General features: G+C 65.1%; 43 protein-coding genes, 1 other RNA gene and 5 pseudogenes (2 of these 49 only partly in view). 14 read left to right on the top strand and 35 right to left on the bottom strand.

The features are described from left to right. Positions 1 to 871, bottom strand: the 5' portion of a protein-coding gene (locus AB3L03_RS26415) for a putative zinc-binding metallopeptidase (RefSeq protein ID WP_204512061.1). Its footprint begins 119 nt before the window's first position; 871 of the gene's 990 nt are visible here — the first part of the coding sequence; the start codon lies at positions 869 to 871; the stop codon falls past the left edge of the window. A gap of 413 nt (positions 872 to 1,284) precedes the next feature. Beyond that, entirely contained in the window at positions 1,285 to 1,998 is a 714-nt protein-coding gene (locus AB3L03_RS26410) for a hypothetical protein (protein WP_018454268.1), read from the bottom strand. A 280-nt stretch (positions 1,999 to 2,278) separates the two neighbouring features. Between AB3L03_RS26410 and AB3L03_RS26405 the strand changes: the two genes are divergently transcribed. Together AB3L03_RS26405 and AB3L03_RS26400 are read left to right on the top strand one after the other, a co-directional pair. Then, complete coding sequence (locus AB3L03_RS26405; RefSeq protein ID WP_018454267.1) at positions 2,279 to 3,202, top strand: ABC transporter ATP-binding protein; 924 nt, start codon at positions 2,279 to 2,281, stop codon at positions 3,200 to 3,202. Beyond that, complete coding sequence (locus tag AB3L03_RS26400) at positions 3,199 to 3,960, top strand: ABC transporter permease (RefSeq protein ID WP_018454266.1); 762 nt, start codon at positions 3,199 to 3,201, stop codon at positions 3,958 to 3,960. Before AB3L03_RS26405 ends, AB3L03_RS26400 begins: the two co-directional genes overlap by 4 nt. Before the next feature lie 47 nt (positions 3,961 to 4,007). Here the strand turns inward: AB3L03_RS26400 and AB3L03_RS26395 are convergent, their stop codons facing one another. After that, positions 4,008 to 4,331, bottom strand: coding sequence for a hypothetical protein (locus AB3L03_RS26395; protein ID WP_085349135.1), 324 nt, complete (start codon positions 4,329 to 4,331; stop codon positions 4,008 to 4,010). 333 nt (positions 4,332 to 4,664) lie between these two features. Here AB3L03_RS26395 and AB3L03_RS26390 point away from each other — a divergent pair, with 333 nt between their 5' ends. The 3 genes from AB3L03_RS26390 (at position 4,665) to AB3L03_RS26380 (ending at position 7,648) form a co-directional block, all read left to right on the top strand. Further along, the gene (locus tag AB3L03_RS26390; protein WP_368507250.1) at positions 4,665 to 5,444 is read left to right on the top strand and encodes a L,D-transpeptidase; all 780 of its coding nucleotides are present in this window, start codon (positions 4,665 to 4,667) and stop codon (positions 5,442 to 5,444) included. A gap of 224 nt (positions 5,445 to 5,668) precedes the next feature. After that, positions 5,669 to 5,923, top strand: coding sequence for an acyl carrier protein (locus AB3L03_RS26385; RefSeq protein ID WP_018454262.1), 255 nt, complete (start codon positions 5,669 to 5,671; stop codon positions 5,921 to 5,923). Between the two features lie 24 nt (positions 5,924 to 5,947). After that, entirely contained in the window at positions 5,948 to 7,648 is a 1,701-nt protein-coding gene (locus tag AB3L03_RS26380; protein WP_368507249.1) for a fatty acyl-AMP ligase, read from the top strand. A gap of 6 nt (positions 7,649 to 7,654) precedes the next feature. On the opposite strand, the gene AB3L03_RS26375 is transcribed toward AB3L03_RS26380, so the two are convergent. Genes AB3L03_RS26375 through AB3L03_RS26365 form a run of 3 tightly spaced genes read right to left on the bottom strand, consistent with a single transcriptional unit; the run spans position 7,655 to position 11,029 of the window. Then, a complete protein-coding gene (locus tag AB3L03_RS26375) occupies positions 7,655 to 8,617 on the bottom strand; it encodes a hypothetical protein (RefSeq protein WP_018454260.1) in 963 nt (320 codons plus the stop codon). A gap of 25 nt (positions 8,618 to 8,642) precedes the next feature. Next, positions 8,643 to 10,025: an MBOAT family protein gene (locus AB3L03_RS26370; RefSeq protein ID WP_368507248.1), complete on the bottom strand. Its 1,383-nt coding sequence runs from the start codon at positions 10,023 to 10,025 to the stop codon at positions 8,643 to 8,645. A gap of 44 nt (positions 10,026 to 10,069) precedes the next feature. After that, positions 10,070 to 11,029 carry an acyl-CoA desaturase gene (locus tag AB3L03_RS26365; protein WP_368507247.1) on the bottom strand — a complete coding sequence of 320 codons (960 nt, stop codon included), beginning with the start codon at positions 11,027 to 11,029 and terminating at the stop codon, positions 10,070 to 10,072. 160 nt (positions 11,030 to 11,189) lie between these two features. Between AB3L03_RS26365 and AB3L03_RS26360 the strand changes: the two are divergent. Further along, positions 11,190 to 12,184: pseudogene (locus AB3L03_RS26360) on the top strand (glycerophosphodiester phosphodiesterase). Between the two features lie 9 nt (positions 12,185 to 12,193). Here AB3L03_RS26360 and AB3L03_RS26355 read toward each other — a convergent pair. Continuing rightward, a pseudogene (locus AB3L03_RS26355) lies at positions 12,194 to 14,474 on the bottom strand (spermidine synthase). A 172-nt stretch (positions 14,475 to 14,646) separates the two neighbouring features. Here AB3L03_RS26355 and AB3L03_RS26350 point away from each other — a divergent pair. Next, positions 14,647 to 16,257, top strand: coding sequence for a phytoene desaturase family protein (locus AB3L03_RS26350; RefSeq protein WP_368509078.1), 1,611 nt, complete (start codon positions 14,647 to 14,649; stop codon positions 16,255 to 16,257). A 275-nt stretch (positions 16,258 to 16,532) separates the two neighbouring features. On the opposite strand, the gene AB3L03_RS26345 is transcribed toward AB3L03_RS26350, so the two are convergent. After that, on the bottom strand, positions 16,533 to 16,697 hold the full coding sequence (locus AB3L03_RS26345) for a Flp family type IVb pilin (protein ID WP_027519607.1): 165 nt from the start codon (positions 16,695 to 16,697) through the stop codon (positions 16,533 to 16,535). A gap of 153 nt (positions 16,698 to 16,850) precedes the next feature. Here AB3L03_RS26345 and AB3L03_RS26340 point away from each other — a divergent pair, with 153 nt between their 5' ends. Next, positions 16,851 to 17,738 carry a 50S ribosomal protein L11 methyltransferase gene (locus tag AB3L03_RS26340; protein WP_085349077.1) on the top strand — a complete coding sequence of 296 codons (888 nt, stop codon included), beginning with the start codon at positions 16,851 to 16,853 and terminating at the stop codon, positions 17,736 to 17,738. Positions 17,739 to 17,762: 24 nt separating this feature from the next. Here the strand turns inward: AB3L03_RS26340 and AB3L03_RS26335 are convergent, their stop codons facing one another. Further along, positions 17,763 to 17,942 carry a hypothetical protein gene (locus AB3L03_RS26335; RefSeq protein ID WP_018454252.1) on the bottom strand — a complete coding sequence of 60 codons (180 nt, stop codon included), beginning with the start codon at positions 17,940 to 17,942 and terminating at the stop codon, positions 17,763 to 17,765. Between the two features lie 188 nt (positions 17,943 to 18,130). Here AB3L03_RS26335 and AB3L03_RS26330 point away from each other — a divergent pair. Together AB3L03_RS26330 and AB3L03_RS26325 are read left to right on the top strand one after the other, a co-directional pair. Next, positions 18,131 to 19,959, top strand: a pseudogene (locus tag AB3L03_RS26330) (aminopeptidase P family protein). 382 nt (positions 19,960 to 20,341) lie between these two features. Beyond that, positions 20,342 to 21,616, top strand: a complete 1,275-nt coding sequence (locus tag AB3L03_RS26325) for a multidrug effflux MFS transporter (protein WP_247475504.1) — start codon at positions 20,342 to 20,344, stop codon at positions 21,614 to 21,616. Between the two features lie 174 nt (positions 21,617 to 21,790). Here AB3L03_RS26325 and ligA read toward each other — a convergent pair whose 3' ends face one another. The 19 genes and pseudogenes from ligA to rsmH all read right to left on the bottom strand — a co-directional run bounded on the left by ligA (position 21,791) and on the right by rsmH (position 47,728). Beyond that, positions 21,791 to 23,944 (bottom strand): NAD-dependent DNA ligase LigA, encoded by a 2,154-nt coding sequence (ligA, locus tag AB3L03_RS26320; protein ID WP_368507246.1) that lies wholly within the window; start codon positions 23,942 to 23,944, stop codon positions 21,791 to 21,793. A 162-nt stretch (positions 23,945 to 24,106) separates the two neighbouring features. Continuing rightward, positions 24,107 to 25,780 (bottom strand): DNA repair protein RecN, encoded by a 1,674-nt coding sequence (gene recN, locus AB3L03_RS26315; protein WP_368507245.1) that lies wholly within the window; start codon positions 25,778 to 25,780, stop codon positions 24,107 to 24,109. A 13-nt stretch (positions 25,781 to 25,793) separates the two neighbouring features. After that, a complete protein-coding gene (locus AB3L03_RS26310) occupies positions 25,794 to 26,699 on the bottom strand; it encodes an outer membrane protein assembly factor BamD (RefSeq protein WP_026232697.1) in 906 nt (301 codons plus the stop codon). 295 nt (positions 26,700 to 26,994) lie between these two features. Further along, positions 26,995 to 27,957 carry a UDP-3-O-acyl-N-acetylglucosamine deacetylase gene (gene lpxC, locus AB3L03_RS26305; protein WP_247294861.1) on the bottom strand — a complete coding sequence of 321 codons (963 nt, stop codon included), beginning with the start codon at positions 27,955 to 27,957 and terminating at the stop codon, positions 26,995 to 26,997. Between the two features lie 358 nt (positions 27,958 to 28,315). Next, a pseudogene (gene ftsZ, locus AB3L03_RS26300) lies at positions 28,316 to 30,122 on the bottom strand (cell division protein FtsZ). Between the two features lie 87 nt (positions 30,123 to 30,209). Next, positions 30,210 to 31,532: a cell division protein FtsA gene (gene ftsA, locus AB3L03_RS26295; RefSeq protein WP_368509077.1), complete on the bottom strand. Its 1,323-nt coding sequence runs from the start codon at positions 31,530 to 31,532 to the stop codon at positions 30,210 to 30,212. Between the two features lie 15 nt (positions 31,533 to 31,547). Next, positions 31,548 to 32,557 (bottom strand): annotated as a pseudogene (locus tag AB3L03_RS26290) (cell division protein FtsQ/DivIB); the annotation flags it as partial. Between the two features lie 350 nt (positions 32,558 to 32,907). After that, the gene (locus AB3L03_RS26285; RefSeq protein WP_085349138.1) at positions 32,908 to 33,894 is read right to left on the bottom strand and encodes a D-alanine--D-alanine ligase; all 987 of its coding nucleotides are present in this window, start codon (positions 33,892 to 33,894) and stop codon (positions 32,908 to 32,910) included. A 22-nt stretch (positions 33,895 to 33,916) separates the two neighbouring features. Next, the gene (murB, locus tag AB3L03_RS26280) at positions 33,917 to 34,837 is read right to left on the bottom strand and encodes a UDP-N-acetylmuramate dehydrogenase (RefSeq protein WP_247294863.1); all 921 of its coding nucleotides are present in this window, start codon (positions 34,835 to 34,837) and stop codon (positions 33,917 to 33,919) included. A gap of 4 nt (positions 34,838 to 34,841) precedes the next feature. Further along, on the bottom strand, positions 34,842 to 36,245 hold the full coding sequence (gene murC, locus AB3L03_RS26275; RefSeq protein ID WP_204513990.1) for a UDP-N-acetylmuramate--L-alanine ligase: 1,404 nt from the start codon (positions 36,243 to 36,245) through the stop codon (positions 34,842 to 34,844). A gap of 138 nt (positions 36,246 to 36,383) precedes the next feature. Then, the gene (murG, locus tag AB3L03_RS26270; protein ID WP_368509076.1) at positions 36,384 to 37,469 is read right to left on the bottom strand and encodes an undecaprenyldiphospho-muramoylpentapeptide beta-N-acetylglucosaminyltransferase; all 1,086 of its coding nucleotides are present in this window, start codon (positions 37,467 to 37,469) and stop codon (positions 36,384 to 36,386) included. A 125-nt stretch (positions 37,470 to 37,594) separates the two neighbouring features. After that, positions 37,595 to 38,746, bottom strand: coding sequence for a putative lipid II flippase FtsW (ftsW, locus tag AB3L03_RS26265; RefSeq protein ID WP_018454238.1), 1,152 nt, complete (start codon positions 38,744 to 38,746; stop codon positions 37,595 to 37,597). Positions 38,747 to 38,984: 238 nt separating this feature from the next. Then, entirely contained in the window at positions 38,985 to 40,385 is a 1,401-nt protein-coding gene (gene murD, locus AB3L03_RS26260) for a UDP-N-acetylmuramoyl-L-alanine--D-glutamate ligase (protein WP_018454237.1), read from the bottom strand. Positions 40,386 to 40,392: 7 nt separating this feature from the next. After that, on the bottom strand, positions 40,393 to 41,496 hold the full coding sequence (gene mraY / locus AB3L03_RS26255; protein WP_007600847.1) for a phospho-N-acetylmuramoyl-pentapeptide-transferase: 1,104 nt from the start codon (positions 41,494 to 41,496) through the stop codon (positions 40,393 to 40,395). Positions 41,497 to 41,658: 162 nt separating this feature from the next. Further along, positions 41,659 to 43,038 (bottom strand): UDP-N-acetylmuramoyl-tripeptide--D-alanyl-D-alanine ligase, encoded by a 1,380-nt coding sequence (gene murF / locus AB3L03_RS26250; RefSeq protein ID WP_368507244.1) that lies wholly within the window; start codon positions 43,036 to 43,038, stop codon positions 41,659 to 41,661. Beyond that, positions 43,035 to 44,507, bottom strand: coding sequence for a UDP-N-acetylmuramoyl-L-alanyl-D-glutamate--2,6-diaminopimelate ligase (locus AB3L03_RS26245; RefSeq protein WP_368507243.1), 1,473 nt, complete (start codon positions 44,505 to 44,507; stop codon positions 43,035 to 43,037). Before AB3L03_RS26245 ends, murF begins: the two co-directional genes overlap by 4 nt. A gap of 84 nt (positions 44,508 to 44,591) precedes the next feature. Further along, positions 44,592 to 46,346, bottom strand: coding sequence for a peptidoglycan D,D-transpeptidase FtsI family protein (locus AB3L03_RS26240; RefSeq protein WP_368507242.1), 1,755 nt, complete (start codon positions 46,344 to 46,346; stop codon positions 44,592 to 44,594). Further along, positions 46,343 to 46,735: a hypothetical protein gene (locus tag AB3L03_RS26235; protein WP_007600843.1), complete on the bottom strand. Its 393-nt coding sequence runs from the start codon at positions 46,733 to 46,735 to the stop codon at positions 46,343 to 46,345. The genes AB3L03_RS26240 and AB3L03_RS26235 overlap by 4 nt, the downstream gene beginning before the upstream one ends. 3 nt (positions 46,736 to 46,738) lie before the next feature. After that, the gene (rsmH, locus tag AB3L03_RS26230; RefSeq protein WP_368507241.1) at positions 46,739 to 47,728 is read right to left on the bottom strand and encodes a 16S rRNA (cytosine(1402)-N(4))-methyltransferase RsmH; all 990 of its coding nucleotides are present in this window, start codon (positions 47,726 to 47,728) and stop codon (positions 46,739 to 46,741) included. A gap of 523 nt (positions 47,729 to 48,251) precedes the next feature. Here rsmH and AB3L03_RS26225 point away from each other — a divergent pair. Then, complete coding sequence (locus AB3L03_RS26225) at positions 48,252 to 49,034, top strand: N-acetylmuramoyl-L-alanine amidase (RefSeq protein ID WP_085361407.1); 783 nt, start codon at positions 48,252 to 48,254, stop codon at positions 49,032 to 49,034. A 120-nt stretch (positions 49,035 to 49,154) separates the two neighbouring features. Here AB3L03_RS26225 and AB3L03_RS26220 read toward each other — a convergent pair whose 3' ends face one another. Both AB3L03_RS26220 and AB3L03_RS26215 read right to left on the bottom strand, forming a co-directional pair. Then, positions 49,155 to 50,387: an RNA polymerase sigma factor gene (locus AB3L03_RS26220; protein ID WP_368507240.1), complete on the bottom strand. Its 1,233-nt coding sequence runs from the start codon at positions 50,385 to 50,387 to the stop codon at positions 49,155 to 49,157. 22 nt (positions 50,388 to 50,409) lie between these two features. Beyond that, positions 50,410 to 50,763: a YciI family protein gene (locus AB3L03_RS26215; RefSeq protein ID WP_018454229.1), complete on the bottom strand. Its 354-nt coding sequence runs from the start codon at positions 50,761 to 50,763 to the stop codon at positions 50,410 to 50,412. A gap of 149 nt (positions 50,764 to 50,912) precedes the next feature. Between AB3L03_RS26215 and rnpB the strand changes: the two genes are divergently transcribed. Next, positions 50,913 to 51,392, top strand: an RNA gene (rnpB, locus tag AB3L03_RS26210) — RNase P RNA component class A. A gap of 55 nt (positions 51,393 to 51,447) precedes the next feature. Here the strand turns inward: rnpB and AB3L03_RS26205 are convergent. Together AB3L03_RS26205 and AB3L03_RS26200 are read right to left on the bottom strand one after the other, a co-directional pair. Beyond that, positions 51,448 to 52,161, bottom strand: coding sequence for an alpha/beta fold hydrolase (locus tag AB3L03_RS26205; protein WP_162496555.1), 714 nt, complete (start codon positions 52,159 to 52,161; stop codon positions 51,448 to 51,450). Positions 52,162 to 52,233: 72 nt separating this feature from the next. Continuing rightward, the gene (locus AB3L03_RS26200) at positions 52,234 to 52,668 is read right to left on the bottom strand and encodes a DUF983 domain-containing protein (protein WP_231190417.1); all 435 of its coding nucleotides are present in this window, start codon (positions 52,666 to 52,668) and stop codon (positions 52,234 to 52,236) included. Positions 52,669 to 52,752: 84 nt separating this feature from the next. Between AB3L03_RS26200 and AB3L03_RS26195 the strand changes: the two genes are divergently transcribed. Beyond that, complete coding sequence (locus AB3L03_RS26195) at positions 52,753 to 54,117, top strand: PLP-dependent aminotransferase family protein (RefSeq protein ID WP_368509075.1); 1,365 nt, start codon at positions 52,753 to 52,755, stop codon at positions 54,115 to 54,117. 7 nt (positions 54,118 to 54,124) lie between these two features. On the opposite strand, the gene AB3L03_RS26190 is transcribed toward AB3L03_RS26195, so the two are convergent. Next, on the bottom strand, positions 54,125 to 54,382 hold the full coding sequence (locus AB3L03_RS26190) for a hypothetical protein (protein ID WP_368507239.1): 258 nt from the start codon (positions 54,380 to 54,382) through the stop codon (positions 54,125 to 54,127). A 230-nt stretch (positions 54,383 to 54,612) separates the two neighbouring features. On the opposite strand from AB3L03_RS26190, the gene AB3L03_RS26185 reads away from it, so the two are divergent. Continuing rightward, on the top strand, positions 54,613 to 55,356 hold the full coding sequence (locus AB3L03_RS26185; RefSeq protein ID WP_247475513.1) for a sulfite exporter TauE/SafE family protein: 744 nt from the start codon (positions 54,613 to 54,615) through the stop codon (positions 55,354 to 55,356). On the opposite strand, the gene AB3L03_RS26180 is transcribed toward AB3L03_RS26185, so the two are convergent. Then, positions 55,353 to 56,618 carry an O-antigen ligase family protein gene (locus AB3L03_RS26180; RefSeq protein ID WP_368507238.1) on the bottom strand — a complete coding sequence of 422 codons (1,266 nt, stop codon included), beginning with the start codon at positions 56,616 to 56,618 and terminating at the stop codon, positions 55,353 to 55,355. The two genes, AB3L03_RS26185 and AB3L03_RS26180, sit on opposite strands and share 4 nt — an antisense overlap. Positions 56,619 to 56,687: 69 nt before the next feature. Beyond that, positions 56,688 to 57,671: the 3' portion of an MATE family efflux transporter gene (locus AB3L03_RS26175; RefSeq protein WP_368507237.1), read on the bottom strand. It continues 423 nt past the right edge of the window; the window shows 984 of its 1,407 coding nt (coding positions 424–1,407); the start codon falls outside the window, past its right edge — the gene reads right to left on this strand; its stop codon occupies positions 56,688 to 56,690.

The raw sequence follows: 57,671 nt of genomic DNA, 5'->3' as shown, positions 1-57,671 counted from the left end.
GGTTGAGTTCGTTGATGCTGCGAGCAAGCGGCATCCACAGTGCCAGGAGTGCCTCGAAGTCGCTCTCGAGATAGGGATCCGTCAGGGTCTGCCGGGCGCGCTCGTCCAGCGCCAACGGCAAACCTGCCAGCGAGTCGAGCGTCGACACGATATGCAGGAAATGCGCGAACGTTTCCGCCCAATCCTCCCAGGGGTGGGACGTGGCGTACTCGCTGATGAAGCCGCTTCGGTCGTATGAACGATCGGCGCGGCTGTAATAGGAGTTGATCGCGGCCTGATAGTCCTGCGCCTGGTCACCGAAGATCAGCTTGAACGGGGCCTGGAATGTCGTGCCGTCGACGAGCAGGTCCCAATAGAAGTGACCGATCTCGTGCCGGAAATGCCCGAGCAGCGTGCGGTACGGCTCCCGGAACGCCACGCGGCGAGATTCTCGTTCGACATCGTCGGCCTCCGCAAGGTTGAGCGTGATCAGGCCCGAGAGATGCCCCGTCACGATCGGACCGACCTCGTCCGAAAGAATGTCGAAAGCCAATTCTGCGCCGTTGCGCGATGCGAGCGGAAGCTTGAGGCGACTGAGATCATAGAGAAGACGGCGCTTGGCTTCCTCCATAAGGCGCCAGAGCATGATGTTTCTGGTGCTGCCGAGGTTTGGAATTGTGCGCGTGAGGCGGCACGAGCCGCAATACCAGTCCGCGCCCTCGACACACCAGTTGCAGCCGATGATCTCGCGGTTACGGCAAGATTGATGGGATGCAAGCCTAGTCATCTCGATGCGCGAGGAGTCGAACGCCAGCTCAGTGCTGCAATTCGCGCACGCGATGTGCTCGAACGAGACAGGATGGCGGCATGACGGGCACTGAAAGATCTTCACGTGGACTGGCCCCAGACAGACGGCACACCGGAAGGCCGGCCTGTCAATTCGAGGAACTCTTGCACTTCGAGGAACTCTTGCGGCCGTCGCTGTTGCCGGCGAGCAACGCACGCTGCGTCCGCAGCGCGTGCTGTCTTAACAAGCCGGCTCGCGTCGCGCTCAACTGGCTCGATTGAGGCTGCGGCTTTTTCTCAAGGACATTTTCGGAAACAGGCCGACCGGCCCATATCCGCTCGGGCTGAACCGCCATGGGGCCGACGTTTCGTCCGCTTGTCATGCTGTAACAACACCAGATCGTACGCCGAGTTCCCTTCCTCGACCGGCGGGTGATCGAGCTTGGCTTGTGCAGATACGACAATGCCGCCGTCGGCGTGACGGCGGCATTGTCAATTCACCTGCTTGCGGCGAACGGCTTAATTCCGGGGAGCCGTTGCCGCCGCCGAGCGCGCCGACCTGGGCGCGCCGGGTTCGGCAACCGGAGCCGGTGCGCGCGAGCGCATGATTGCGGCGTCGATCTCGGCAATCACGCGGCGCTGGATCGCTTCGTTCTTGTCGATCGAGATGTGGCCGACGCCGGAGCCGCGGACGTCGACATTGTCGAGCTTGCCGCGAAAACCGTCCGCGCGCTTCACCGGCTCGCCGGGGCCGTCGCCGATATAGATGTTGATGTAGCGCTCCGCGCCGGTCGACAGCTTGGTCTTGAACACGGAGTCGAGCCCGATCGCGAGTTTCACGGGCACGCCGAGACGGTTGAGCTTGGCGATCATGTCTGGCAGCGCAGTCGCGCCGGAGGAGTGCCCGACCAGTACGATGGTCTTGAGCCGGCCGGCCTTGTAGGCGGTCGCGGCCTCATCCGCGAGCGAGGACCAGGACACGAAATTCGCCACGGTCACCGGGATGCCCTGCGCCTGGAGCCGGGCGCCGATCGTGTCGAGCCCGAGCGAGAAGATGTTGAGCACGCCGCGGAGCAGGTAGACATGCGTGGTCGCGACGGCAGCCTGGCTTGGCGCCGCCTTGGCGGTGGTCGGGCTGATGGCAACAGCTGACAGCAGGAGCAGGCCCATCGCCCAGGCACGGAGGGCGGACAACTGGCTGACGCCAGCGGTGTGACGGCCGTTCGGTCTCATCGATCTTTTCCCTGGGAATATGCTTCGGCCGGAATCGTAGCCATGGCCTGCTCGCAGACGCAACAAAGAGCCGCGTGAACGACGATCTTAGCATCAAGCCGTGACCATCGCGCAACACTTGCCCGAAACCTGCCAGGGAAGGAGCTGTTTCGAGGCCATTTTTCTCCCGCTAATTGCAGCCGCGCAAGGGCCTTCCTATGTCAGGGCTCCGCTGACCCGCCCCTCCCGGTAGGTTCCAGCCTCCCCTCCCCAGCCTTAGCCCCTCAGACTTGCGGCCATCATGTCCTCCATCATTTCCGTCGCCAATTTGTCGAAGACCTATGGGTCCGGCTTCAAGGCGCTCAAGAACGTCAATCTCGACATCACGCGCGGCGAAATCTTCGCCTTGCTCGGCCCCAACGGCGCCGGCAAGACCACGCTGATCTCGATCATCTGCGGCATTGCCAATCCGAGCGAAGGCAAGGTCCTCGTCGGCGGCGAGAACATCCAGACCTCCTATCGCAAGGCGCGCTCGCTGATCGGGCTGGTGCCGCAGGAATTGCACACCGATGCCTTCGAGAGCGTGTGGGCGACCGTGAGCTTCTCCCGCGGGCTGTTCGGCAAGCCGAAGAACCCCGATCATATCGAGAAGGTGCTGAAAGACCTCTCGCTGTGGGACAAGAAGGACAGCAAGATCATCACGCTCTCCGGCGGCATGAAGCGTCGCGTGATGATCGCCAAAGCGCTGTCGCACGAGCCGCAGATCCTGTTCCTGGACGAGCCGACCGCCGGGGTCGACGTCGAACTGCGCAAGGGCATGTGGGAGGTGGTGCGCACGCTCCAGCAATCCGGCGTCACCATCATCCTGACCACGCATTACATCGAGGAAGCCGAGGAGATGGCCGACCGCATCGGCGTCATCAACAAGGGCGAGATCGTGCTGATCGAGGACAAGGCCACCTTGATGCAGAAGCTCGGCAAGAAGCGGCTGACGCTGCATCTGCAAGGCAAGCTCGATGCGCTGCCGGAGAGCCTCAGGCATTACGAGCTCGACCTCTGCGACGGCGGCGCGACGCTGGTCTACGACTACGACACCAAGGGCGAGCGCACCGGCATCACCAGCCTGCTCGGCGATCTCCGTACAGCCGGCATCCGCTTCAACGATCTCGACACGACGCAATCGTCGCTCGAGGACATCTTCGTCGATCTCGTGAGGGCGTCATGAACTACCGCGCTGTCCGCGCCATCTACCTGTTCGAAATGGCGCGCACCTGGCGCACGCTGCTGCAAAGCATCGTCTCGCCGGTGGTCTCGACCTCGCTGTATTTCGTGGTGTTCGGCGCCGCGATCGGCTCGCGCATCAGCCAGGTCGAGGGCGTCAGCTACGGCACCTTCATCGTGCCGGGCCTGATCATGCTCTCGGTGCTGACGCAGAGCATCGCCAACGCCTCGTTCGGCATCTACTTCCCGAAATTCACCGGCACGATCTACGAGATCCTGTCGGCGCCGATCTCCTATTTCGAGATCGTGCTCGGCTATGTCGGCGCGGCCGCGACCAAATCGATCATCCTCGGCCTGATCATCCTCGCCACGGCTGGCCTGTTCGTGCCGCTGCACATCCATCATCCGGTCTGGATGCTGGCCTTCCTTGTGCTGACGGCGGTGACGTTCAGCCTGTTCGGCTTCATCATCGGCATCTGGGCCGACGGATTCGAAAAGCTGCAGATGATCCCGATGCTGGTGGTGACGCCGTTGACCTTCCTCGGCGGCAGCTTCTATTCCATCGACATGCTGCCGCCCGCCTGGCGCACGGTGGCGCTGCTCAATCCGGTCGTCTATCTGATCTCCGGCTTCCGCTGGAGCTTCTACGAGATCGCGGACGTCAGCATGGCCGTCAGCATCGGCATGACAACGGCGTTCCTGGTGATCTGCCTGGTCGTGATCTGGTGGATTTTCCGCACGGGATATCGGTTGAAGAACTGATCCGGCCGTCATTCCGGGGGCACGCGCGCGCCCCGGAATCGCAAGCTCTACCGATAGCAGTGGAAGCGGTTGTATCCGTCGTAATAGCCGCGACACCGACGGTGGCCGCGATGGGGAATGCCGAACACCCCCTCGACCGCGCCGACGGCACCGCCGACACCGGCGCCGACCGCGCCCCCAACCACGCCGCCGACGGGGCCGGCGATCCGGTTGCCTTCATAAGAACCTTCCTGGGCGCCCCGAACGATGCCTTGGGCATGGCCAGGCTGGGGGACGCAGGACAGCGCGGCCAGAACGGCGGCGCCAGCGAAGAGCACACGGAAAGGCAGACCAGCCGGCCGAGAAGCGGCGGCGACGCAGACTTTGTTCATCTTCATTCCCAAAGGTAAAACCGGCCGCGGAAGCGGCCGGTCGAGGCAGCGATCGTCAACGCCGATGCGGCCAAATGGTTGCGCCCCGGATGGTTGCACCATTGTGATGAATTGTCGGCGTTGTGAACGCATCTCCCGCTCGCGAAAATGTCAGCGCTGCCGCTCGCTTTGCGGCACAAAGCGGCCTTGCTTACGCCGGGCGTCCCGTTAACGATGGCAATAAGGTTTGCTTTGCAGGCCGCTGGAACGAAAGCGCGATTGCAGGCATAATGCACGCCGGGGGGACGGAGAGCCGCGGCGCCTAGTATGAACAGGCCGGAGGCCACGAGTCAGATGCGTTCGTTTTTTATTGCTTTCACCTCCCTGATGCTTTTGAGCGCGGGCGCCGCGCAGGCCAAGGTCGACATCACCGTCGACAAGGACAATCAGCAGATGACCGTCGCCGTCGACGGCGTCGCGCGCTACCACTGGCCGGTGTCGACAGGCATCCCCTCGCGGGAGACGCCGAACGGCGCGTTCCGCGCCTTCCGCATGGAAGAGGATCACTATTCCAAGGAATTCGACGACGCGCCGATGCCGCACGCGATCTTCTTCACCAAGGTCGGGCACGCCATCCACGGCACCGACTCGGTCGGCCGGCTCGGCACGCCCGCCTCGCATGGCTGCGTGCGGCTGTCGCGCCAGAATGCCACCACGCTCTACGCGCTGGTGCAGCAGCAGGGCGTGCTCAACACCACGGTAACGCTGACCGGCTCGGCGCAGGTGGCGCTCGCCCGCAATCCGCGTGGCCGCAATCCCACGGCAGTGGCCCGCGCGCTGCAGCCCGCCGAAGAGCAGTACGCCACATCAGGCGATCCCGTGAACCTGACGCCTCAGGCCGCACCTGCCCGCCGCTACATGCCGCAAGACGACAACTACATCTATCCGGCCGACGGCAGCGACACCGGCGCGCGCTACCCCGCGCCGCGCGGCAGCCGCCCGCTCTATGACGCGCAGGTCTATCAGCCGCAGCCGCAGCAATACTACAATCAGGGCTACGGCCAGCAGGGCACCTACTATCAGCCGCAGCCCCGGCAGGTTTACCAACCGCGTGGCTATTACTACCAGAACTGACCTACTTGAACGCGGCGTTGCCGCGCCAGCGAATCAGGAAGCCGCTGCCGCGACGGGCGCTTGCCGCAATCGACCGCAGGAAATGGCGCCAGCCCGTGCACGGATTGGGCACCGGCCGACGCAAGGAAGCAACAGTCCACAACCTTCAACGCGGCGGCGTTCCGACCAAATTGACAACCAGGGGGTCGCCCCTATTGTCGTTCCCATTGTTTCTGGGACATGACATGACACGCGAGCAGATTTCGGATTTCTGCGTTACCGCCCTGGCAAATATCCTGCGAATTTCGAGCGACCGCGTCGATATCGGCACGAAATTCAGCCGCCTCGGCCTCGATTCGGCGATGCTGGTCTACCTGATGATGGAACTCGAGGAGAAGCTCGACCTCGAGCTGTCGACGGACGACTTCTACGACCATCCGACCGTTGAGGCGTTGTCGCGGTTTCTCGCCGACAAGCGCGCAATCCGCCCCGCCGCCTGAGGGCGGTTGAAGTCGGCGCAACCCATGGAAACCTTCCGCTCGCTCGTGGCATTGCTGGCCCGGCGTGCGGCGGAGCAGGCCGACGACCGCGCCTATGTCTTCGTCTCCGATCGCGGGACGGAGGACGCTGTCCTCAGCTTTCGACAGCTGCACGATGCCGCGGGCGCGCTCGCGTCGCGACTGACCGTGGCCGCGCGTCCCGGCGATCGCGCCATCCTGGTGTTTCCGCCCGGCATCGAATTCATGGTGGCGTTCTTCGGCTGTCTGATGGCCGGCATCATCGCCGTGCCGATGATGATGCCGCGGCGAAACGGCGCGCGCGATGCCAGCGCCGCGATCCTCGCCAATTGCACGCCGGCGGTGGCGCTGACCAATTCGGCCGTCGCGCTCCGCGGTGATTTGCGGGCACGCTTCGCGCATGAGCACATTCGCTGGATCGAGGTCGATCTCGCCGCGGCCGAAGGTGAGACAATCGAACTACCCGAGCCGGCGCCGGACGACATCGCCTTCCTGCAATACACCTCCGGCTCGACGTCCGCGCCCAAAGGCGTAATGGTGAGCCACGCCAATCTGCTCGCCAATCTCGAGATGATCCGGCTCGCGCTCGGCAACAGCCGGCAATCGACTTACGTCAATTGGGTGCCGCTCTATCACGACATGGGGCTGATCCTGAACGCGCTGCAAGCGCTCTATGTCGGCGCGACCTGCGTACTGATGGCGCCGAACGCGTTCATGCAGCGGCCGCTCGGCTGGCTGCGCGCGATCGCGCGTTATCGCGCGGAAGTGGCATGCAGCCCGAACTTCGGCTTCGATTTCTGCGTCAGCCGCTATCGCGCCGACCAGATGGAAGGCATCGAGCTGTCCTCGCTCAGGATCGCACTGAACGGCGCAGAACCGGTGCATGCGGAAACCATCGAGCGGTTCATCCAGACATTTGCGCCCCACGGCTTCGATCCGCGCGCAATGTATCCCGCCTACGGAATGGCGGAAGCGACGCTCCTGATTTCCGGCGGACGCCGTGGCGGCGGTCATGTCACACGCAGCGTGAGCCGCACGGCGCTGCAGGCGCATGCGGCGCAGGCGCCTTCCGACGCCGAAGATACACAGGTCGCCGTCGGCTGCGGGCGCCCGCTCACCGGCGAACGGATCGCCATCGTGGACGCGGACAAACGCACGCGGCTGCCCGCGGACCGCGTCGGTGAGATATGGGTGAGTGGGGCCAATATTGCCCGCGCCTATTGGCGCAACGACGAGGCGACGCGCGAGGGGCTCAATGCGCAGATTGCCGGCGAAGACGGAGCGTGGCTGCGCACCGGCGACCTCGGCTTCATCGACGTCACAGGCGAATTGTTCGTCACGGGACGGATCAAGGACCTCATCATCATCCGTGGCATCAACCATTATCCGCAGGACGTGGAGCGCACGGTGCAATCGCTCGATGGAGCTTTGCGCGAAAACTGCGGCGCGGCGTTCTCGGTGCCGGACGAGACCGGCGAAGAAATGCTCGTCATCGTCCAGGAAATCGAGCGCACCGCGCGCCACTCGATCGACACCGAAGCGATCAAGGGCCGAATTCGCGAGGCCGTCGCCGACAACCACGAACTCTCCGCGCGTCACATCGCGCTGATCCGGCCCGGCACGCTGCCGAAGACCACCAGCGGCAAGATCCAGCGCAAGCTGGCACGCAAGCTCTGGCTCGATGGCGGGTTCGAACAGCTCGGCTGAGACGATTCAGAAATCGATCTTCGCGCTCTCCCCATCGCGCAGGCTCGCATCGATCCCCTGCTCGATCTTGCGCGCGAGAATTGGGCGATAATGGATGAAGTCGGCAAAATTGGCGCGGTCGCGCGTGAGATCGTTGTCGACGCGATAGCTGATGAAATTGCTGCGCGGTCGGCCCGCGACCACTTTCTTCAGCGCGGCATCGCAGGCGCTGCGCTCCAAGGCGGCTTCCGTACCGGGCTTCGGCACGGTGGTCGCCAAGGTCGGCGGCACGATGATGACGACGGGCACATCGGCCGGCAATGCCCTGACGATATCTGCCAGCGCAGCGATCTCGGGAAATGTCGCCCGCATCTCGGCAGACGAGGCCGGCGCCGGATCCCTGGGCCAGCCGACTTCTTTGAATTGGCCCGGCGGCCAGATGTCCTCGTAGCTGACAAAGCCGTCGGGGTTCATCCTTGGTCGCCGGCCAAGGCCGATGCTGATGCGTTGAAAGGCGTGCTCGATGGCCTGCCAGGAGATCAGGCGTGCAGCGTAAGTGACGACGGTTCTGTCATAGAGCCAGTCGGGGAATGGGACGCCGCCCTCCTCCTTCGCCCGTGCATGCGTGCACCAGCCAGGGTCAGTCACGATCACCAGTGCGCCGACCTCCCGGTGATTCCGCAGGAAGAAGTCCAGCACCGCGAGTTCCTGGCGGGGGAACGCACCGGTCATGTAGAGCTGCACGAATCGCAGGCCGGTTGCGCGCGACAATTCCGCCGGCTCGATCATCTGCGCCGTCGAATTACCCAGGATCGCGGCATTGAAATCCGGATCCCGCGCGCGGCTCGCGGCCGTGATTTTGGTCAGACGATTATCGACGCCGTCGATGCCAAGCAGGCCGAGCTTGCCGCTGTCATAGGGATCGACCGCCACCATCAGTGCGAGCACCAGCAGCGCAGCCCCGATCAGCGTGCCCAGACACGCCAGCAAGCTCCGGCCCCAGCCGGGATCGGTCTCAGAACTTGAAGTAGACGAACTCATGGAGATCCCGACCACCCATGTGAAGCAGCAATGCGAATAGCCCAAGACCGAGCAGACCCGCGAGCCACGGATTGGGACGGCGCGTGAGCACCGCCACGATGTCCTGGCTCGCCGGCAGCAGGAAGGCGAACAGCGGCGCTGCGATTAGCGGCCACAAATGCTTTCCGCGCTCGAGCGGGAGCGGCGAAGCCAGTCCGGCGAAGACATGCCAGGCCGCCTCCACCGATCCCGCACGAAAGATCACGCCGCTCGCGAGCACGAACAGCACGGTAAGCGCCCAGCCGAGCCATGACGGGAACTCCGGGCCATAGCGACGCCACAGCGTGCAGGCGACCAGCGCAAGCCCGTGCAGCACGCCCCACAGCACGAAGGTCCAGCTCGCGCCGTGCCAGAGGCCACACAGCGCCATCGTGATCATCATCGCGCCGAAAAACTGCACCGGCAGCCAGCGCCGCGGCAGCAGGCGCAGATTGACCAGCGGATAAAACACGTAATCGCGCAGGAACAGCATCAGGGTGATGTGCCAGCGCTGCCAGAAATCCTGGATGTTGGTCGAGCGCAGCGGCGCATCGAAATTGTACGGCAGCTGCACGCCGAACAGCAGGCCGAGGCCGATCGCGATGTCGGAATAGCCGGAGAAATCGAACAGGATCTGGAAGGAGAAGCAGAAGGCGAGCCAGGCGTCACCGCCCGCGAGCGGCCCGTTCGCGGCCTGCGCGTAGATGGGATCGAGCAGATGCGCGAGGCCGTCGGCGATCAAGATTTTCTCGAACAGGCCGATCGCGATGAAGCAGGTGGCGATGCAGAACTGACGCTGCCAGCCCGGAACGTAGACCTGCCTGCCGAACTGATGCATCACCTCCGACCAGCGCGCCAGGGGGCCGGCGATCGCCTGCGGGAAGAAGGCGATGTAGAGCGCATAGCGGTCGAACGCATAGAGCGGCGCCCTGCCGCGCTTCAGGTCGACCAGATACATGATGTGATGGAAGGTGAAGAAGGAGATGCCGAGCGGCAGCCCGACGTCGAGCACCGGCAGCGTCGCACCGAGCACGAGACCCAGATTAGCGAGAACGAAGTTGGCGTATTTGAACAGCGCCAGCACCGCGAGATCGAGCCCGATCACCAGCGTCAGCAGCACCGGCCATTTCACGCGCCCATAGGCAACCGAGGCGAGCCAGTTGATCGCGATCGAGCCGATCAGGAGCAGGATGAAGGACGGACTACCCCAGGCATAGAAGGCGAGCGACAGCGCGACCTGCACGCCGATGCGCAAGCCCGGATAGGGGTCGGCCAAGCGATAGATCAGCAGCGCCGCGGGCAGGAAGACCAGGAGAAAGGGATAGTCGTTGAACAGCATCGGTTCACAGCCGCGCCATCGCCGGCGTGAGCCGGCGATGATGCTCAGCCCGTTTCGAGGTCGGGCGCAGCGTCACCCGGCTGCCGCAGCATGCGTCGCGCAATCTTCTCCTCGCTCGGCACCTTGACGTCCCAGGCCAGTCCCAGCGCTTCCAGCGCCCTGATGAAGACAAAGCCCGGATCGAACTCGAACCAGCGCAAGCCGAAGGCCGCGGAATAGGGAAAGGCGTGGTGGTTGTTGTGCCAGCCCTCGCCCCAGGCAAGCCAGGCCACCACGCCGAGATTGCGGCTGTTGTCGTCGCGGGTGACGAACGGCTGCGCGCCAAAGCTGTGCATCACGGAGTTGATGGCCGACATGGTCTGCTCGACCACGAACATGCGCACCACGCCGCCCCAGAGCAAGCCGGTCAGTGCGCCCCACGGGCTCATCGTGGCGAGGCCGCCGATCGCGGCCGGCAGCACCAGGCCGAGACCGACCCAACTGTAATAGTAGCTGTTGACTGCAACCAGCCTGCGATCCGCCATCAGGTCCGGGACATAGTGCGCAACATTGGGATAATCGTGCGCGATCATCCAGGTCAAATGCGCGTGCAGGAAGCCGCGCAGGCGGCCGAATGGGCCCTCGCCGTGCAGCCGCGGCGAATGCAGATCGCCGTCGTGATCGGACAATTCGTGGTGCCGGCGGTGCATTGCCGCCCAGGACAGCATGGGGCCGCGGCCGGCCATCGATCCCATCACGACCAGGATCGCACTCATCGCCGTGGAGGTCGCGAAGGCGCGGTGGGTGAAGAGCCGGTGATAGCCGACGGTAAGGCCGAGGCCGGTGACCAGCCAAAAGCCGACGAACAGGCCGAGCTCCATCGCGCCGATCGGGCGGTAGAACAGAAGGACCAGCGCCAGCAGCGTGCCGGCGAAGGGCAAAACGTCGAAGATGATGAAATGCCGGCGCTGCATCCGGCGAAAATGCCGGCTGCGGATAATTCGATGATCGCGTTGCTGCTGCACGGGCGGGATTCCAGGGCGCCGACCATGAGTACATACCCCCGCGGCGGCCGCAACCCAAGCCGCCGCCCAAGGTTTCAACAGCCACGAAAACCTATACAATCGGCCGGACGCGCCAAACGCGTTGAAATATCGCCCCTTTCCCCTTGCCCCATGAGCCACCATGCCGTCACGTGCTGCGACGATCTTGACCGTACTGTCACTTCTCATTGCGGGACCGGCCATGGCATTTGATTCGGCTTTCGACCTCGAGGCCCATCGCGGCGGGCGGGCACTGCTGCCGGAAAACACGCTTCCGGCCTTCGCCAACGCGCTGTCGATCGGCGTGGACACGCTGGAGCTCGATGTCGGCATCACCGCCGACGGCGAAGTCGTCGTCTCGCATGAGCGCGGGCTCAATCCTGATATCACGCGGGATGCGAGCGGCGCCTACGTCACGCCTCCCGGCACGCCCTTCGTGAAACTGCGGCTCGCCGACGTCAGGACCTATGACGTCGGCCAGATCCGGTCAGACAGCCCTTACGAAAAGCAATTCCCCGACCAGCGCGCCATGCCCGGGACCCGTATTCCGACCTTGAGCGAGCTGTTCGCGCTGGTGCGCAAATCCGGCAATACGCGCGTGCGCTTCAACGTCGAGACCAAGATCGATCCGAACCATCCGGACGAGACGCTCGATCCGCAATCTTTCGTCACCAGGCTGCTCGGCGTGATCGAAGCCGAGAAATTCTCCGACCGCGTCATGATCCAGTCGTTCGACTGGCGGACCCTGCTGCTCGTCCAGCAGCGGGCACCAAAGATGCCGACGGTGTACCTGACGCTCCAGCGCGGCTCGGGCCAGACGGTGGCGCTGGACAAGGCGACCAATTGGACGGCGGGCTTCAGCCCGGCCGATCACGGCGGTCGCTGCCGCGGACCATCAAGGCTGCGGGCGGCGCGGTCTGGTCACCCTATTTCGGCGATGTGACCGCGGCACTGATCGCCGAGGCCCATGCGCTCGGGCTGCGTGTCGTGGTCTGGACGGTCAACAAACCCGAAGACATGGCGCGCATGATCGAGATCGGCGTCGACGGGATCATCTCCGACAGGCCCGATTTGTTGCGGCAGGTCGCGGGCGAGAAGGCAATCGCGTTGCCCGCGGGGACGCCGGTGGAGCCGTAGAAGCGGGCCCTACTCCCCGTCCCGCAAGCGCCGGTACAGCGCGCCCAAAATGTTGGAGTAATCGTCGGTCCAGACCCGCACCCGGTCGTCGGCTTCGGTCTGCTCCCATGTTTTCGACGATGCGAGCCTGCCGACATCGGCATCCTCGCGGGCGGAGATGACGACGTCGGTCGAGAAGATGTAGTCACCATCGCGCCCGGAATCCTCGTTGTAGACCCAGCTCTTGAGATCGTTGGCATCGGCGATACCGACCACGACCGTCTCGAGATCGAGGTGGCGGTTGGAGACGTGCATCACCACGGCGCCGTGCGGAGCGAGCTTGTCCTTGTAGATCTTCATCGCCTCTTCGGTCGCAAGATGGATCGGGATCGCATCCGACGAATAGGCATCGACGATGATGAGATCATAGGCGCCGTCCGGCTCCTTCGCGAAGGTGAGGCGGGCATCGCCGATCACCGGCTTCAGGCCCGGCATGCAGCTCGAGATGTAGCGGAAATTCTTCCGGATCGCTTGCCGCGTCGACCATGGACTGATCGATCTCGAAGAAGGTCCAGCTCTCGCCGGGCTCGGCGGCGCAGGCGAGCGTGCCCGATCCGACGCCGATCGCCGCGACCTTCAGCGGCGCGCCCTTGCGCTCGCGCATCGCGGTCACGGCCTGACCGATGCCACCGTCCTTGTGATAGTAGGTGATCGGCTCGGGCCGGCCGGTGACCGGCGTGCGGTCATTGTTGAGGAAGCGCTCGGCGCCGTGGATCGTGGTGCCGTGCATCAGCACGTGGAAATAGCCGCCGGGCGTCACCACGATCTTGTGCACGCCGAAGAAGCTGCGCACCGTGGTGACGCGGCCTTCGTCCGCCGGATAAACCCGGATCAACGCCAGCGCGAGCGCGACGGTGGCGAATATCTTCCAGCGGCCGGCGTTGACCGCCAGCGCCAGCAGCGCGGCGAGCACGCCGACGCCGCCGGCCATCCAGACCCGGTGATCCTCGAACCAGGTCGATAGCCCGCCCGTCGTGGTGGACGGCACAACGAGCACGACGGCGAGCGCGGCAAGCGCCAGCCAGTACCATTTGACGATGCCCGCCAGCCGCTCGTTCGCGGGCGGCCGGCACAGCGCGGCAAGCGCAACCAGGATCGGATATTCGGCGATCCAGGAGAATGTGAACGGCGCAAGGAGCCCTGCGAACAGGCCGCCGACCATGCCGCCGAACGATAGCGCGACATAGAATCCGGTGAGATATTTGGCGGCCGGCCGGGTTCGCGCCAATTCGCCGTGGCAGGCCATCGCGATGACGAAGAAGCACAATTGATGGCCGCCGAGCGTCAGCAGCAGGTTCTGTTCGCCGCCGAACGCCAGCAGGAAGATGACGCCCGCGATCGCGACCGGCTGGAGCATCAGCATCCATTTGTGCGGCAGTAGCGGCCGCGACTGGAACACCACCACCCAGGTCAGGAGATACAGCGACAGCGGCAGCACCCACAGCAGCGGCGCTGCCGCAACGTCGGTCGAGATGTGCGCGGTGACGGCGATCAGCAGGCCGGACGGCACTCCGGCGAGGAATATCCAGCGCAGCCGAGTCATCAAACCGGGAGCCGGCGCATTCAAATCCTCGGTTCGTGCATCGACCATGGCCAGTTTCGGCGAGCGCAACAGCAGTACGCCGCAGGCGGCGATCAGGACGATCAGAATGCCGTAACCGCCGGTCCAGAGCCGGTTCTGCGTGTGCAGCGTGAACATCGGCTCCAGCAGGAACGGATAGGACAGCAGGGCGAGGAAGCTGCCGATGTTGGAGGACGCATAGAGGAAATAGGGATCGTGTCCAGCAGGATGCCCGGTACGGACGAACCAGGCCTGCAGCAACGGATTGTTGGCGGCAAGCGCGAAGAACGGCAGCCCGATCGAGATCACGAACAGGCCGAGCAGCCAGATCGCATAGCCCGAAGCGGGCGGATCGCCATACGCGGAGGCGATGCCGAGCGGCAACGTGACGAACGCCGTGATCAGCAGCAGGAGATGCACCACCACCGGAACGATGCGGTTCCTCACCTGCATCAACAAATGCGCATAGGCGTAGCCCGCCAGCAGCAGCGACTGGAAGAACACCATCGCCACCGACCACACCGCCGGCGAGCCGCCGAGCCGCGGCAGGACCATCTTCGTGAACAGCGGCTGCACCGAGAACAGCAACAGCGCGCTGACGAAGATCGCGGCGGTGTAGACCGTCAGCAGCAGCCGGTTGCGTGACGAGGACGGCTGCTCCGTGGCGGCGGGTTGCACGATCGAATCCATGGAAGCTCCAGCATATCCGGCGGGCGCCGGGCGCGCGCAATGGAGCACAAGGCGCCTGAACGGGCAATAAAGCGTCTCGTGATGTTGCAGCGGGAAATGCTTGATATACAGATGTTCCGAGCCCGGTCGTTCAGACCATCCCGGAATGAGCGTGGAACAGCTTGACCCCTTCATGATCGAAACCGACGTCATCATCATCGGCGCTGGCCATAACGGCCTCACCTGCGCGGCCTATCTCGCGATGGCCGGCTTGCGCGTGCGCGTGGTCGAGCGCCGCAAGGTGGTCGGCGGGGCCGCGGTCACGGAGGAATTTCATCCCGGCTTCCGCAATTCGGTCGCGGCCTACACCGTAAGCCTGCTCAATCCGCAGGTGATCCGTGACTTGAAGCTGGCCGAACAGGGCCTGCGCATCGTCGAACGGCGCGCGCAGAATTTTCTGCCCGCCCCCGACGGCAGCTATCTCCTCACCGGCGAGGGGCGGACGCGGGCGTCCGTCGCGCGGCTGAGCGCGCATGACGCAAACGCGCTCGACGGGTTTTCGCGCGAGCTGGAAGATATCGCCGACGTGCTCCGGCAATTCGTGCTGCGCGCGCCGCCAAACCTGCTCGATGGTTTCGGCACGGCTTCGATCCGCGAAGCCGTGAACGCATTCCAGAGCGCCAACATCCTGCGTGGGCTGTCGCTGGAGCAGAGCCGCAGCTTGCTCGATCTCTTCACCCGCTCGGCCGGCGAGATGCTGGACGAACGTTTCGAGCATGATCTGGTCAAGGCGCTGTTCGGCTTCGATGCCATCGTCGGCAATTATGCCAGCCCTTACGCCGCGGGCTCGGCCTATGTGATGCTGCATCACGCCTTCGGCCAGGTAAACGGCAAGAAGGGCGTCTGGGGTCACGCCATCGGCGGCATGGGCGCGATCACGCAAGCCATGGCGCGCGCCGCACGCGACCGCGGCGTTGTGATCGACACCGATGCAGGCGTGCGCGAGGTCATCGTCAAGCGCGACCGCGCGGTCGGCGTGGCGCTGGAGAACGGCACGACCATCCGCGCGAAATATGTCGCAGCCAACGTCAATCCGAAACTGCTCTATACGCGGCTGATCGCCGCCGATGCGCTTCCCCAAAACTTCCTTAGCCGCATCCGGCACTGGAAGAACGGCTCCGGCACCTTCCGCATGAACGTGGCGCTGGACCGCCTGCCCTCCTTCACGGCGCTGCCAGGCGACGGCGATCATCTCACCTCCGGCATCATCCTGGCCCCTGATCTCGGCTACATGGACCGCGCCTTCCTCGATGCCCGGGCCCACGGCTGGAGCCGGGAGCCCGTCGTGGAAATGCTGATCCCCTCGACGCTCGACGACACGCTCGCGCCCGCTGGACACCATGTCGCGAGCTTGTTCTGCCAGCATGTCGCGCCGGAGCTTCCCGATGGAAAGTCGTGGGACGACCATCGCGAAGAAGTTGCCGACCTCATGATCGCGACGGTGGACAAATACGCAGCGGGTTTTGCGACAAGCGTGCTCGGCCGCCAGATCCTGTCACCGCTCGACCTCGAACGGCAGTTCGGCCTGTTGGGGGGCGACATCTTCCACGGCGCGCTGACGCTGAACCAGCTGTTCTCGGCCCGGCCGATGCTGGGTCACGCCGATTATCGCGGACCCGTGAGGGGCCTCTATCACTGCGGCTCCGGCGCCCACCCCGGCGGCGGCGTCACCGGCGCCCCCGGCCACAACGCCGCGCAGGCGATCCTGAGGGATCACCGCAGCCTGTTCGGAAGTCGTGGATAAGCCGGTGGATAAGCTGTGGACAGGCTGTTGGCAGGGCTGTGAAAGAGCGGTGGGTTACGTCCCTCCAAGCCTGGTACAAATTAGTGGAAATCCGGGGATGAACGGCCGGATAATCCGTGGGCAAAGTCCGGACAAACCAGCCGATCGCCTGTGGGCATTCTGTGAAAACCTCTGCCCCAAAACGACTTCGCCCGCCAGGGGGCAATTCCCCCGACGGGCGCGGCTCGAAGCAGTGCTATGGAGAATTGGCCCCGCCCGGAAATGGGAGGCGGAAATTACTTCAAAGAGCTGCTAATCGAAGTGAACTTCTCGTTCATGGTGGTGCCCAGGCCGTTCACCACGGTGATGATCGCCAGCGCGATGCCGGCTGCGATCAGGCCGTACTCGATTGCGGTTGCACCTGAATCGTCGGTCCAGAATTTCAAAATCATGCGCTTCAAGTCTCGCCTCCTTTTCCATTTCAAGCTGTGCAGGTCGTCCAACACCCGCAAATCTACGTGGCACAACCTGCGGTCGGGTTAACTTCATAAATGCAAGTTATTAGAAAAATCGGGAACAAAAGTTCCAAAAATTGAACCGGACGGAACCTGAGAATGCAACCTTCCCCCACCCATCGGGCCAGTTTTTCGATCGGCAGCGAGATCGCCGCAAGGCGCATTGTCGACGTCCTCACCGAAATGTTCTTCGAGGATGATGCGGCGGTCGCCGCCTTCGAGCAGCCGAACGGACAGTGGGACGTCGCGCTGCATTTCGCCCACGCGCCGGACCGGGCGTGGCTGCGCGAACTCGTTGCAACATCAGCAGGAAATGAGATCGCGGACACGCTGGCCTTCGACACCGTCGAAGCCAGGGACTGGGTCAAGTCGAGCCTTGAAGATCTCGTCCCGGTGCTGGCCGGGCGCTTCGTCGTCCACGGCAGCCATGACCGCGACCGCGTGGCCCCGAACAAGCTCGCCATCGAGATCGAGGCGGCTCTCGCCTTCGGCACTGGCCATCACGGCACCACACGCGGCTGTTTACTCCTGCTTGACCATGTCCTGAAACGCACCCGGCCGGACCGCGTGCTCGACCTCGGTACCGGGACCGGCGTGCTCGGGATAGCGGCGGCGAAAGCGCTGCATCGCGCGGTGCTGGCCTCCGACATCGACCCGGCCTCGGTCAAGGTGGCAGCCGAGAACGCCGTGTTGAACGAGGTCGGTCACCATGTGCGAGTGATCCGCGCCATCGGCTTCGCGGCGGCTGATTTCGGCAGACGCGGCCCGTTCGACCTGGTGCTGGCCAACATCCTTGCCAATCCGTTACGGCAATTGGCGGGCCCGATGACGCGCCACCTCGCCCCTGGCGGGCGCGTCATCCTCTCCGGCCTGTTGACGCCCCAGGTCCCCGCCGTGATCGCCGCCTACCGCGCGCGCGGCCTCGTGCCTCTGAAGCACATGCGAATCCAGGGATGGAGCAGCCTGTTGCTGCGGAAGATGGGGTGAGTACGGCTGCTGCCGTAGATGCCGCTACTTTGCCGTCTCTTCGTCCCGGCGCATCGCGCGCTCGGCCTGCGAGGCGCGCCTCGCGCGGCGTTCGGCGAAACGGTCGATCATCTGGCTGATCAGGCCGCGCGGTTTCTTCGGTGTCGCCGCAGCCGGGGCGCGGCGCACCGGCGGCGTAATCTTTTCAAACGTGAACGCTGGCATCGAGTGTCCCCTCGTCGTTGAGATGAACAACTTGCTCGAATTTCCCTGTCATCTGGACGAAGCGCAACTGCCGCATCCTGTACTCCACTCAATTCGAATGGAACTTGTTCAAGCACAGTCCATGCCAGATGCGACCTCAAATGCGTCTACATTGCGGACTGATCCGCATGATCCTAAAGTGATCCACCATGTTCGAAGCGCATTTCCAGACATTCGAGGAGCCCGAGGCCGGCGTCGCATTGACAGCCCGGCTGGCCGCGCTCCGTGAAGAACTCGCCCGCCGCAAGCTGACCGGTTTCGTGATTCCACGCGCCGATCAGCAGCAGAATGAGTACGTGCCGCCGTCCGAAGAACGTCTCGCCTGGCTGACCGGTTTTACGGGCTCGGCGGGACTGGCGGTGGTGCTGACGCACGAGGCCGCGGTCTTCGTCGACGGCCGCTACACGATCCAGGCGGCCAAGCAGGTCGATTCAAGGGCCTGGGCCGTGGAATCTCTGATCGATCCCCCGCCGGAAAGCTGGATGTCGGCACACCTGAAGGCCGGCGACCGCCTAGGATTTGATCCGTGGCTGCACACTTTTGCAGCAGCCGAGCGTTTGGCCGCCGCCTGCACCAAGGCCGGTGCCGAACTGGTCGCCGTCGACAGCAATCCGGTCGATGCGATCTGGCAAGACCGGCCACAGCCGCCGATTGCGCCGGTCACGGTGCACGGAATGCAACATGCCGGCGTGACTGAAGCCGAGAAGCTGACGCAGATCAGGAGCGAGATCGGCAAGCTCGGCGTCGATGCGTTGGTGCTGTCCGACAGCCATGCCGTGGCCTGGACCTTCAACATCCGCGGCGCCGACGTCGCGCATACGCCGCTGCCGCTGTCCTATGCGCTGGTGCCGAAGGACGGCCGTCCCACCATCTTCATCGATCACCGCAAGCTCTCAAATCTGACCCGCGACCATCTCGAGCAGTCCGCCGACGTGCGCGAGCCCGATGCGATGGCGCCGACGCTGATGGCGCTCGCCAAGAGCGGTGGATCGATCGCGCTCGACAATGCGACCGCGGCCGACGCCCTCAGCCGGCTGATCACGGGCGCCGGCGGCAAGCCGGTGCGCGGCAGCGATCCGATCGCGCTGCTCAAGGCGGTCAAGAACACGACCGAGATCAAGGGCACGCAATCGGCGCACCGGCGCGACGCCGTGGCGCTGGCACGCTTCCTCGCCTTCATCGACCGCGAGGCGGCAAGCGGCAAGCTCACCGAGATCGACGCGGTCGAGGCGCTGGAGACATTCCGCCGCGACACCGGCGCGCTCAAAGATGTGTCGTTCCCGACCATATCGGGCACCGGCCCGAATGGCGCGATCGTGCACTACCGCGTCACCCGCAAGAGCAACCGGCGGATCGTCCCCGGCGATCTGCTGCTGATCGATTCAGGTGCACAATACGAAGACGGCACCACCGACGTCACCCGCACCATGGCCGTGGGCGAGCCGACAGACGAGATGCGCGACCGCTTCACGCGTGTGCTGCGCGGCCACATCGCGATTGCGCGGGCGATCTTTCCCGACGGCGCCACCGGCGCGCAGCTCGACACACTCGCACGGCAATATCTCTGGGCCGCCGGCGTCGATTTCGAGCATGGCACCGGCCACGGCGTCGGCAGCTATCTGAGCGTGCATGAGGGGCCGGCGCGATCTCGAAGCTCGGCACTACGCCGCTGAAGCGCGGCATGATCCTGTCCAACGAGCCCGGCTACTACAAGACAGACGGTTTCGGCATCCGCATCGAGAACCTCGAACTGGTGGTCGAAGCCGATATCAAGGGCGCGGAAAAATCGATGAACGCGTTCGAGACGCTGACCCTGGCGCCGATCGACCGCCGGCTGATCGATGTCGGCATGCTCAGCAAGGACGAGCTCGACTGGCTCAACGCCTACCACGCGCGCGTCAGGGCCGAGGTGCGGCCGGCGCTGGACGAGACGACCAAGGCCTGGCTGGACCAGGCCACGGCGGAGTTGAAGGCGTAAGCGCGTCGTCGCAAAGCCGCATGGCTCCACGCGCTTTGCGCAAGGCTGCTTCTCCACCACAGCTGTCATGCCCCGCGACCCGGCTACGCCAAGGCTTCGCCGGGGTGAGGTCTAGGGGCGCCGAAGCTTTAGCGAAGGCGGCAGGCGGGGAATCCAGCATTCCAGAGACAGGAAACGCATGCGAAGAAGCCGCGGCGTACTGGATCGCCCGGTCAAGCCGGCGATGACACCGACTTTTTGACGCGAGCAACGCGCCCAATCGGCGCTATGGCGCCCTCATCATAACCGTCCCGGAATCCGTATAGCCGCATTCCGAAACGCCGATATGCGTCTTGCGCGAGCGCGCTACAGTCCGATCTGAATTTCTACGAGACGGACACGCATGCACGGCATGATCAGCAAGCCGCCGGACACGGCGAAGAACCTCGCGACCTCGCGCGTGGTGTTGCTGCTGCTCGTCGTCATGACCGGCATCGCGCCGATCTCGCTTTACATGCTGGTTCCGGCGCTGCCGGTGCTGGCGACGACCTTTGGCAGCGACATCTCGGTCGCGCAGATGACGGTGTCACTGTACATGGTCGGCATCGCGCTGTCGCAACTCATCATGGGCCCGCTGTCGGACCGTTTCGGGCGGCGACCGGTGCTGCTCGGAGGACTGGCGCTGATGGTGGTCGCCAGCGCCGCCTGCATCTTCGCGGAAACCCTGCCGCAGCTGATCGCCGCGCGCTTTTTCCAGGCGTTGGGCGGCGCCGCGGGCATGGTGGTGAGCCGCGCCATCATCCGCGACATCTACGAGCGCGACCGCGTCGCCTCGATGATCAGCCTCGTGGTCGCGGCGCTGATGATCGGGCAGATGGTCTCTCCGCTCACCGGCGGCCTGATCGAAACCGCGTTCGGCTGGCGCGCGATCTTCTACGCCATCACCGTCGCCGCGATCATTGTCGCCGTCGGAATCGCATTCGCGCTGCCCGAGACCCGCCGAGACCGCGTCGCCGGCAGCGGCTTTCGCGGCGATGTCGGCATCCTGATCCGCAACCGCGCCTTCGTCGGCTACGTGATGTGCCAGGTGCTGGCCTCGCAGATCATCTTCACCTTCGCGGGCGGCGGCCCCTATATCGTGGTAACGCAGATGGGCAGGACCAGCGCCGAATACGGCGCGTGGTTCGCGACGACGGGCTTTGCGTATCTCGTCGGCAATCTGCTCTGCGTGCGCTTCGCGCCCAGGCACTCGCTGGAGAAGTTGATCTGGTTCGGCCTCGCGCTTCAGCTTTGCGGCAGCCTGTTGAACCTGCTCTGGAGCTTCACCGGCTGGAACGAGGCGCCCGCCTGGCTGTTCGGCACGCAGATGATCGTGATGGTCGGCAATGCCTTCGTGATGGCGAACTCGGCCGCCGGCGCGATCAGCATCCGTCCCGAGGCCGCCGGCACCGCATCAGGTGCGATGGGCTTTCTCCAGCAAGGCATCGGCGCGCTGATGTCGCAATTCGGCGCCTATCTCGGCGGCCATTCCGCGACCACGCTGCCGCTCACCGCCGCGGTACTGGCGATCTCCCTGCTCTGCGCCTGCACGATGATCTTCGTCGTCCCCCGCCGCGAGGTCATGGTGAGCGAGACGCTGATCGAGCAGGCGGAAGAGGAAGAGAGCGGGATGATGTGATCGGGCGCGGTGAGGCCTTCTTCCTTCTCCCCTTGTGGGAGAAGGTGGCGCGCGTAGCGCGCCGGATGAGGGGTCTCTCTCCGCACGGGTCCCCTCTCAAACTTTGAATTCGAGGATAGAACCCCTCATCCGGCGCTGCGCGCCACCTTCTCCCACAAGGGGAGAAGGGAAGAGTCACTCCCCGATCAGCGCCAACCACTCGTCCTCGGTCAGCACCTTGACGCCATGCTTGTTGGCTTCCGCGAGCTTCGAACCCGCGCCGGGGCCTGCGACGACGAGATCGGTTTTCTTGGACACCGATCCGGACACTTTTGCGCCTAGCCGCTCAGCGGTGGCCTTGGCCTCGTCGCGCGTCATCTTCTCCAGCGAGCCCGTGAACACCACGGTCTTGCCGGCGACGGCGGAGTTGCTCTTCGGCTTCTCCGCGTCGATGATCTCGACCTCCCTGGTGAGCCGCTCGACGATGCCGCGATTGTGGCTCTCGCCGAAATAATCGGCGATGCTCTTGATCACGGTCTCGCCGATCTGGTCGAGCGCGTCCATCTCGGCCATCGCCTCCTCGTCGCCCTTGGCGACCTTGAGGCTGGCATCGTGGAATGCGTCCCAGGAGCCATAGCCGCGGGCCAGCGCCAGCGCCGTGGTCTCGCCGATATGGCGCATGCCGAGCGCGAAGATAAAGCGCTCCAGCGCGATCTTCCGACGGCTCTCGATCGCGCTGAACAGATTGCGCACCGAGGTTGCCCCGTAACCCTCGATGTCCTCCAGCTTGAGCTTTGCGTTGCGCTTTTCCAGCGTGAAGATGTCCGCTGGCTCCTTCACAAAGCCCTCGTCGAAGAAATACTGGAGCTGCTTCTCGCCAAGGCCGTCGATGTCGAAGGCGCGCCGCGACACGAACAGCTTCAAATGCTCGATCTTCTGATAGGGGCAGGCGAACTCGCCGGTGCAGCGAGCGCGTGAGCCCTCTTCGCCCGCCGCCGTCTCCTCGCGCGTGACGTCGGTGTGCAACGGGCACGGGCACTTCTTCGGAAACTGGAATTCCCTGGCAGCCTTCGGCCGCTTGTCGAGGACGACGTCGACCACCTGCGGGATGACGTCGCCGGCACGCTGGATCACGACGGTGTCGCCGATCCTGATGTCGCGGCCCTCGCGCAGCACCTCGCCCTTGTTGCCGATGCCCTTGATGTAGTCCTCGTTGTGCAGCGTGACGTTCTGCACGATCACGCCGCCGACGCCGACCGGTTCGAGCTTGCCGACCGGCGTGAACGAGCCGGTGCGGCCGACCTGGATCTCGATGTCGCGCAACACCGTCGTGGCGCGTTCGGCCGGGAATTTGTGGGCAATGCCCCAGCGCGGCGTGCGCGAGACGAAGCCGAGCCGTTCCTGCCAGTCGATGCGATCGACCTTGTAGACGACGCCGTCGATGTCGTAGTCGAGCTTTGCGCGCTGCTCCTCGATCGCATGATGAAACGCCAGCAGCTCCTCGACGGAGTGACACAGCCTGGTTAGCGGGTTGGTCTTGAATCCGCAGCGCTCGAACCAGCCGATCATGCCGCTCTGCGTTCCCTCCGGCATCGCGCTCATCTCGCCCCAGGCATAGGCGAAGAAGCCGAGGGGGCGCGAGGCGGTGATGGTCGGATCCTTCTGCCGGAGCGAGCCCGCGGCCGAATTGCGCGGATTGGCGAAGATGGTGCTGCCTTCCGCCTTCTGCCGCTCGTTGAGCGCCAGAAACGCCTTCTTGGTCATGTAGACCTCGCCGCGCACCTCGCAGATATCGGGGACGTCGCGGCCCTTCAGCCTCTTCGGCACGTCCTCGAGCGTGCGGATGTTGGCGGTGACGTCCTCGCCGACCGCGCCGTCGCCGCGAGTCGCCGCGGTGACGAGTTCACCGCCCTCGTAGCGCAGCGACATCGAGAGGCCGTCGATCTTCGGCTCGGCCGAGAAATCGATCTTGTCGTCGTCGAGCTTCAGGAAGCGCACGATGCGGCCGACGAAGTCGCGCAGATCCTCTTCCGCAAAGGCGTTGTCGAGCGACAACATGGGGACGGCATGCCGCACCTTCTTGAAGCGGCCTGATGGTGCAGCACCGACTTTCTGCGACGGAGAGTCCGCGCTGACGAATTCCGGAAAGCGCTTCTCGATCGCGTTGAAGCGCTGGCGTAGCGCGTCATACTCGGCGTCGGTGACGGTGGGCGCGTCGTCCTGGTAGTAGCGTTCGTTATGCCCCTCGATCTCGAGCGCGAGCCGCATGTGCTCGACCTTGGCCTGCGCCTTGGTGAGGTCGGCGACGTCGCGAAGCGGTGTTGGTTTCGATTTTGCTGCTCTGGCCATGGTGCTTGGATACGATGGAGCGGGCGGGAGGGTAAAGGCGTGTTGAGGTCTTGCGCCCCGGACGCAGCGCAGCGCTTCTTTGGCGGTGCGCTGCAGAGCCGGGGCCCATCGGGGCGACATTCTGTATCCCGGCTCGCGCTTGCGCGCGTCCGGGACACGAAATCAAGCCGTCGCCGCCTTGAGCAGCCGGTCCGCGGCAGCCCTCGCCTCGGCGGTGATCTCGGCGCCGGCGAGCATCCGTGCGATCTCCTCGCGGCGGTGGTCGGCGGCAAGCGCATTGACGCGGGTCGCAACGCGCTTGCCCTTGTCCAGTGCGTCCTTTGAGATCAGCAAATGCTGGTCGGCACGGGCGGCGACCTGCGGGGCGTGGGTGACGGCCATCACCTGGACCTTGCCGGCGAGCCGCGCCAGCCGTCCGCCGATGGCGTCCGCGACCGCGCCGCCGACGCCGGTGTCGATCTCGTCGAAGACCAAGGTCGGCGCCGAACCGCGGTCGGACAGCACGACCTTCAGCGCCAGCAGGAAACGCGACAGCTCGCCGCCGGAGGCGACCTTCATCAGCGGCCCCGGCTTGGTGCCCGGGTTGGTCTGCACCCAGAACTCGACGCGGTCGAACCCTTGCGGGCCCGGAGCTGCCTCGTCGGTCTCGACCTGGGTCATGAACTTTGCGCGCTCGAGCTTGAGCGGCGCGAGCTCGGCATTGACGGCCTTGTTGAGCTTCTCCGCCGATTTCTGCCGCGCCATCGACAGCTTCTTCGCAGCCGCCGCATAGCGCGCATCGGCCTCGATCGCGGCCTGCTCCAGCTTCTTCAGCCGTGAGGCGCCGGCATCGATCAGAACGACATCGGCGGCGTATTTTGCGGCGAGCGCGGCGAGCCCGTCGACCGGCGTCGAATATTTGCGCGAGGCGGCGCGCAACGCGAACAGGCGCTCCTCTATCCGTTCGAGCTCCGAGGGATCGAAATCGGTCGCCGCAAGCGCCGCCTGAAGATGCTGGTCGGCTTCCTCCAGCGCGTTGATGGCGATGTCGATCGCCCTCACCGCGGGTTCGACCAGCGCCGGCGAGTTGACGCCGCGACGCTCCAGCCGCCGCACGGCCGCCGACAGCGAGGCGACCGGCGAATGGTGGCCGCCGACCGCCTCCTGCGCCTCGCGCAGGTCGGAGGCGATCTTCTCGCCCTGCATCATCGTGGTCCGACGGGAGGCCAGCGAGGTCTCCTCGCCGTCCTTGGGCGCGAGCTGCTTCAATTCGTCGGAGGCGTGGCGGAGGTAATCGGCTTCGCGCGCGGCGCGCTCCATGCCGGCGCGATGCTCCTCCAGCGCGGTGTTGGCGGTGCGGCGGGCGTCCCAGAGCGCCTCGACCGCCGAGACGTCCTTTTCGAGACCGGCGAAGGCGTCGAGCAGGCGGCGGTGGGTGGCGGCATCGACCAGCGCGCGCTCGTCGTGCTGGCCGTGGATCTCGACCAAGGCAGCCCCGACCGCCTTCAGCGTCTGCACGCTGATCGCCTGGTCGTTGATGAAGGCGCGGGTGCGGCCGTCGGCGAGCTGGACCCGGCGGAGAATCATCTCGCCGGTATCGTCCAGCCCGTTCTCCGCGAGGATTTTGGCCGCGGGATGGTTTTTTGGGATATCGAATACGGCAGTGACCTGCCCCTGCTCCGCCCCATGCCGCACGAGGCCGGCATCGCCGCGGCCGCCGAGCGCCAACGCAAAGGCATCGAGCAGGATGGATTTGCCCGCACCGGTCTCGCCGGTCAAAACCGCGAGGCCCGGTGCGAATTCGATATCGAGCCGTTCGATCAGGACGATGTCACGGATCGACAGACGCGCCAGCATGGAATTCTATTTCCTAGCCGAGACCCATTTTCTTGAAGGTCTTGCTAATCCAGGACCCCTGATTCTCGCTCGGTTCGAGACCGCCTGATTTTACAAGATTATAGGCGTCCTTGTACCAGCGACTATCAGGAAAATTGTGCCCGAGCACGGCGGCGGCCGTCTGGGCCTCGCCAACGATGCCGATCGCCATATAGGCCTCGGTCAGGCGGTACAGCGCCTCCTCGACATGGCGGGTGGTCTGGTACTGCGTCACCACGGCCTTGTACCGGTTGATCGCCGCCGTGTAGTCGCGCTTCTGCGCGTAATAGCGGCCGACGTTCATTTCCTTGCCGGCGAGCTGGTCGCGCGCACCTTCGATCTTGGCCTTGGCCGAGGTCGCATATTCGGAGGTCGGATATTTGCGCACCACCTCTTCCAGCGAGGCGATCGCCTTCTCGGTGCGGGTCTGGTCGCGGCTGATGTCCGGAATCTGGTCGTAATGCGAGGCGGCGATCAGATATTGCGCGTAGGCCGCATCCGGGCTGCCGGGATGCAGCGTGACGTAGCGGGTGGCCGCGCCGATACAATTGTCATAATCCCCGCCCTGGTAGGACGCGTAGGCCGACATCAGCAATGATTTGCGGGCCCAGTCGGAATAAGGATGCTGGCGGTCGACCTCTTCGAACTTCTTGTTCGCCGCCTTCATGTCCTTCTTCTCGTTCATGAGGTACAGGCCCTCATTGTAGATCTTGTCGGCGGGCTCCTCGACGAAGGTGTCGTCCTTGGCGGTGAACTTGTCCCAAAGCGCGCCGGTGCCGCAGCCGGCCAGCGGCAGCGCGAGCACGAAGAGGGCGACAACCTGAAGCAGCCCACGGGCTCGAGACGAGACTTCTCGAGACGGGACTTGAAGATATCCGCGCGTCATACGCTGTGCCGACATGAGTATTGCCCTGACGCCCTGTGGTGCGGTGTCCGCCAGCCCATGAACCCCGTCCTGGGCGCGAAATATAGCCGTGGTGCCTGCCGTGCGACCACGCCGGTGTAACCGAAAAACGATCTTCAACCAACCGGATAGGCAGGCATTCCGCCCGGATTAAGGCGAGGCGCCGCAATCCTAGCCGATCATCGTTACCAGGAGTTTCCCGGGGAAAGCCGCCGCCAAACGCCCGCGGCCACGGGTCTCTTCAGGACGCGTCTCTCGTCTAGGAAACGTCCGCTGCAGGAAACGTCTCTCTTCAGGAAACGTCCGGCCCGTAGACCGCGGCGATCCGGCCACCGACGATGCCGCGACCGGTTTCGGCCACCGGACGCGTGGTGCGGCGGGCTGCCTCGCCCTCGACCACCCGCCAAGCGGTGCGGTCGGCGAGCAGCGCGGTCAGAACGGCGTGGTTGAGCTTGTGGCCGCCACGTACCGAGCGGTAGGCGCCGAGCAGCGGCAGACCCGCCAGCGCGAGGTCGCCGATCACGTCCAGCACCTTGTGGCGGGCGCATTCGTCGGCGTAGCGCAGGCCCTCGGTGTTGAGCAGCCGCTCCTCGTCGAACACGACGGTGTTGTCGAATGAGGCACCGAGCGCGTAGCCGGCGCTCCAGAGCCGCGCGACGTCGCACATCAGACCGAAAGTCCGGGCCCGGCCGACTTCGCGGCGGAAACGCTCCGGGTTGAGGTCGAAGGCATAGCTCTGCTGGCCGATGACAGGATTGGTGAAGTCGATCTCGACCTCGGCGCGGAACCCGTCGGCATAGGGCCTGATCTCACCGAAGGAGTCGCCGATCTTGACCGAGATCGGCTTCAAAACCTGGATGAAGCGGCGCTGCGCCGGCTGGGTCACGATGCCGGCCTGGTCGATCGCCGCAACGAAGGCTGCCGCGCTGCCGTCCATGATCGGCACTTCCGGCCCATCGATCTCGATGATGGCGTTGTCGACGCCCATTCCCCGCAGCGCAGCAAGGACATGCTCGGCGGTGGAAACCAGCGGACCGTTGCGATCACCGAGGACGGTGGCGAAATCCGTCGCGATCACCTGCTCGGCGGTGGCCTGAACTTCGCGGTCGCTTCCCTCGAGCCCGGTGCGGATAAAAACAAATCCCGCGTCGACAGGCGCGGGTCCAAGCGCGAGCGTGACAGGAAGACCGGAATGAACGCCGACGCCTGCCACACTGGCTTGCGCACGAAGCGTTGTTTGCCGGCTAAATTTCATCAGGAACCGCCCCACTACGACCATCGCGACTTATACTGAACCCGACTGCGGCCTAGACCGCTGTTCCGAATCCGTATCCCCAAGTCACGGCAAACCATAGTCACTGCCCCAAACAGCGCCAACTCACGCTTTTTTTACCGATTGTTACCCCAAACCCGCCGTATTCGCGCCAAGGCTTAACCAAATTGGACCGGAGTTCGGGACCGTTTTCGGTAGTTTTACTGAACCATCGAATACGTAATTAATGATTTAAAATCAGTTGCTTGGCCACGCAATCCGGATATGCACGGGGCAAAAGAAAAGGTCCCGGCAAGCTTCCCCCCGGGACCTTTTTTCGTCTGCCTTATTGTAACAATCCTCAGGTCGCCTGCCGCCGCAGGAAGGCCGGGATATCAAGATGGTCATCTCCCTGTGGCGCCGGGGCAACAGGCGCGGGACGGCCGTGCATGTCCAGGCCCTGCGGCGCGGGACGACGGGCATACTCAGACACCGGCTCGGTAGAAGCGATTTGCTGCGCCACGGTCTTCTGGGGGCGGCGATCGGGCAGTGGCGGCATCGCGGGACCGGCGGTGCGGGCCGCGATCGGCGCCTCGGTCTCCTCGTCACGACGGCCGAGGCCGACATTGGCGAGGCGCTGCAGCAGCGACAGCCGGGTCTTTTGCGGGGTCTCCTCCTCGACCTCGCCGCGGGCCTGGCGAAGCTCGGCCTGGGCGGGCATCGGAAGTTCCTCGATCCGCGGCATCCGCGGTGTGCGGACCGGTGCACGCTCGGCCTGCGGAGGGATGAAGGTTTCCGGCGTCATCGGCTCTTGCATGGCCATCGGCGCCTGCTCGGGCTCGGGGAACAGCGTGGGCTTCTGCGCGATCGGGCGCACGGTAACGTCGCCATAGGTCTGCATCGGCGCGGGAGCCTGCGGAACGTCCGCAACGGCGGCGGCGATGGCGGCAAGCGCAGCGCGCTCGACGTTCGGACGCGGAGCCGTGGGAGCGGCGGCAAATTGGCCCGTTCCTGTGGCCGGGGTCTGTCCTTCGAACTTCTGGGCGCGCTCGGCCATGCGCTGATTGTCAGCGCGCAGCCGCGCGGTCAGATCGGCAAGACGGCTCTCGGCAGCCGCGGCGGGAGCGGCGGGAGCCTGCTGCGCCTGCGGAGCAGGATTCTGCCACGGGAGCGCTGGTGGCCTGGCTGTTGCGCGCGATCGCGGCCTGTTCGATGCCGGTGGCGACGACCGAGACGCGGATCAGGCCATCGAGGGCCTCGTCGAAGGTGGCGCCGACGATGATGTTGGCGTCCTGGTCGACTTCCTCGCGGATGCGGGTCGCAGCTTCGTCGACCTCGAACAGGGTGAGATCCTTGCCGCCGGTGATGGAGATCAGGAGGCCCTTGGCGCCCTTCATCGAGCTATCGTCGATCAGCGGGTTGGCGATCGCGGCTTCGGCGGCGGTCAGCGCGCGCTTGTCGCCGGAGGCTTCGCCCGTGCCCATCATCGCCTTGCCCATCTCGCGCATGACGGCGCGGACGTCGGCGAAGTCGAGATTGATCAGGCCTTCCTTGACCATCAGGTCGGTGATGCAGGCAACGCCCGAATAGAGCACCTGGTCGGCCATCGCGAAGGCGTCGGCGAAGGTGGTCTTCTCGTTCGCGACCCGGAACAGGTTCTGGTTCGGGATGATCAGCAGCGTATCAACGACCTTGTGCAGCTCATTGATGCCCGCTTCCGCGGTGCGCATGCGGCGGCCGCCCTCGAAGTGGAAGGGCTTGGTCACGACGCCGACGGTGAGGATGCCCATCTCGCGCGCGATCTTGGCGATCACGGGAGCTGCGCCGGTGCCGGTGCCGCCGCCCATGCCGGCGGTGACGAACACCATGTTGGCGCCCGAGAGATGGTCACGGAGTTCGTCCATGACTTCTTCGGCCGCGGCCGCGCCGACCACCGGCTGCGAACCTGCGCCCAACCCTTGCGTGGCCGCCGTGCCCATCTGCACGATGCGCTGCGCCTTCGACATCGTCAGCGCCTGCGCGTCGGTGTTGGCGACCACGAAGTCGACGCCCTGGAGGCCCGCCGTGATCATGTTGTTGACGGCGTTACCACCGGCGCCGCCGACGCCGAACACGGTGATGCGGGGCTTCAGTTCGTGAATATCAGGAACATTGATGCTGATGGTCATGTTTGCCTCTCGATCACGCGCGCGTGGGTTCGCCCCGGCCGGCGGCCGCGGGAGTTGGTGAAAATCGAATATTGCGGGAAGGAGTCATCAGAAGCCCTCGCGTAGCCATCGTCCGACCTTTCCGAAATACCCGCCGGTCCCCGTCCTGACCTGCTGCCGCGTATGCCGCGGTTCGACATGTTCGTGGTGAACATATTGCGGGTAGACGAGCAGTCCGGCCGGCACCGCGAAGGCGGCGTTCTTCGCCTCGTTGGGCAGCCGGCCGAAACCGAGCGGACGTCCGACCCGCACGGGCCGGCCGAGAATCTGCGTTCCGAGCTCAACGAGACCCGTGAGCTGCGAGGCCCCGCCCGAGAGCACGACGCGGCCGTTCGGCTCCGAGGCGAAGGGCGAGTCCTTCAGCTTGTCCCGAACCATTTCGAAGACTTCCTCGGCACGATGCTTGACGATGTTGGCGATGGTAGCGCGGGAGACGATCTGCGGCAGATCCTGCTCGTCACCGGCTGTCGGTACAGACATCAGCTCACGCGAGTCCGATCCGCCGGTGATGACGGTCCCGTATAACGTCTTGATCTGCTCGGCATCGGCAATGGTCGCGGAGAGTCCGCGCGCCAGATCCATCGTGATGTGTTGCCCGCCGACCGCAAAACCCGCGGCATGCACGAAGTGGCCGCCGGAAAAGACCGCGATCGTGGTGGTGCCCGCGCCCATTTCGACCACGGCGGCGCCGAGATCGGCCTCGTCGTCGGTCAGCACCGACAGGCCTGCCACATAGGGGCTTGCCGCCATTGCTTCGACGTTGATGTGGCAGCGTTCGACCGCCAGCATCAGGTTCCGCGCCACCGTGGCGTCGCAGGTGACGACATTCATGTCGATGCCGAACTGATGCGCAACCATGCCGCGGGGGTCGCGGATACCTTTGACGCCGTCAAGCGTGTAGCCGACCGGCAGCGCGTGCAGCACGGTGCGGCCTTCGCCGGTGGCGTGGCGCATGCCGGTGGAGGTGACGCGGCTGACATCGGCCGGTGTCACGGCGCCGCCGCGGATGTCGGCCGCAGCTTCGACCAGCTGACCGGAGAGCCGGCCGCCGGAGACCGACAGCAGCACGGACTCGACCCGCACCTTGGCCATTTTCTCTGCAAGCCCGACGGCCTGTCGCACCGCCTGCTCGCATTCGCCGAGATCGATCACGGCGCCGGCCTTCATGCCGCGCGACTGAATCTGGCTGTAGCCGATCAGCTCCACCGCATGGGTCCGGTCGCGCAGGGCTTCGCTCGGCGCCGACGGCTTCAGCCGCGCGATCATGCAGGCGATCTTGCTGGTGCCGATGTCGAGGCAGGCGACGAGGCCGCCGCGCTTGTGCGGCATCGGGCGTGTCTTCGGTGTCTGGGTGCGATCAAGACCGGTCATGCAGCGTCCCCGGCCTTTTTTCTTCTTCTTGTCCTTGAACAAATCGTCGCGCGCCTTGGCGGCGTCCTCGGACAGCTGCACGACGAGCCGATCGGGCAGGCGCAGGTCGACGGCGACGATGTCGCGGGAGAACAGCCTGTCCTCCTTGTCGAGCCTGGACAGCATCGCAAGCGCGTTGCCGACGTCCTGTTCGGGCAGGCGGATGTCGAGGCCGTCCTTGAGCCTCAGGTTCCAGCGCCGCTCACCGACGAAGATCGCGGCCTTGGTAATGGAATTGACCTGCGGATAGCGCGCCAGCAAAGCGAGGAAATCGCGGGCCTGCGTCTCGGCGCCCTTGCCGACCACGAGCGGCAGCGACAGGAAGCGGCGCGAGACGTAGGGTTCGAGCACGGCGCCGTCATCGGCGATGACGGAGAGCCGGCCGGCCTCCTGCCACAGCGCGAACGCCTTGCGCTCGGTGAGCTCGATCATGAGCTGGCCCGGATAGAGCTTCAGCACGGTCGCATCCGCGATCCAGGGATTGGCCTTGAGCTTGTCGCGCACGGCGTCGGCGTCGAGAAACAGCAGCGAGGATCGGCCGCTGACGCCGCCGATCGCGAGGATCTCGTCCTGGCTGAGCTGCTTGCGACCGTTGATCACGACGGAGGTGATGCGGAAGCCGGCGGAATTGGCCAGCGCGTTGCGGGTGTCGTTGACCGCCGTGATGAAATCCTGGAGATGGCCGCCCTTGACGATACCGAAGCCGCAGCTTCCGATCAGGAGCAGCACCGTCATGCTGATCCCGACCCGGCGCGGCAGATAGCGCTCGACCAGCGCGACCAACCGCGGCGGCGGCTCGCGCTCGACGATGGCTTTGGCCCTGGTCTTTTCCTTGGCGGCAGCACGGGCGCCGAGAACTCTTCCTGACGCTTGTCCTGCACCCACTCGCGCAGAAGCACGACCGCTCCGATAGCGGCCGCCTTCAGGTCAGCTTGGGGCCTCAGCGATCTGAAAAGCGACCGAGTGAGGCTTCCTGCTCCATCCATTGCACGAGCTCGTCAACAGTTTGCCCGCGACATCGCGCGGGTCCTGGCGAACATGACGTCTCGGACTTGCCGGGCCGGGTGCTGGTCTTCAGCAGAAGAAAACCTCTCCCCTTCAGAGCGTTCGCTGGGGGTGACAACACCCGCAACGGTCCACGCGCCGGCAGCCAAAGCGTCATATGCGCCGCCAGCGTTAACCTTCGGACGTCCTGGTAAACAAAAGGTAAAGTTCGTTAACGACGTGAGCTTTTTGCCCAGGCCTGTGAGGCATTTATGCCGCAATATCCGGCATTTTACCGGTTTTGGGTTCCAAAACCGGCCGTTTCGCCAGTTCGGCCGTTAACCAGTCCTAATTATTTTCGCACACCGGCCACAGCGAGCTCGATCAGGCCGCGCAGGAAGTCGACGAACTCGATGCTCTCGGCCTTCAGCGCCTTGGGGTAGAGCGAGGACTTGGTCAGGCCGGGCAGCGTGTTGGTTTCGAGATAGACCAGCCCCTTGTCCGAGACGATGAAGTCCGAACGGGAATAGCCGGTACACGACATCGCCCGGTGCGCCAGCATCGCCTGGTGCTTCAGCGCGGCGGTGATTTCGGGTGCGAAACGGCCGGGACAGATCTCTTGGGTCGACTTCAAAAGATATTTCGCCGCGTAGTCGAAACTGCCCTCGCCCGGAATGATCTCGATCGGCGGCAGCGAGATGATCGAGCCGTCCGGCCGCTCCAGCACGCCGCAGGTCGCCTCGACGCCGGAGATGTAGGGCTCGATCACGTACTCTTCGTGCTTGGCCGCATTGCGAACGGCGACGAGATCCTGCTTGGCGTTGACGAAGATCAGGCCGTAGCTCGAGCCATCCCTGGCGGGCTTTGCGATCAGCCGGCCGTATTCGGCGAAGGCCTCGTCGATCTGGTCCAGCGCAATGTTGGCCGGCGGCGTCACGCCGCCGAGCGCGGCGAAATGCTTGGCCGCGATCTTGTCGAACGCGAGATGCGAGGAGGCCGAGCCCGATCCGGTGAACGGCACGCCGCGCGCTTCGCACATCACCTGCAATTCGCCGTTCTCGGCACGCCCGCCATGCAGGCCGAGCACCAGCACGCGGTCCTCCGCCCTGGCCTGGTCGAGCGCCTGCTCCAACGGAATGCCCGACGTGCCCGGCTTGAACTCGTCCTCGAACGGGCGGGCATGTTCGAGCAGCTGTTTGGACTGCACGACATGCACCTTGTCCTCGACGTCCCACCACCAGAGATCGGCCTCGGGCAGCGCCTGATGCAGCGCCTGGGCTGAGGCGACGGAAACCAGACGTTCGCGGTTGGAGCCGCCGAAGAGGATGGTGATGCGCATGTTCTCTCGTCGCTTGTCCAAATTAGCCGGGAATTCCGATCCGCTTGATTTCCCAGTGTAGCTCAATTCCGGAATTTGCCTTCACCCGTTCACGTACGGTCTCGCCCAGCGTCTCGATATCGTGCGCGGTGGCATTGCCCGTGTTGATCAGGAAATTGCAGTGCATCTCGGAGACTTCTGCACCGCCGACGCGCAAACCGCGGCAGCCGGCGGCATCGACCAGCTTCCAGGCGGAATGGCCGGGCGGATTCTTGAAGGTCGAGCCGCCGGTCTTTTCGCGGATCGGCTGCGCGGTCTCGCGATGGGTTTGCACTTCCGCCATGCGCGCGCGGATCGCCTCGGCATCCCTGAGCTCGCCGCAGAACCGCGCGGAGGTGAAGATGATGGAGGCATCGACGCCGCTGTTGCGGTAGACAAACTTCATGTCGGCATTGGAGAAGATGTGCTTCGTGCCGTCGCGCCCGACGCCACGCGCCTCGATCAACACGTCCTTGGTCTCGCCGCCATTGGCGCCCGCATTCATGCGCAGCGCGCCGCCGATCGTGCCGGGAATGCCGAAGTAAAATTCGAGCCCGCCGATATTGGCCGACGCGGCGACTTCCGCCACGCGCTTGTCGAGCGCGGCTGCGCCCGCGGTGACGACATCGCCGCTCGCGCTCGCCTCGCCAAAGGCGCGCGGCGCAAGCCGGATCACCACGCCCGCCATGCCGCCGTCGCGCACGATCAGGTTGGAGCCGACGCCGACGACATAGACGGGAATGTCGCTTGCGAGATGCGCGAGGAAATAAGAGAGATCGTCCTCATCCGTCGGCGTGAACAGCACCTGCGCGGGACCTCCGACGCGAAACCAGGTGAGCTCGGCGAGCGACTGGTTCGCCAGCAGCCGGCCGCGAAGATCGGGCATCACGGCTTTGAGGTCGGGTGTGATGTCGGGGAAGCTCACTGCGCTACCCCAGCGCCTTCAATTCGCCGGGCAAGGCATACGCCCATTGCGTGATGTTGCCGGCGCCCAGACACACGACGAGATCGCCGGACTTCGCCACGCCCTTGACGATGCCAGCGAGATCGGACGCCGCGGGCAGCGGGATCACCTCGCGGTGGCCGTGGGCGCGCAGGCCCGCGGCGAAATGGTCGCGATCGATGCCTTCGATCGGCGTCTCGCCCGCAGCATAGACCTCGGCGACGATCACCGCATCCGCATCGTTGAAGCAGGTGCAGAATTCCTCGAACAGCGACTGCAGGCGGGTGTAGCGATGCGGCTGCACCACCGCGACGATCTTACCGTTGGTGGATTCCCGCGCCGCCTTCAGCACCGCCGCGATCTCGACCGGATGATGGCCGTAGTCGTCGATGACGGTGACGCCGTTCCACTCGCCGGTCTTGGTGAAGCGGCGCTTGACGCCGCCGAAGCCGGCGATCGCCTTGCGGATCGCCTCGTCCGACACGCCGAGCTCGCGCGCGACCGCAATCGCGGCGGTCGCGTTGGAGGCATTGTGGCGCCCCGGCATCGGCAGCATGAGATCGGAGATCTCGTGCACGGCGCCCGTCTTGCGATCGCGGAAGGCAACCTTGAACTTCGATCCGCCGCCCGCCGGGGTCAGGTCGACGAAGCGCACATCGGCCTGCGGATTCTCACCATAGGTGATGATGCGTCGATCCTCGATCTTGCCGACAAGGGTTTGCACCACGGGATGATCGATGCACATCACGGCGAAGCCATAGAACGGCAGGTTCTCGACGAAATGGCGGAAGGCGTCCTGCACCGCCTCGAAGGTCTTGAAGTGATCGAGATGCTCGGGATCGACATTGGTGACGATCGCGACCTCGGTCGGCAGCTTCAGGAACGTGCCGTCGCTCTCGTCCGCTTCGACCACCATCCAGTCACCCGCACCGAGACGCGCATTGGAGCCGTAGGCATTGATGATGCCGCCGTTGATCACGGTGGGATCGAGGCCGCCGGCGTCGAGCAGCGTCGCGACCATCGTGGTCGTGGTGGTCTTGCCGTGGGTGCCGGCGATGGCGACGCAGCTCTTCAGCCGCATGAGCTCGGCCAGCATCTCGGCGCGGCGCACCACGGGGATGCGCCGTTCGCGCGCCGCCGTCAGTTCCGGATTGTCGCGCTTGATCGCGGTAGAAACCACGACGACCTCGGCCCCGTCGACGTTCTCCGCCTTGTGGCCGACCGAGACCCTCGCACCGTTCTTGCGCAGGCGGTCGAGATTGTAATTGTCGGAGGCGTCCGAACCCTGCACGGAATAGCCGAGATTGAGCAGCACCTCGGCGATTCCGCTCATGCCTATCCCGCCGATCCCGACGAAGTGGATAGGTCCGATCTCGCGCGGCAGTCTCATGGTGTATCCCGCAGTTCCCTTCGTCATGCCCGGGCTCGTCCCGGGCATCCACGAATCCTTACCACTTCTTGCAAGACGTGGATGGCCGGGACAAGCCCGGCCATGACGGCAAAAGTAGGAATTCCGGCCGATTTCGCGTCAGATTCCCGCGATTTTGGCCACCAGATCGGCCAGCCGCTCCGCTGCGTCGAGCCGGCCGGCGCCGCGGGCGGCCTGCGCCATGGCGGCAAGACGCGCGGGCTCGGCGGCGAAGGCGGAGATCTCGGCGGCGAGGCGATCGGAGGAAAACTCGGTCTGCGGAATGCGGATCGCACCGTCGACCTTGGCCAGCACGCCGGCATTGGCGAACTGGTCCTGGTCGATCGCGCCCGGCAGCGGCACCAGGATCGAGGGCCGCCCGATCGCGGCAAGTTCCGCCACGGTGCCGGCGCCTGAGCGCGACACCACCAGATGGTTGGAGGCCAGCCGTGCCGGAAGATCGGTGAAAAACGGCGCGAGCTCGGCCTTGATCTTCAGTCTGTCGTAGACCGCACGCACGCGCGCCATATCCTCGTCGCGCACCTGCTGGGTGAGGACGAGCCGGCTCCACAGCGCAGGCTCGAGGCGCTCGATCGCGCCCGGCACGATGTCGGCCATGATGCGCGCGCCCTGGCTGCCGCCGACGACGAGCAGGCGCAGCGGACCGTTCACTTCAGGCGCAGTATATGGCACGCCAGCTGCGGCGAGGATCGCCGGACGCATCGGCGTGCCGACCGTCGTGGTCTTGCCTGATAGCGCCGGATCGCGATCGAGCACGCCGGGCAACGACGTCGCGATGGCTTGGACGCGGCTCGACAGGAACCGGTTGGCGCGGCCGAGCACCGCATTGGCGTCATGGATGATGCCGGGCACGCCGGCGAATTTTGCGGCGACCAGCGGCGGCAGCGTCGGATAGCCGCCGAAGCCGACGACGGCGACCGGCTTCAGTCGCTTGATCAGGCTGTAGGCGGACAGCGTGCCGGCCGCGAGCGTCAGGCCGGCATAGGCGAGCTGCAGCGGATTGCGTCCGCGCGCAGTCTCGCTCGAGACGACGTCGATCATGTCCTTGGTGAACAGTCCGCTGTAGCGCAGCGCGCGCTCGTCCGTGACGAGGCGGACGCGGAAGCCGCGCCGGATCAGCTCGACGCCGAGCGCCTCGGCCGGAAACAGATGGCCGCCGGTGCCGCCCGCGGCGAGAAGAATCAGGGGGAGGTGTCCATGGTGGCGAGTTTTACAAGGACTCTTTCGTCATTGCGAGCGCAGCGAAGCAATCCAGACTGCCACCGCGGAGAGATTCTGGATTGCTTCGCTTCGCTCGCAATGACGAAAAACTATGCGTAGCTGCGCATCGCCTCGGCGTGGCCGCTCGCCTCGACTTCGGTGCGCGGGCGCAGCCGCGTCAGCGCGAGCATCATGCCGACACCATAGGCCAGCGACACGATCGAGGAGCCACCATAGGAGATGAAGGGCAGCGTCATGCCCTTGGCGGGGATGAGCTGGAGATTGACCGACATGTTGATGGCGGCCTGCACGCCGAACAGGATCGCCAAGCCCGAGGCCGCGAAGCGCGAGAACATGTCCTCGTTGGCATAGGCGCGCGACAGCGTCCGGATGACGACGAAAGCAAACAGTGCCAGCATCGCGAGGCACAGGATGATGCCGAACTCTTCGGCGGCAACCGCGAACACGAAATCGGTGTGGCTGTCGGGCAGGCTGCGCTTGGCGATGCCCTCGCCCGGTCCGAGGCCGAACCAGCCGCCATTGTAGAAGGCCTCCATGGCGGTATCGACCTGGAAGGTGTCGCCCGAGGCCGGATTCATGAAGCGCTTGATGCGGCCGGCGACGTGGGGAACAAAAAGATAGGCGCTGAACAGTCCGGCGGCGCCGAGGCCGGCGAGCCCGAACACCCAGATCATCCGCATGCCCGCGATGAAGAACAGCGAGCCCCACACCATCAGGATCAGCATGGTCTGGCCGAAGTCGGGCTCCATCACCAGCAGCGAGACCAGCATCAAGAGCAGCACCAGCGCCATCGAGGTCGCCGGCATTTCTGGCCGCCTAGTGGATTCCGCGAACAGCCAGGCGGCCATGACGACGAACGACGGTTTTGCGATCTCGGAGGCCTGGATATTGAGGCCGAGTAGCGTGATCCAGCGCCGCGAGCCCTTTACTTCGGGGCCGATCGCGAGCGTCAGCACGATCAGGACGATGCTGACCGCAAAGATGATCAGCGCCGAGCGACGGATCGCCCGCGGCGACAGGAAGGACACCCCGAGCAGCACGATGCAGGACGGCACCAGGAATAGCACGTGGCGGCTGAAGAAGTGGAAGGGATCGAGCCCGATGCGGGTCGCAACCGGCGGGCTCGCCGCCAGCGACAGGATCACGCCGGTCAGCATCAGCGCCAGGATGGCACCCATCAGCGGCTTGTCGACGGTCCACCACCACTCGGAAAAGGGGGTGCGTTCTTCACGGGAGAGCATGGCGGCCGCTTTCGGACAGAGGTCGGTCCATTGGTCGCCGAGGTTGGTTACCGGGGGGTTAAGGAAACGCGGATGATTGGAGATGAAGGCGAGCGCTTACCTCAAATGCCCGTCATGCCCCGCGAAAGCGGGGCATCCAGTATTCCAGAGACGTCGAGGGTTCATAACCACAGCCGCGGCGTACTGGATCACCCGGTCAAGCCGGGCGACGACAGCGGAGCAACAACCAGCAGCGTCCCTACACCACCGGCTTCATGCCCGGCAGCGCCTGCACCAGCTCGCGGAACCTGGTGCCGCGAATTTCGAAGTTGCGATACTGGTCGAAGGAGGCGCAGGCGGGCGACAGCAGGACGACCGCGTCAGCGATGCCTGACGCCTCCGCATCGCATGCGGCTTGCTCGACGGCGACGTCGAGGGTCTGGCTGATCTCGTGCGGCACCTTCGTGCCGAGCGTGCCCGAAAATTCCTGCGCGGCCTCGCCGATCAGATAGGCTTTTCGGATGCGCGGGAAGTAGCCGGTGAGGCCGGTGATTCCGCCGGCCTTCGGCTTGCCGCCCGCGATCCAGAAGATGTCCGAAAAGGACGACAGCGCATGCGCGGTGGCGTCGGCATTGGTGCCCTTGGAATCGTTGACGAACAGCACGTTGCCGCGGCGGCCGACCTGCTCCATGCGATGCGCAAGGCCGGGGAAGCTGCGCAGGCCGTTCTGCAAGACGTCGAGGCCGATGCCCATCGCGAGCGCGGCGGCTGCCGCGCACGCCGCGTTCTGCGCATTGTGCAAGCCGCGCAGAGAACCGATGCCGCCGAGCGCCGCGATTTCGCTGCGCGCGCCGCCCGAATTGCGCACGATATGGCCGTGCTCGACATGGATGCCGCTGGCCAGCGGATTCTTGACGGAGATCCGCACCACGTTCTTGCCGGCGCGATCGAGCCGGTCGGCGATATCGCGGCAAAAGCCGTCGTCGACGCCGACGATCGCGGTGCCGCCGGCCTGCACACCGGCAACGAGTCGCTCCTTCACCGCGGCGTAATGCGCGATGGTGCCGTGGCGATCGATGTGGTCTTCGCTGACATTGAGCAGAATGCCGACGGAGGGATCGAGTGAAGGCGTGAGGTCGATCTGATAGGACGACATCTCGATGACGTGGACGCGGCCCATGCCCGGCGGCTCCAGCGACAGGATCGCGGTGCCGATATTTCCGCCCATCTGGGTGTCATAGCCGGCGACCTTGGTGAGATGCGCGATCAAAGCCGTCGTCGTCGATTTGCCATTGGTGCCGGTGATGGCGACGAACGGCGCATCCGGCGCGTGCCGGCGCCTTTCGCGGCAGAACAGCTCGATGTCGCCGATCACCTCGATAGCGGCCTCGCGCGCCTTCAGCACGCTCCAATGCGGCACTGGGTGGGTCATCGGCACACCGGGCGCGAGCACCAGCGCGGCGAAATTCGCCCATGAGACGTTGCGCAAATCAGCCGTGATGAAGCCCGCTTGCGCGGCCTTGGCGACATTCTCGGCGCTGTCGTCGGCGGCGATCACCTCGGCGCCGCCCGCTTTCAACGCGTGACAGGAGGCGAGCCCCGAGCCGCCGAGGCCGAACACCGCGACCGTCTTGCCGGCAAAGGACGTGACGGGGATCATCGATCGTTCACCGCAGCTTCAGCGTGGATAGGCCGGCGAGCGCCAGCATCACCGAGATGATCCAGAACCGGATCACGATCTGGGGCTCGGTCCAGCCGAGTTGCTCGAAATGGTGATGGATCGGCGCCATCCGGAAGATGCGTTTTCCTGTCATCTTGAACGACACCACCTGCACGATGACGGAGACCGCCTCCAGCACGAACAGGCCGCCGATCACCGCGAGCACGATCTCGTGCTTCACCGCGACCGCGATCGCACCCAGCATGCCGCCGAGCGCGAGCGAGCCGGTGTCGCCCATGAAGATCGAGGCCGGCGGCGCGTTGAACCAGAGGAAGCCGAGGCCCGCGCCCAGCAGGGCGCCGCAGAGCACGGCGAGCTCGCCGGTGCCGGCGACATATTTGATCTGGAGATAGTCGGCGAACACCGCGTTGCCGGCGAGATAGGCGATCATCGCAAAGCTCGCGGTCGCGATCATCACCGGCACGATGGCAAGGCCGTCGAGACCGTCGGTCAGGTTCACCGCGTTGCCGGCGCCGACGATGACGAAGGCGCCGAACACGACGAAGAACCAGCCGAAATGCAGCACGGTGTCCTTCAGGAAAGGAATCGTCAGCGCGGTCGACGCGGGATCGCGGTTCAGCCGCACCAGCGCGTAGCAGGCCACCAGCGCGATCGCCGCCTCGATCAGCAGGCGAAGCTTGCTGCCGAACCCGGTCGTGGTCTGCTTCGTCACCTTGAGATAATCGTCATAGAAGCCGACGAAGCCGAAGCCAAGCGTCACCGCCAGCACGATCCAGACGTAAGGGTTGAGCGGATTGGCCCACAGCACCGTGCCGACCGTGAGACCGGACAGGATCATCAGCCCGCCCATGGTGGGCGTGCCTTTCTTGGCGAGATGCGATTGCGGACCATCGGCCCGGATCGGCTGGCCCTTGCCTTGCCGGATGCGCAGATGGTCGATGATCCAGGGTCCGAACAGGAATACGAACAGCGCGCCGGTGACGACGGCGCCGCCGGTGCGGAAGGTGATGTAGCGGAAGACGTTCAGGAAGGTGCGAACGGCACCGAAGCCCGGAAATGTGTTGGAGAGCTCGATCAGCCAGTAAAACATTCAGACGGTCCTATGGCGCCTTTGCACGCGCCTTGATCTTGGCCTTGTCAACCTGCCTCACGCGCATTCGCTGGTCTTCATCATCGGGTCGGGCGACCTCTAAAGAAAACGAACGGCTTCGCGCCGGAAAGGGGGATTCGGGAACAGCGCCTTCCAAGCAGTTTACGCCCTTGCCTGCAAGGCGGCCACTAGGCCCGGCACAAACTTGTTGACCCAGAACATCTTCTTGCTGCCCTTGACAACCACGACATCGCCTGCCCTCAGCAGATTTGCGACCTCGCCCGGCTTCAGCGTGACGGGGTCGTCGTGCCAACCGAGACCCTTGCCGGCTGGAAGCACCTCGAACAGGTGACGCATCAGGGGTCCGACGCAATAGACGCCGTCGATGCCGTCGAGATGCCTGGCGAGGTCGATGTGATAGGTTGGTGCGCCGTCGCCCAGCTCCAGCATGTCGCCGAGCACGGCAATGCGGCGGCCACCGGTCGTGTTGCGCGCCTGCAAGCTTTGCAGCGCGGCAGCCACGCTGGCCGGATTACCGTTGAAGCTGTCGTCGATCACGGTGACGCCACCGGCCGCCTGCTCGACGCCACGGCCGCTCATGATACCGACCCGGTCGAGCTTGATCGCAAGCGTCGCCACATCGAGGTTGGCCGCACGGATCGATGCGAGCGCGGCCAGCGCATTCTGAACGCGATGCGGCGCGCCCGGCGTCAGGCTGAACGCGATCTCCTTCTTGCCGAGCGCGGCCACGACCTGCCAGCTGTCGCCGTGCGGCGCGTGCGCGACTTCATGCACCTCGGCTTTCTCGCCGAAGCGTATGACCTTGCCCTTCCAGTCCGGCGCCTTGATCCCGGCGGGCAGCACCAGCACGCCTTCCGCGGGCAGGCCGAGTGCAATCGACACCTTCTCGCGACGGATGGCTTCGAGCGAGCCGAGCTTCTCCAGATGCACCGGCTGGACGTTGACGACGAGCGCCACCGTCGGCCGCGTCAGTTCGCTGAGCCGCGCGATTTCGCCCGCCTGGTTCATGCCCATCTCGACGACCCAGAGACTGGCATCGGGGCGCGCATTGCACAGCGTCAGCGGCACGCCCCAGAAATTATTGAAGCTCGACGGGCTGGCATAGGCATTGGGATAGGCCGCGAGGAATTCCTTGGTGCTGGTTTTGCCCGCACTGCCGGTGAGCCCGATCACCGGCCCGTTGAAGCGCGCGCGTGCCGCGCGCGCAAGGCCCCAGAGGCCGTCGATCAGCGTGTCCTTGACGACGATCTGGGGAATGCGGATGCCCGCGATCTCGTGCGGCACGATCATCGCGACCGCGCCCGAGGCTTCCGCCTTGTCCGCGAACTCCCAGCCGTCACGCGCGCTGGCGAAGGCCGAAATGAAGCCGCCGCTTGGCGTGCCGCTCAGCGCGACGAACAGGCTGCCCGGCTTCACCAGCCGGCTGTCCTGGGTGACAAAGTCGATCGGCGTGTCCGGGAACGATCCGGCGGCGCCCAGCGCGCGCGCCACTTCGGCCACCGTCCATATGGGCGCGCTCATGCAATCCTCGACGCTAATGCGGCGGCGACCGCCTCGTGATCACTGAAGGGCAAAACCTCTCCGCCGACGATCTGCCCGGTCTCGTGGCCCTTGCCGGCGATGAGCAGCGCATCGCCATCTTCCAATTCGGCGATCGCGGTGCGGATCGCCGCGGCCCGGTCGCCGATTTCGCGGGCGCCCTTGGCGGCGGCGAGAATTTCGGCGCGGATCGATTCCGGCTTCTCGCCGCGCGGATTGTCGTCGGTGACGATGATGCCGTCGGCGTTGCCGGCGGCGATCGCGCCCATGATCGGACGCTTGCCGGCATCGCGGTCGCCGCCGGCGCCGAACACGACGACCAGCCTGCGCCTGGCGTAGGGACGCAGCGCCTGCAGCGCCTTCGCCAGCGCATCGGGCTTGTGCGCATAGTCGACGAAGATCGGCGCACCGTTGCGCTCTCCGACGCGCTCTAACCGGCCCTTGGCGCCTTCGAGATGTTCGAGGCTCGCGAACACGTCCGCGGCGTCGCCGCCGGTGCCGATGGCGAGGCCAGCCGACACCAGCGCATTCTCGATCTGGAACTCGCCGACCAGCGGCAGCCGGATCGTATACCGCTTGCCGCGATGTTCGAGCGCGAGCACTTGCGAAAATCCTTCGACCTCCGCGCCGGCGAGACGAATGCCCTCGCCCGCCCCGTCGCCGTTGCGACCGACTGCCATCACGCGCAAGCCGCGCGAATTCGCAGCACTGATCGCCTCCGCCGAGCAATCATGATCGGCGGAGATCACGGCCGCGCCCCCCGGCGGGACAAGTTCGCGGAACAGCCTGAGCTTGGCCGCGAGATAATGCGCGACGGTCGGATGGTAATCCATGTGGTCGCGCGAGAGATTGGTGAAGCCGCCGGCGGACACGCGCACGCCGTCGAGGCGATATTGGTCGAGCCCGTGAGAAGAGGCCTCGAAGGCGAGATGCGTGACGCCCTCGCGCGCGATCTCGTCCAGCTGCCGGTGCAGCGCGATCGGATCGGGCGTCGTCAGCGAGCCGTAGACGGTACGTTTCGGCGAGACCAGGCCGATGGTTCCGATACTGGCGGAGGCGTGCCCGAGCCGTTCCCAGATCTGCCGGGTGAATGCGGCGACCGAGGTCTTGCCGCTGGTGCCGGTCACCGCCGCAATTGTCGCAGGCTGCGCGGGAAAAAATCTTGCCGCGGCTAGCGCCAGCGCGCGGCGCGGATTGGCAACTGTGATGAACGGCACCTTGCAGCCGTCAGGCGCATGGTCGCCGACGACCGCCACCGCGCCTGCGGCAATCGCGGCATCGATAAAGCGCGCACCGTCGGTCTTGCTGCCCGCAAGTGCGAAGAAGAGATCGTCTGGCTTGACCGCGCGGCTGTCGAGCGCAACGCCGGTCACGTCGAGCGCCGCGACCGCGGGCTCGATTGCGGCGTCATTGCCCTGAACGTCCTGATCGAGGAGGTCGCGCAGCTTCATGGTCTTCCAGTCGACATGCCGGACCGGATCGCCGAATCTGCAGGGAAATCCCGACTCAGCAGCGGCAACGGCCCACCCGGTTGATTACTGGGTTGTCCTGGATGCTGCAAGAATAAGGCGCTCGGACGGCGGCAGGTCGAACCGCGGCTCGACACCCAGAAGCGGCGCGATCCGCTCGATCACCTTGCCGCCCGTGGGCACCGCGTTCCAGCCCGAGGTGATGAAACCCTTCGTTTCGGGAATGGCCTGGGGCTCGTCCAGCATGATCAGGATCTGATATTTCGGATCGTCGCAGGGCATGATCGCGGTGAAGGAGTTGAGCACCCGCTTCTTGGCATAGCGGCCGTTGATGACCTTCTCGGACGTGCCGGTCTTGCCGCCAACGTAGTAACCCTTGACGTCGGCGGTCTTGGCGGTGCCGATTTCTGCATTGAGCCGCATCAGGAACCGCATCTTGTCGCTGGTCTCCGTCTTGATCACGCGCTTGGCCATCGCCGCCGCTTCGGACTCGCTGCGCTTCATGAAGGTCGGCGGAATCAAATAGCCGCCGTTCACCAGCGCGTTGATGCCCATCACCGCCTGCAGCGGCGCCACCGACATGCCTTGGCCGAACGCGATGGTCACGGTGTTCAGCTCGCCCCAGCGGCGCGGTATCAGCGGAGCCGCGCTTTCCGGCAGTTCGGTGCGCAGCCGCGTCAACTGGCCCATCTTGCCGAGGAATGCCTTGTGCGCCTCGACGCCCTGCCCGAGCGCGATCCGCGCGGCGCCGATGTTGGACGAGAACGTGAACACTTCCTTGGTGTTGATGAAACGTCCGAGCGCGTGGCTGTCATGGATGGTGAACTTGCCGTAGTGCAGGTTTCCCCGTGCATCCCACATCGAGTTCAAATTGATTTTGCCGGAATCGAGCGCCATCGCCAGCGTGAACGCCTTGAAGGTCGAGCCCATCTCGTAGACGCCGGTGGTCAGGCGATTGATGCGGTCGGGATCGTGCGCTTCCTTCGGATTGTTGGGATCGAAATCCGGCAGCGAGACCATCGCCACGATCTCGCCGGTCTTGACGTTGGAGACGATGCCGGAGGCGGCCTTGGTGTGGTATTTCTCCTTGGCCTTCAGCAGCTCGTCACGCAGTGCGTGCTCGACCCGCAGATCCACCGATAGCTCGATCGGCTTTTGCAGCCGGTCGGTGGCAAAGCCCGCGCGGTGGAGATCGGCGAGCCCCTGATTGTCGAGCCACTTCTCCATGCCGGCGATGCCCTGGTTGTCGATGTTGACGAGACCAATGAGGTGGGCGACCTCGTTGCCGGTCGGATAGACGCGCTTGTTCTCGCGCAGGAAACCGATGCCGGGAATGCCGAGCTTGTGGATGTCCTGCTGCTGCTTCGCCGTAATCTCGCGCTTGAGCCAGACGAAGCCCTTGCGCGTCTTCAGGCGCTCGCGCACCTCGGCCTCGTCGAGGTCGGGCACCGTGGCGGTCAGAAGTTCGATTGCCTCGTCCTTGTCGATGATGCGACGCGGCTCGCCGAACAGGCTCGACGCCTTGACGTCGGTCGCGAGGATCGCGCCGTTGCGATCGACGATGTCGGGCCGCGCGGTCGCGACCACCTCCTGCGCCGCGGCGCGGCGCGCGCCGTGGGCGTCGGCGCCGATCGCGAACATCACGAGCCGGCCGCCGATCAGGGCGTAGACCGCGCCAAAGGCGAGCATCGCGAGGCCGACGCGCGCCCGCGCCTTGGCCGCGCGATCGACGTTGCGCCCGTACAGCAGGCTGCGGATCAGGCGCTGGCGCCAAGGCTCAGTCGGCTTTTCTGCCGGTTTGGCCGGGGTCACAGCATTCATGGCTTGTCCTCGGGCTGAGGTACGGAGCCCGTCACATTATCGGGATCGCTGGCGGCTTCGATGGTGTTGAGCATGGCGCCGATCGGATCCGGCTCGCCCGGCCTGAACATCCGCGGCGGGCGCTCGGGCAGATTCTTCAGTGAATCATATTGCGTGCCGTTGACCGGCTTGAGCTGCAGATGCCGGTCGGACAGGCCCTGCAGGCGCAAGGGCGCATCGAGCTTGGCCCATTCGGAGCGCAGCGCCGCGATCGCATCGCGCTGCTCGCGGATCTCCGCATGCAGCCGCAGCACCTTTTCAGTGCGCGCCGTGGAGTCCATCTTGATCCTATAGACATAGGCTGCCGCGAAGATCAGCGCGCCGATGACGAGGAGGTGGATGAAGCGCATGCGCTAGCCACCTCTCATGACGTCGGAGAGTTTTGGCCAGGACGATTGCTCGCGCTCGTCATGCGCCGGCGCCGAGGTGCGCTCGCCGGCGCGCAGTTTTGCCGATCGCGCACGCGGGTTATGCGCGACTTCGTTTTCGCCCGCGATCACCGGCCGCCGCGTCAGCAGCTGAAAACTCGGCACCGCCTGCGACACTTCCGGCAAATGGCGTGAGCCGCCACCCGTCTTGCTGCGCAGGCTAAGGAAATTCTTGACGATGCGGTCTTCCAGCGAATGGAACGAGACGACAACGAGGCGACCACCGGGCTTGAGCACGCGCTCGGCAGCGATGAGCGCGCTCTGGAGTTCCTCGAGCTCTTCGTTGACGAAGATGCGCAGGGCCTGGAACGTCCGCGTCGCCGGGTGAATATCGCCGGGCTTGGACCGAACCACCCTGCCGACGAGCTCGGCGAGCGCGCGCGTGGTCGTGAACGGCGTCTCCTGACGGTCCGCGACGATAGCGCGGGCGATCCGGCGCGACTGCCGCTCTTCGCCGAGAAGATAAATGATGTCGGCGAGATCGCCTTCCGAGGCGCGCGCCACGACGTCGGCCGCAGTCGGGCCTGCCTGCCCCATCCGCATGTCGAGCGGACCATCGAGGCGGAACGAGAAGCCGCGGCCGGCCTGGTCGAGCTGCATCGAGGATACCCCGACGTCCATCACGAGGCCGTCGACGCCATCGATGCCTTGAGCCGCGCAGACCTCGGCGAGGTTGGAGAAACGATCTTCAACGAGGGTCAGCCTGCCCGCCGAGCATGCGACGAGCTCGGCGCCGCCCTCGATCGCAGTACGGTCGCGATCAATGGCAATCACCTGAGTTCCCGGCACGTCGAGGATCGCGCGGCTGTAGCCGCCGGCACCAAAGGTCGCGTCGATATAAAGGCCGCCTTCGCGCGGGGCGAGGTGGTCGATGGCCTCGCGGCCAAGAACGGGGATGTGCGGAGCCGAGCTCATGCGCCAGGCCTGCCGATCGCCCCGCCGGACTCCCAAGTGAGATCGGGGACGAACAAGCTCATAACGCCTCGAATGATTCCGCGTCGCGGCGGTTCCACGACCCAACCCCCGTCCGATATGGTTACCGTGCCCGGTCGTCCCGGGCCACCAACCCAGTATTCCCCTTGGAATTTGTCGGGCAGCCATGGGATTTCGAGCCAAAATACGCTTTGGCCGCCTCCGGACGCGGGTCGGCTCTTCATCTCTCAGTAACGGCCCTTAGCGTTAAGAAAGCGTTGATCGGCTCGCGACAAGTCGAAAAGCTGACGCGGCGGTGATGCTTCATCCACACACATGCGCCAAAATGCATCCGTTAACCTCGTCGCGCGGTTGCGCACGGTGGAGGGTAAAGGAATAGTAAAGAAAAGGGCTTGGCCCACTCTCTGTCTGTCTCGAGCTATTTATGTCGTCCGGTTCGTCCACGCCGTCTGGATCTGATTCGAAGCGTCAACGCGTTCTGCCGGTTCCCAAAGCCGCCGCGAACATGCGGACGTTCGAGCCGGATTCCTCGATCGTCTCCGACATCATCCCCTCACCGAACCATGGCGACCGCAACAAGGGCCGCCAACCCGATATGATTGTGCTGCACTACACCGGCATGCCCGACGTCGAAGGTGCGCTGGCGCGGCTCTGCTCCGCGGGCACCGAGGTGTCGGCACATTATGTCGTGCTGGAAGACGGCCGCATCGTGCAATGCGTGCCGGAGGCCAGGCGCGCCTGGCATGCCGGCGTCTCGTCCTGGTCCGGCGAGGACGACATCAATTCCTGCTCGATCGGGATCGAGATCGTCAATCGCGGCCACGATTGGGGCTATCCGGAGTTTCCGCTGCGCCAGATCGCCGCCGTGATCGCGCTGTGCCGCGGCATCATGCTCCGCCGCAAGGTGCCCGCGCACCGGGTGCTCGGCCATTCCGACGTGGCGCCGGCGCGCAAGAAAGATCCCGGCGAAAAATTTCCGTGGCATTCGCTGGCCAATTCCGGCGTCGGACACTGGGTCACGCCCGCGCCGGTGGTGCGCGGCGAAAGCCTGATGCTCGGCACCATCAGCGATGAGGTGCTGAGCCTGCAGCAAGCGCTCGCCAGATACGGCTACGGCGTTCCCCTCACCGGCAAATACGACGCCGCGACCATGGAAGTCGTCACCGCGTTCCAGCGCCATTTCCGCCCGGCGCGACTGGATGGGGTCGCGGATCACTCGACGCTCTCGACCTTGCAGGCGCTGTTGGGGAGTCTCCCTCAGGAGACAACGACCATCATGACGAAGTAGCTGACGTCTTCGAGAACGTGACCTCTTGCTCCGTCATGCCCGGGCTTGTCCCGGGCATCCACGTCTTTGTCGCGCCGGAAGAACGTGGATGGCCGGGACAAGCCCCGCCATGACGGAAACTCAGTTCATCTCCCTCATCCTTCGCGCATAAAGCCGTCGCAGCGGCTCTAACTGCGTCGCCTCCGTCGCAGCGCGATAGGCCTCGCGCGCCTCCTCCTTCCGGCCAAGCCGCCGCAACAAATCCGCCCGCACCGCTGGCAGCAGCTCATAGCCATGAAGCGCGCCGCGTGCGGCGGTCGCATCCACGAGATCGAGCGCGCGCGCGGGCCCATCGACCATCGACACCGCCGCCGCATGGTTGAGTTCGATCACCGGCGACGGATTGATCCGCAGCAGCACTTCATAGAGCCCGGCAATCTGCGGCCAGTCTGTCTGCTCGTAGCTCGGCGCACGCGCATGCAGCGCAGCGATCGCGGCTTGTACTGCATACGGCTGCGGCCGGCCGGGCACGCGCAGTGCGTCGTCCACCAGGCGCAGACCCTCCTCGATCTGTGCATGGTCCCACTGCGAACGATCCTGCTCTTCCAGAAGCACGATGTCGCCGGCGGCGGTCTGGCGCCCTGCGCGGCGCGCATCGTGCAGCAGCATCAGCGCCAGCAGGCCCTTGATCCCGGCTCGATCGGGTAGCAGCCGGTCGAGCAAGCGGCCAAGCCGGATCGCCTCGGCGGCAAGATCGGGTCGCATCAAATCCGCACCCGACGTCGCCACATAGCCCTCAGTGAAGACCAGATAGATCACGGCAAGCACACCGTCGAGCCGCGGCACCAGCGTGTCGCGCTCGGGGACTTCATAGGGAATGCCGGCGAGTCGGATCTTCTGCTTGGCGCGGACGAGACGCTGCCCCATCGCCTCTTCGCTGACGAGGAAGGCGCGCGCGACTTGCGCCGTGGAGAGTCCGCAGACGGTGCGCAGCGTCAGCGCGACCTGGACTTCGGGCGCAAATGCAGGATGGCAGCAGGTGAAGATCAGCCGCAGCATATCGTCGTCGAGCGTCGCCGACGGCTCGGCGGGCGCCTGCGCGTTCAGCTCGAGCTCGTGCACGAGCGCCTGTTCCTTGCCGCGGAAAACGGCTTGGCGCCTGATACGGTCGATCGCCTTGTGCCTGGCGACATTGACCAGCCAGGCACGCGGATTGTCGGGGACCTCGCACGCCGGCCAGCGCTCCAGTGCCACCGCAAACGCGTCCTGGAGCGCGTCCTCGGCGAGATCGAAATCGCCGACGAGGCGGATCAGCGTGGCCAGCGCGCGCCCCGCCTCGTCGCGGAAGATCTTGTCGATCTCGGACAGCGTCATGCGCCGATGCGCGACGGCGCCGTCACTTGTCGTACACCCAGATCGGCCGCACCTCGATCGAGCCGATACGCGCCGACGGAATCCGCGACGCGATCTCGATCGCAGCATCGAGATCCTTGGCCTCCACCAGGTAATAGCCGCCGAGCTGCTCGCGTGTTTCGGCAAACGGGCCGTCGGTCGTCAGCGTCTTGCCGTCGCGCACGCGGACGGTCGTTGCAGTCGTGGTCGGCTGCAAACGGTCGCCGGCCTTGAAATTGCCGCTCTGGATGATGCCTTGCGTGAAGGTCTGATATTCCGCCGTCATCTGCTGGCCGGCCGCCGGACGCATATTCGCGTACTCGGCTTCGTTCTGGTAGATCATCAGCAAATACTGCATCGCTTAACTCCTGCTGCACGGCTGGATCGCCGACATCCAGTCGAACGGGACACGCGCCCAACGACATCTTCAGGATAAATTATTTCGGGCGAACCGTGCATGGCGATATCGGCTTGCGGAACCGACACAAATGCTTCATGCGTAAGCCGTCAGTCGGCCGGACGGCCGCTCCGGCAAGTGCCGAAAGGCCGCCGGGGAGGAAAGTCCGGGCTCCCTTGACATACGGTGCCGGATAACGTCCGGCGGGGGCGACCCCAGGGAAAGTGCCACAGAGAACGAACCGCCCGCCGTCGCCCCTTCGGGGCTTTGGCGCGGCAAGCCCTCGGGCCTGCCGTGCCGTAGCAGCGCAAGCTGCGTAGGCAGGTAAGGGTGAAAAGGTGCGGTAAGAGCGCACCGCGGCTGCGGCAACGGAGCCGGCATGGTAAACCCCACCGGGAGCAAAACCGAATAGGGACGGCATAGCGGAGTGTTCGCGAAAGCGATAACGCCGCGGGGCGATGTCAGGCCCGCCGTCCGGGTAGGTTGCTCGAGGCCATGTGCAAACATGGTCCCAGAGGAATGGCCGTCACGTATCGTTCGCGCAAGCGGACGGTGCCCTACAGAACCCGGCTTAGAGGCCGGCTGATATCTTCAACGAGGGGTTCGATGCTGACTGCATCGGGCCCCTCACCATTTGGGGGCTCGCTATCCGACGATCTCTTGCAACACACCCATCAGCGCCTCCGGCGCTGTCACATTCGGCGCATGGCTCGCATCGAGTTCGAAAGTGCGCCAGCCATCCTCGGTCTTGGTGCGCTTCGCGAACTGCCCGAACACGTCGCCCGGCGGAATGCGCGTGCAATAGATGTAGCTGCGCGGCATCGCCGGCTCGCCATGTTCGAGCGTTAGCTTCGTCTCGAAGCATTTGATCGGCATGTTGATCCGGCGTGCGTTGAGCCAGTCGAGATCGGCCTGCGGGGTATCCGGCGGCGGCGGGTTCGGCGGGATGCGGTAGCCGTCGCCTGAGCTTGCAGCCTTGCGCATCGGCTCGCGCCCGCCCTCGTGGAGATCGAACAGCGATTGGCCGTCACGCGGCACGAAGGCGTCGAGATAGATCAATTGCGTCACCCGCTCGCGCGCGCGATCGGCGACACCGGTGGCGACCATGCCGCCATAGCTGTGGCCGAGGAGCACGATGTCCTCGAGATCCTCGAACCTGATGACGTTGAGAATGTCCTGGATGTGCGTGTTGAGATCGATCGCGGGACTGGCCAGATGCGCGCGCTCGCCGAGCCCGGTATAGGTCGGCGCAATGAGGCGATGGCCGGCCTTTGCCGTCAACGGATGCATCTTCTTCCAGGCCCACCCGCCGGACCACGCGCCGTGACAAAGCAGGAAGGTTTTTGAGCGTGCGGCCATCGGCGTTTCCATCGTTCTTGTTTGTACGATGGAGTGTAGCGGCCGGTCCCGCGATGTAAACGCTACGGCCCCTTAAGCCGCGCGCGCGTTCACCTTCACCAGGACGGCTGCAGGCCGACCAGCTTCGCGCCGCAGCTTGCCCGCCTCAAAACCATGCATGCCGATCTGCCATTGCAGCCCGACGATGGCACCCTTGGTCGGCTGCAACAGCGCGAGCGAAGCGAACAACGTCACCGGCAGCCACACCACCAGTTGCAGCCAGACGGCCGGCGCATAGGCGGTCTCGACCGCGAGGATTGCCGGCACCACGAGATGGCCGACGACGACCATCACGAGATAGGCCGGGAAATCGTCGGCGCGCTGGTGGAACAGCTCCTCGCCGCAATGGTCGCAGGTATCCGCCACCTTCAGGAAACGGCCGAACGCGTGGCCTTCGCCGCAGTTCGGGCACTTGCCGCGAAATCCGCGCCACATCGCCTTTGCCAGAGAGACTGAACCGGTTGCCATGACCCCACCTCTTCCTTTTCTACGATCCATACAATAATATCTTGCATCCATACATTCAAAGGATATAGGCCTTAATTGCATGGATTGGACCCTACAATCTCGGAGCTGAGCGGGCCGCGCTATCAGCGCATCGTCGAGGCCATGGAGGCCGATATCGCGGCCGGCCGGCTGGTGCGCGGCCAGCAATTGCCGACGCAGCGGGCGCTGGCAAAGGCGCTCGGCATCGACCTCACCACGGTGACGCGCGCCTACACCGAGGCGCGGCGCCGCGGCATCATGGAGGCCCGGGTCGGCCAGGGCTCGTTCGTGTCGGAGACCAGCGCGCGCCGCGTGGTCGATCTGCCGCATCCCGTCGCGATCGACCTCTCGATGAACGTGCCGCCGCAACCTCTCGAAGCGCAGCTCGACGAGCGCATCATCGCCGGGATGGAAGCCATCCGCGCCCAATCGGGCCTGACCGCGCATCTCAACTACCAGCCGCCCGGCGGCAGCGCACACGAGCGCGAGGTCGCGGCGCGATGGATGCGCCCCCGCGTGCCGCATGCGCATGCCGACAGGCTCGTGATCTTTCCCGGCGCACAGACGATCCTGTTCAACCTGCTCGCCCACCTCGCCCGGCCCGGCGACATCGTGCTGACGGAAGCCCTCACCTTCCCCGGCATCAGGGCCGCCGCCGCGCGCCTCGGCGTCAGACTCGTCGGCGTCGCGATGGATGACGGCGGCATCCTGCCAGAGGCGCTGGCAAAGGCTTGCCGCACGCATAGACCGAAAGCGGTCTATCTCATTCCGACGCTGCACAATCCGACCACCGCGACGCTTCTCCCCGAGCGCCGCAGCGCCATCGCCAAGATCATCAACGATGCCGATACGATTCTGATCGAGGACGATGCCTACGGGCTGCTCGATCGCTCGGCATCGCCGATCGCCAATCTCATTCCGGATCAGACATATCTCGCGACCACGCTGTCAAAATGTATCGCGCCCGCACTACGGGTCGCCTATCTGGTGACGCCCGACGGCAGCTCGCAGCGGGAGATGCGTAGCTCTTTGCAGGCGACGGTGCAGATGCCGGCGCCGCTGATGGTCGCGCTGGTGACGCGTTGGATCGAGACCGGGATCGCCGACCGCATCATCACCGCCATCAGAAGCGAGGCGATCGGCCGCCAGCAGCTCGCGCAACGGGCGCTCAAGGGATTTGAGTTCCAGGCCAAGCCCGCCGCGCATCATCTGTGGCTGCGGCTGCCGGAGGACCGTCCCGATGTCGCGGCGCATCTGCTGCGGAATGGACTGGCAGTCGTCGCCGGCGAGGCCTTCACCGTCGACGGGACCGCACCACACGCGGCACGCGTCTCGCTAGGCGCGGCGCGCAACCGGGCGGAATTGACGGAGGCGCTGCGCATCCTCGTGAGCGCGCTGCACAGGCCCGCCGACACCTGGCAGATCGTCTAGCAAATACCTATCGATGCTGCCGGCGATGGTGGGAGCGCTCGACCGGCGCAACAGCCGATGGATAAGCTTGCGATGCGTAGGCATCGCTCGGCTGGCCGAGAGCCCCGCGCGCGGCGGGCGTGAGCTGGCCGCCATTCAGAACGTCGCGGTCGGGATGGGCAGCCTGATAGGCAGCAGGCTCGGAAAACTGGGCCTGCGCCATGGTCGGCATCAAGGCCGCCGCCGACACTAGTGCGGCCGCGACGGCAATCTTCGTGCGGGTCATCGTCCTTCTCCATATTTCATTCGGGAGACTGGCCGATCGAACCGCATGATGGCGTCGAGCGGGCCCCCAGTTTGAAGTACGAGCGTCATGTAGGCCTGTCTTTCGCGAACGCCCGCCGTTGGGGATCACGCTTGCGTGCGGTTTTGAAATTGACCTGCACGGCCGCAGCTGTGCTATGCGAGCGATGGCGATCAACAGTTCGGGATCGTCAAGATAACAGGGACAATCTGTTGGAAATACTCACCTACGGGCTGCTGCTGCTCGGCGCACTGGCCGGGGGCTTCGTCTCGGGCCTTGCCGGTTTCGGCACGGCGCTGATGGCGCTCGGCATCTGGCTCTACGTGCTGCCGCCCTCGCTCGCGGTGCCCCTGGTGCTGATCTGCTCGGTGATCGCGCAGAGCTCGACGCTGCCGTCGATGTGGAAGAGTTTTGATCTCTCGCTGGTCTGGCCGTTCCTGATTGGAGGACTGATCGGCGTGCCGCTGGGCACCATGCTGGTCGCCTCCGCCGATCCAAAAGTGTTCAAGCTGAGCGTCGGCGTGCTGATCCTTGTTTTTTCGACGGCTCTCTATCTGAACAAGCGGCCGCTCGCCGTCACGTTCGGCGGCCGCATTGCCGACGGCGCGATCGGTTTTGCCGGCGGCATCTTGGGTGGCCTTGCCGGACTGTCGGGGCCACTTCCGATCCTGTGGGCAAACATCCGAGGCTGGAACAAGCACGAGCGGCGCGGCATCTTCCAGCTCTTCAATTTCACCGTGCTCGCCGCCGCCTTGGTGTTGCAGACCGCCTCGGGCCTCGTCGCGTTCAAGGTGGTCTGGCTCGCAGTGATCGCATTTCCGGGCACGCTGATCGGCGCATGGGCCGGCGCGCGCGTCTATCATGCGCTGAGCGACAAGCATTTCGGCGATGTCGTGCTCGGTCTGTTGTTCCTGTCGGGTCTCGGCCTGGTCTGGAACAGTTTGGGCACGCACTAACTCCGTATTGTCTTCGCGGCGAGCGCCATGCCGCCGGCAATGCCGACGCCAAGCACGTAGATCCAGCCCTCGGCGAAATCGAACAGATGCGAGTTGAGCAGCGAGGACAGCATGTTCTGCACCACGACCAGAAGGCCGACCCAGCAGGCCAGCCCCTCTCCGCGAAACAGCGAGAGGTGCGCGAACCAGAGCGCATAGAGGATCACGACGCCCGACGCGCCCCACTGCACGGCGACATTGAGCGTCTGGTTGTGGGGATCACCGACGATTTCCGCTCGAACCCCGCTCTCGCCGACAGCCGCGCGCGCGAACAGGCCGCGGATCGCCCCGGTGCCGTGACCGAGCAGCGGCGCGTCCGCGGTGAACGCCAGCGATTTGCGCCAAAACTCCAGTCGTGACCCCATGCCGCTGACATCATTGCCGGCGATGCTGACCTCATAGTCTCCGTTGAATTTGGCGACTGTTGCGCGCAGACGCGGCGAGGCGGTCCACAGCAGCACGGCCAACAGCCCCATCGCGCCGACGGCGAAGAGTGCGGTGCGGCGGCGCAAATGCAAAAGCGCGAAGACCACGATCAGGATCGGCAGCGTCACCAGCGCTGTCCGCGAGACCACGACGAACATCATGTTGGCGAGGAATCCGATCGCGAGCGCCACGAACAGCGCCGCGACGCGGTAGCGGCCTCGTCGCAGCAGCGACACGATCGGGTAGACCGCGATCGCACAGAGCGCGAACTCCTGGCTCTGGTCGATATAATTGCGCACCGCGATCCCGCTTTCGACCTTGTAGGGCCCGCGCGACAGATAGAGTTTCAGCGACAATGCGGGATCGACGGCGACGGCGAAGGAATAGAGCATCAGTGCCGTGCAGGATACCAGGAACGCGGAAAACACCCAGCCGCCAAACGGCCAACGCTCGAACTGGTAGATCAGAAGCGGAATTACCAGCAGCTTCGCCGCCGGGCCGATCGCATGGATTCGGTCCGGCCACGGCGCATCCGACCAGAGCGTGCCGATGGCGGCGAGTAGGACCAGCGCAATCGGCAGCAGGCAGATTGGCCGAAGCAGCGAACGCGGAAATTCGCGAAGGTCGAGGAACGCGAACGCGATCAGCCAGGGAATGAGCGCGAAAATGAGCCCGGTCGTGGTCCACGGCAACAGCAACGCGATCAGCGCGACGAAGCGGGCTGGCGTGCGATAGCGTGCCGCCCAGATCGCGGCGAGCCAGGAATTGGGCCGCTGCTCGTTCAACACCTCAGTCATTTGGCCCCTGCAGCCGATCCCCACGGCGCGGCAAGTTTGCCGGAGCCGTGGGGCGGGGACAAGCGATCGCTACGCTGGCGCGCGTACAGGAGACGCCACGCGCTTGGGCGCAGCCGGCTCCGGGGACTTCTCATGCCGGAGCGTGGCAAGGCGCTTCCTGAATTCACGCCGTAGCAGCCACAAGCTCAGGGCCGCCTGCAGCGTGGTTGCCGCGATCGACAGGTACCAGACGTGCTCGATCCGGAAGCCCGGCCGCGTCGACAGCCAGATCGCCGGCAGCGAATAGGTGAGCACGCGCATTGCCGAACTCCACAGCACCGGCTTGGTATTGCCGAGGCCCTGGAACATGCTCGAGCAGGTGAAGATCACGCCCTGCGCCACCATGTTGAGCGAGATGATCCGCAGGAACAGGAACGCGATCTCCATGGTTTCCCGGTCGTTCGAGAACCCCGAGAGCAGGAGCTGCGGCTTCAACTGCGCGAGGCACATGAAGCCTATCATCACGACACTGGTGATCAGCGCCGCCTTGACGAAGGTTTCGCGCACGCGCTCGCCTTTTCCGGCGCCCATGTTCTGGCCGGCGATTGGCCCAGCGGCGAGCGCAACTGCAAGCGCCGGCATCTGGATCAGGCCCAGGACCCGTTGTCCGATCCCGAAACCGGCCTGCGCCGCCGCACCGAAATCGCGCAGCACGAAATAGACCACCGCCATGAGGATGAACATCATCGCGAACTCGCCGCCGGCAGGCAGGCCGACATTGAGGATGCGCCTCAGATGCTGCGCCTGCGGACGCCACTGCGCCGGATTGAAGGCGACATAGCGTTCGACCTTACGAAAATGCGCAAGCAGCATCACGACGCCGATCAACACCGCGATCGAGCTCGCCAGCCCCGCACCGGCAACGCCGAGCGCATAGCCCGTGCCCAAGCCCGCGATCAGAACCGGCGCCAGCGCGATGTTGATGGCCACCGCAAGCGCCTGCACCAGCATCGTGGGACGCACGATGCCGGTAGCGCGCAGCGCGGATCCCATCACCTGGCTCGCGAATTGCAA

This window comes from Bradyrhizobium lupini (genome assembly GCF_040939785.1).
Classification (GTDB): Bacteria; Pseudomonadota; Alphaproteobacteria; order Rhizobiales; family Xanthobacteraceae; genus Bradyrhizobium; species Bradyrhizobium canariense_D.
This window is presented reverse-complemented; position numbering and strand designations above follow the sequence as displayed.

What these genes read in the sequence shown, in the direction of transcription:
- AB3L03_RS26395 (WP_085349135.1), bottom strand. Translation starts at nt 4,331, where the DNA reads ATGAACAAAGTCTGCGTCGCCGCCGCTTCTCGGCCGGCTGGTCTGCCT.
- murC (WP_204513990.1), bottom strand. Translation starts at nt 36,245, where the DNA reads ATGAGACTGCCGCGCGAGATCGGACCTATCCACTTCGTCGGGATCGGC.
- AB3L03_RS26380 (WP_368507249.1), top strand. Translation starts at nt 5,948, where the DNA reads ATGGAAACCTTCCGCTCGCTCGTGGCATTGCTGGCCCGGCGTGCGGCG.
- mraY (WP_007600847.1), bottom strand. Translation starts at nt 41,496, where the DNA reads ATGTTTTACTGGCTGATCGAGCTCTCCAACACATTTCCGGGCTTCGGT.
- AB3L03_RS26240 (WP_368507242.1), bottom strand. Translation starts at nt 46,346, where the DNA reads ATGAATGCTGTGACCCCGGCCAAACCGGCAGAAAAGCCGACTGAGCCT.
- AB3L03_RS26340 (WP_085349077.1), top strand. Translation starts at nt 16,851, where the DNA reads ATGCAACCTTCCCCCACCCATCGGGCCAGTTTTTCGATCGGCAGCGAG.
- AB3L03_RS26215 (WP_018454229.1), bottom strand. Translation starts at nt 50,763, where the DNA reads ATGCAGTATTTGCTGATGATCTACCAGAACGAAGCCGAGTACGCGAAT.
- AB3L03_RS26245 (WP_368507243.1), bottom strand. Translation starts at nt 44,507, where the DNA reads ATGAAGCTGCGCGACCTCCTCGATCAGGACGTTCAGGGCAATGACGCC.
- murD (WP_018454237.1), bottom strand. Translation starts at nt 40,385, where the DNA reads ATGATCCCCGTCACGTCCTTTGCCGGCAAGACGGTCGCGGTGTTCGGC.
- AB3L03_RS26390 (WP_368507250.1), top strand. Translation starts at nt 4,665, where the DNA reads ATGCGTTCGTTTTTTATTGCTTTCACCTCCCTGATGCTTTTGAGCGCG.
- AB3L03_RS26235 (WP_007600843.1), bottom strand. Translation starts at nt 46,735, where the DNA reads ATGCGCTTCATCCACCTCCTCGTCATCGGCGCGCTGATCTTCGCGGCA.
- AB3L03_RS26190 (WP_368507239.1), bottom strand. Translation starts at nt 54,382, where the DNA reads ATGACCCGCACGAAGATTGCCGTCGCGGCCGCACTAGTGTCGGCGGCG.
- murF (WP_368507244.1), bottom strand. Translation starts at nt 43,038, where the DNA reads ATGAGCGCGCCCATATGGACGGTGGCCGAAGTGGCGCGCGCGCTGGGC.
- AB3L03_RS26180 (WP_368507238.1), bottom strand. Translation starts at nt 56,618, where the DNA reads ATGACTGAGGTGTTGAACGAGCAGCGGCCCAATTCCTGGCTCGCCGCG.
- ftsA (WP_368509077.1), bottom strand. Translation starts at nt 31,532, where the DNA reads ATGACCGGTCTTGATCGCACCCAGACACCGAAGACACGCCCGATGCCG.
- AB3L03_RS26410 (WP_018454268.1), bottom strand. Translation starts at nt 1,998, where the DNA reads ATGAGACCGAACGGCCGTCACACCGCTGGCGTCAGCCAGTTGTCCGCC.
- ligA (WP_368507246.1), bottom strand. Translation starts at nt 23,944, where the DNA reads ATGGCCAGAGCAGCAAAATCGAAACCAACACCGCTTCGCGACGTCGCC.
- AB3L03_RS26400 (WP_018454266.1), top strand. Translation starts at nt 3,199, where the DNA reads ATGAACTACCGCGCTGTCCGCGCCATCTACCTGTTCGAAATGGCGCGC.
- AB3L03_RS26385 (WP_018454262.1), top strand. Translation starts at nt 5,669, where the DNA reads ATGACACGCGAGCAGATTTCGGATTTCTGCGTTACCGCCCTGGCAAAT.
- AB3L03_RS26350 (WP_368509078.1), top strand. Translation starts at nt 14,647, where the DNA reads ATGATCGAAACCGACGTCATCATCATCGGCGCTGGCCATAACGGCCTC.
- AB3L03_RS26335 (WP_018454252.1), bottom strand. Translation starts at nt 17,942, where the DNA reads ATGCCAGCGTTCACGTTTGAAAAGATTACGCCGCCGGTGCGCCGCGCC.
- AB3L03_RS26285 (WP_085349138.1), bottom strand. Translation starts at nt 33,894, where the DNA reads ATGCGCATCACCATCCTCTTCGGCGGCTCCAACCGCGAACGTCTGGTT.
- AB3L03_RS26205 (WP_162496555.1), bottom strand. Translation starts at nt 52,161, where the DNA reads ATGGCCGCACGCTCAAAAACCTTCCTGCTTTGTCACGGCGCGTGGTCC.
- lpxC (WP_247294861.1), bottom strand. Translation starts at nt 27,957, where the DNA reads ATGAAATTTAGCCGGCAAACAACGCTTCGTGCGCAAGCCAGTGTGGCA.
- AB3L03_RS26325 (WP_247475504.1), top strand. Translation starts at nt 20,342, where the DNA reads ATGCACGGCATGATCAGCAAGCCGCCGGACACGGCGAAGAACCTCGCG.
- ftsW (WP_018454238.1), bottom strand. Translation starts at nt 38,746, where the DNA reads ATGCTCTCCCGTGAAGAACGCACCCCCTTTTCCGAGTGGTGGTGGACC.
- AB3L03_RS26310 (WP_026232697.1), bottom strand. Translation starts at nt 26,699, where the DNA reads ATGTCGGCACAGCGTATGACGCGCGGATATCTTCAAGTCCCGTCTCGA.
- AB3L03_RS26405 (WP_018454267.1), top strand. Translation starts at nt 2,279, where the DNA reads ATGTCCTCCATCATTTCCGTCGCCAATTTGTCGAAGACCTATGGGTCC.
- AB3L03_RS26200 (WP_231190417.1), bottom strand. Translation starts at nt 52,668, where the DNA reads ATGGCAACCGGTTCAGTCTCTCTGGCAAAGGCGATGTGGCGCGGATTT.
- recN (WP_368507245.1), bottom strand. Translation starts at nt 25,780, where the DNA reads ATGCTGGCGCGTCTGTCGATCCGTGACATCGTCCTGATCGAACGGCTC.
- AB3L03_RS26220 (WP_368507240.1), bottom strand. Translation starts at nt 50,387, where the DNA reads ATGACGCTGTCCGAGATCGACAAGATCTTCCGCGACGAGGCGGGGCGC.
- AB3L03_RS26370 (WP_368507248.1), bottom strand. Translation starts at nt 10,025, where the DNA reads ATGCTGTTCAACGACTATCCCTTTCTCCTGGTCTTCCTGCCCGCGGCG.
- AB3L03_RS26225 (WP_085361407.1), top strand. Translation starts at nt 48,252, where the DNA reads ATGCGGACGTTCGAGCCGGATTCCTCGATCGTCTCCGACATCATCCCC.
- rsmH (WP_368507241.1), bottom strand. Translation starts at nt 47,728, where the DNA reads ATGAGCTCGGCTCCGCACATCCCCGTTCTTGGCCGCGAGGCCATCGAC.